This is a genomic window from Thiocapsa bogorovii, assembly GCF_021228795.1.
Lineage (GTDB): Bacteria > Pseudomonadota > Gammaproteobacteria > Chromatiales > Chromatiaceae > Thiocapsa > Thiocapsa bogorovii.
On the sequence record NZ_CP089309.1, the window covers coordinates 5,557,160 to 5,613,826 of the forward strand.

Annotated in this window: 58 protein-coding genes and 2 pseudogenes (2 of these 60 only partly in view); 15 read left to right on the plus strand and 45 right to left on the minus strand. The window is 63.7% G+C overall.

What is annotated here, in order from left to right:
• The 6 genes from LT988_RS24710 to LT988_RS24735 form a co-directional block, all read right to left on the minus strand.
• Nucleotides 1-1,555 carry the 5' portion of a phosphoketolase family protein gene (locus LT988_RS24710; RefSeq protein WP_232408157.1) on the minus strand. 809 nt of this gene lie to the left of the window's left edge, so the window shows 1,555 of its 2,364 coding nt (coding positions 1-1,555); its start codon is at nt 1,553-1,555; the stop codon falls past the left edge of the window.
• 244 nt (nt 1,556-1,799) lie between these two features.
• Entirely contained in the window at nt 1,800-2,189 is a 390-nt protein-coding gene (locus LT988_RS24715; protein WP_232408158.1) for a hypothetical protein, read from the minus strand.
• Between the two features lie 158 nt (nt 2,190-2,347).
• On the minus strand, nt 2,348-2,638 hold the full coding sequence (locus LT988_RS24720) for a sll1863 family stress response protein (RefSeq protein ID WP_456300850.1): 291 nt from the start codon (nt 2,636-2,638) through the stop codon (nt 2,348-2,350).
• Between the two features lie 145 nt (nt 2,639-2,783).
• Nucleotides 2,784-3,278 carry a carboxypeptidase regulatory-like domain-containing protein gene (locus tag LT988_RS24725; RefSeq protein WP_232408160.1) on the minus strand — a complete coding sequence of 165 codons (495 nt, stop codon included), beginning with the start codon at nt 3,276-3,278 and terminating at the stop codon, nt 2,784-2,786.
• Between the two features lie 188 nt (nt 3,279-3,466).
• Nucleotides 3,467-4,543: a DUF2333 family protein gene (locus tag LT988_RS24730; protein ID WP_232410649.1), complete on the minus strand. Its 1,077-nt coding sequence runs from the start codon at nt 4,541-4,543 to the stop codon at nt 3,467-3,469.
• A gap of 51 nt (nt 4,544-4,594) precedes the next feature.
• A complete protein-coding gene (locus LT988_RS24735) occupies nt 4,595-4,783 on the minus strand; it encodes a Thivi_2564 family membrane protein (protein ID WP_232408161.1) in 189 nt (62 codons plus the stop codon).
• A gap of 300 nt (nt 4,784-5,083) precedes the next feature.
• Between LT988_RS24735 and LT988_RS24740 the strand changes: the two genes are divergently transcribed.
• Complete coding sequence (locus LT988_RS24740) at nt 5,084-5,800, plus strand: Crp/Fnr family transcriptional regulator (protein ID WP_232408162.1); 717 nt, start codon at nt 5,084-5,086, stop codon at nt 5,798-5,800.
• Nucleotides 5,801-5,999: 199 nt separating this feature from the next.
• Here LT988_RS24740 and LT988_RS24745 read toward each other — a convergent pair whose 3' ends face one another.
• Nucleotides 6,000-6,863 (minus strand): transglutaminase family protein, encoded by an 864-nt coding sequence (locus tag LT988_RS24745; protein WP_232408163.1) that lies wholly within the window; start codon nt 6,861-6,863, stop codon nt 6,000-6,002.
• A gap of 296 nt (nt 6,864-7,159) precedes the next feature.
• Here LT988_RS24745 and LT988_RS24750 point away from each other — a divergent pair.
• Both LT988_RS24750 and trhA read left to right on the plus strand, forming a co-directional pair.
• Nucleotides 7,160-8,548, plus strand: a pseudogene (locus LT988_RS24750) (IS1380-like element ISTro1 family transposase); the annotation flags it as partial.
• Between the two features lie 695 nt (nt 8,549-9,243).
• The gene (gene trhA, locus LT988_RS24755; protein ID WP_232408164.1) at nt 9,244-9,858 is read left to right on the plus strand and encodes a PAQR family membrane homeostasis protein TrhA; all 615 of its coding nucleotides are present in this window, start codon (nt 9,244-9,246) and stop codon (nt 9,856-9,858) included.
• 37 nt (nt 9,859-9,895) lie between these two features.
• Here trhA and LT988_RS24760 read toward each other — a convergent pair whose 3' ends face one another.
• The 5 genes and pseudogenes from LT988_RS24760 to LT988_RS24780 form a co-directional block, all read right to left on the minus strand.
• Nucleotides 9,896-10,708 (minus strand): transglutaminase-like domain-containing protein, encoded by an 813-nt coding sequence (locus LT988_RS24760; protein WP_232408165.1) that lies wholly within the window; start codon nt 10,706-10,708, stop codon nt 9,896-9,898.
• A 190-nt stretch (nt 10,709-10,898) separates the two neighbouring features.
• Entirely contained in the window at nt 10,899-11,633 is a 735-nt protein-coding gene (locus tag LT988_RS24765; RefSeq protein ID WP_232408166.1) for a peptidase, read from the minus strand.
• Nucleotides 11,634-11,744: 111 nt separating this feature from the next.
• The gene (locus LT988_RS24770) at nt 11,745-20,480 is read right to left on the minus strand and encodes a GH36-type glycosyl hydrolase domain-containing protein (RefSeq protein WP_408648092.1); all 8,736 of its coding nucleotides are present in this window, start codon (nt 20,478-20,480) and stop codon (nt 11,745-11,747) included.
• 342 nt (nt 20,481-20,822) lie between these two features.
• Nucleotides 20,823-21,897: pseudogene (locus LT988_RS24775) on the minus strand (DUF2333 family protein).
• A gap of 51 nt (nt 21,898-21,948) precedes the next feature.
• Entirely contained in the window at nt 21,949-22,137 is a 189-nt protein-coding gene (locus LT988_RS24780; RefSeq protein ID WP_232408161.1) for a Thivi_2564 family membrane protein, read from the minus strand.
• Between the two features lie 372 nt (nt 22,138-22,509).
• Between LT988_RS24780 and LT988_RS24785 the strand changes: the two genes are divergently transcribed.
• Nucleotides 22,510-22,674: a hypothetical protein gene (locus tag LT988_RS24785; protein WP_332460589.1), complete on the plus strand. Its 165-nt coding sequence runs from the start codon at nt 22,510-22,512 to the stop codon at nt 22,672-22,674.
• A gap of 121 nt (nt 22,675-22,795) precedes the next feature.
• A complete protein-coding gene (locus LT988_RS24790) occupies nt 22,796-23,545 on the plus strand; it encodes a Crp/Fnr family transcriptional regulator (RefSeq protein WP_232408168.1) in 750 nt (249 codons plus the stop codon).
• A gap of 278 nt (nt 23,546-23,823) precedes the next feature.
• Here LT988_RS24790 and LT988_RS25355 read toward each other — a convergent pair whose 3' ends face one another.
• On the minus strand, nt 23,824-24,270 hold the full coding sequence (locus LT988_RS25355) for a septal ring lytic transglycosylase RlpA family protein (RefSeq protein ID WP_269752083.1): 447 nt from the start codon (nt 24,268-24,270) through the stop codon (nt 23,824-23,826).
• Nucleotides 24,271-24,801: 531 nt separating this feature from the next.
• On the opposite strand from LT988_RS25355, the gene LT988_RS24800 reads away from it, so the two are divergent.
• From LT988_RS24800 to LT988_RS24820, 5 genes are all read left to right on the plus strand, one after another.
• Nucleotides 24,802-25,113, plus strand: coding sequence for a YMGG-like glycine zipper-containing protein (locus LT988_RS24800; RefSeq protein WP_232408169.1), 312 nt, complete (start codon nt 24,802-24,804; stop codon nt 25,111-25,113).
• A gap of 443 nt (nt 25,114-25,556) precedes the next feature.
• The gene (locus LT988_RS24805) at nt 25,557-26,126 is read left to right on the plus strand and encodes a hypothetical protein (RefSeq protein ID WP_232408170.1); all 570 of its coding nucleotides are present in this window, start codon (nt 25,557-25,559) and stop codon (nt 26,124-26,126) included.
• A gap of 96 nt (nt 26,127-26,222) precedes the next feature.
• Nucleotides 26,223-27,668 carry a DDE-type integrase/transposase/recombinase gene (locus LT988_RS24810; protein WP_232407220.1) on the plus strand — a complete coding sequence of 482 codons (1,446 nt, stop codon included), beginning with the start codon at nt 26,223-26,225 and terminating at the stop codon, nt 27,666-27,668.
• The gene (locus LT988_RS24815; protein WP_232407221.1) at nt 27,665-28,510 is read left to right on the plus strand and encodes an ExeA family protein; all 846 of its coding nucleotides are present in this window, start codon (nt 27,665-27,667) and stop codon (nt 28,508-28,510) included. The genes LT988_RS24810 and LT988_RS24815 overlap by 4 nt, the downstream gene beginning before the upstream one ends.
• 18 nt (nt 28,511-28,528) lie before the next feature.
• On the plus strand, nt 28,529-28,747 hold the full coding sequence (locus tag LT988_RS24820) for a hypothetical protein (RefSeq protein ID WP_232407222.1): 219 nt from the start codon (nt 28,529-28,531) through the stop codon (nt 28,745-28,747).
• A gap of 200 nt (nt 28,748-28,947) precedes the next feature.
• Here LT988_RS24820 and LT988_RS24825 read toward each other — a convergent pair whose 3' ends face one another.
• From LT988_RS24825 to LT988_RS24845, 5 genes are all read right to left on the minus strand, one after another.
• Nucleotides 28,948-29,826: an alpha/beta fold hydrolase gene (locus LT988_RS24825; protein ID WP_232408171.1), complete on the minus strand. Its 879-nt coding sequence runs from the start codon at nt 29,824-29,826 to the stop codon at nt 28,948-28,950.
• A gap of 142 nt (nt 29,827-29,968) precedes the next feature.
• Entirely contained in the window at nt 29,969-30,856 is an 888-nt protein-coding gene (galU, locus tag LT988_RS24830) for a UTP--glucose-1-phosphate uridylyltransferase GalU (RefSeq protein WP_232410651.1), read from the minus strand.
• 549 nt (nt 30,857-31,405) lie between these two features.
• The gene (locus LT988_RS24835; protein WP_232408172.1) at nt 31,406-31,831 is read right to left on the minus strand and encodes a BON domain-containing protein; all 426 of its coding nucleotides are present in this window, start codon (nt 31,829-31,831) and stop codon (nt 31,406-31,408) included.
• Between the two features lie 62 nt (nt 31,832-31,893).
• A complete protein-coding gene (locus LT988_RS24840; protein WP_232408173.1) occupies nt 31,894-32,052 on the minus strand; it encodes a DUF3309 family protein in 159 nt (52 codons plus the stop codon).
• A 218-nt stretch (nt 32,053-32,270) separates the two neighbouring features.
• The gene (locus tag LT988_RS24845) at nt 32,271-32,468 is read right to left on the minus strand and encodes a CsbD family protein (protein WP_232408174.1); all 198 of its coding nucleotides are present in this window, start codon (nt 32,466-32,468) and stop codon (nt 32,271-32,273) included.
• Nucleotides 32,469-33,434: 966 nt separating this feature from the next.
• On the opposite strand from LT988_RS24845, the gene ltrA reads away from it, so the two are divergent.
• Nucleotides 33,435-34,769 carry a group II intron reverse transcriptase/maturase gene (gene ltrA, locus LT988_RS24850; protein ID WP_232408175.1) on the plus strand — a complete coding sequence of 445 codons (1,335 nt, stop codon included), beginning with the start codon at nt 33,435-33,437 and terminating at the stop codon, nt 34,767-34,769.
• A 145-nt stretch (nt 34,770-34,914) separates the two neighbouring features.
• Here ltrA and LT988_RS24855 read toward each other — a convergent pair whose 3' ends face one another.
• A complete protein-coding gene (locus LT988_RS24855) occupies nt 34,915-35,163 on the minus strand; it encodes a hypothetical protein (protein ID WP_232408176.1) in 249 nt (82 codons plus the stop codon).
• Nucleotides 35,164-35,262: 99 nt separating this feature from the next.
• On the opposite strand from LT988_RS24855, the gene LT988_RS24860 reads away from it, so the two are divergent.
• Nucleotides 35,263-35,931 carry a L,D-transpeptidase gene (locus LT988_RS24860; protein ID WP_232408177.1) on the plus strand — a complete coding sequence of 223 codons (669 nt, stop codon included), beginning with the start codon at nt 35,263-35,265 and terminating at the stop codon, nt 35,929-35,931.
• 105 nt (nt 35,932-36,036) lie between these two features.
• On the opposite strand, the gene LT988_RS24865 is transcribed toward LT988_RS24860, so the two are convergent.
• On the minus strand, nt 36,037-36,255 hold the full coding sequence (locus LT988_RS24865) for a hypothetical protein (protein ID WP_232408178.1): 219 nt from the start codon (nt 36,253-36,255) through the stop codon (nt 36,037-36,039).
• A gap of 331 nt (nt 36,256-36,586) precedes the next feature.
• Between LT988_RS24865 and LT988_RS24870 the strand changes: the two genes are divergently transcribed.
• From LT988_RS24870 to LT988_RS24880, 3 genes are read left to right on the plus strand one after another with little or no spacing between them, the layout of a single operon-like run.
• Nucleotides 36,587-37,501: a recombinase family protein gene (locus LT988_RS24870; protein ID WP_232408179.1), complete on the plus strand. Its 915-nt coding sequence runs from the start codon at nt 36,587-36,589 to the stop codon at nt 37,499-37,501.
• On the plus strand, nt 37,495-37,929 hold the full coding sequence (locus LT988_RS24875) for a zinc ribbon domain-containing protein (RefSeq protein WP_232408180.1): 435 nt from the start codon (nt 37,495-37,497) through the stop codon (nt 37,927-37,929). The genes LT988_RS24870 and LT988_RS24875 overlap by 7 nt, the downstream gene beginning before the upstream one ends.
• A gap of 27 nt (nt 37,930-37,956) precedes the next feature.
• Nucleotides 37,957-38,328 carry a hypothetical protein gene (locus LT988_RS24880; RefSeq protein WP_232408181.1) on the plus strand — a complete coding sequence of 124 codons (372 nt, stop codon included), beginning with the start codon at nt 37,957-37,959 and terminating at the stop codon, nt 38,326-38,328.
• Nucleotides 38,329-38,563: 235 nt separating this feature from the next.
• Here the strand turns inward: LT988_RS24880 and LT988_RS24885 are convergent, their stop codons facing one another.
• From LT988_RS24885 to LT988_RS25000, 25 genes are all read right to left on the minus strand, one after another.
• Nucleotides 38,564-39,367 carry an IS701 family transposase gene (locus LT988_RS24885; protein ID WP_456300851.1) on the minus strand — a complete coding sequence of 268 codons (804 nt, stop codon included), beginning with the start codon at nt 39,365-39,367 and terminating at the stop codon, nt 38,564-38,566.
• 164 nt (nt 39,368-39,531) lie between these two features.
• Nucleotides 39,532-40,005 (minus strand): transposase, encoded by a 474-nt coding sequence (locus LT988_RS24890; RefSeq protein WP_232408183.1) that lies wholly within the window; start codon nt 40,003-40,005, stop codon nt 39,532-39,534.
• A 200-nt stretch (nt 40,006-40,205) separates the two neighbouring features.
• Nucleotides 40,206-40,607, minus strand: a complete 402-nt coding sequence (locus tag LT988_RS24895; protein ID WP_269752084.1) for a type 1 glutamine amidotransferase domain-containing protein — start codon at nt 40,605-40,607, stop codon at nt 40,206-40,208.
• Nucleotides 40,601-41,551, minus strand: a complete 951-nt coding sequence (locus LT988_RS24900) for an IS1595 family transposase (protein ID WP_232406520.1) — start codon at nt 41,549-41,551, stop codon at nt 40,601-40,603. The genes LT988_RS24895 and LT988_RS24900 overlap by 7 nt, the downstream gene beginning before the upstream one ends.
• Nucleotides 41,505-41,966, minus strand: a complete 462-nt coding sequence (locus LT988_RS24905; protein WP_232408185.1) for a type 1 glutamine amidotransferase family protein — start codon at nt 41,964-41,966, stop codon at nt 41,505-41,507. Before LT988_RS24905 ends, LT988_RS24900 begins: the two co-directional genes overlap by 47 nt.
• Before the next feature lie 17 nt (nt 41,967-41,983).
• Nucleotides 41,984-43,021 (minus strand): NADP-dependent oxidoreductase, encoded by a 1,038-nt coding sequence (locus LT988_RS24910; protein WP_232408186.1) that lies wholly within the window; start codon nt 43,019-43,021, stop codon nt 41,984-41,986.
• Between the two features lie 296 nt (nt 43,022-43,317).
• Nucleotides 43,318-43,572, minus strand: coding sequence for a DUF2254 family protein (locus LT988_RS24915; protein ID WP_232408187.1), 255 nt, complete (start codon nt 43,570-43,572; stop codon nt 43,318-43,320).
• A 209-nt stretch (nt 43,573-43,781) separates the two neighbouring features.
• Nucleotides 43,782-43,937 carry a hypothetical protein gene (locus tag LT988_RS24920; RefSeq protein WP_232408188.1) on the minus strand — a complete coding sequence of 52 codons (156 nt, stop codon included), beginning with the start codon at nt 43,935-43,937 and terminating at the stop codon, nt 43,782-43,784.
• A gap of 276 nt (nt 43,938-44,213) precedes the next feature.
• Nucleotides 44,214-44,528: a DUF1840 domain-containing protein gene (locus tag LT988_RS24925; RefSeq protein WP_232408189.1), complete on the minus strand. Its 315-nt coding sequence runs from the start codon at nt 44,526-44,528 to the stop codon at nt 44,214-44,216.
• A gap of 30 nt (nt 44,529-44,558) precedes the next feature.
• Entirely contained in the window at nt 44,559-45,503 is a 945-nt protein-coding gene (locus LT988_RS24930; protein ID WP_232408190.1) for a F0F1 ATP synthase subunit gamma, read from the minus strand.
• Nucleotides 45,500-45,868: an HPF/RaiA family ribosome-associated protein gene (locus LT988_RS24935; RefSeq protein ID WP_232408191.1), complete on the minus strand. Its 369-nt coding sequence runs from the start codon at nt 45,866-45,868 to the stop codon at nt 45,500-45,502. Before LT988_RS24935 ends, LT988_RS24930 begins: the two co-directional genes overlap by 4 nt.
• A gap of 18 nt (nt 45,869-45,886) precedes the next feature.
• Nucleotides 45,887-47,236: a DUF2254 domain-containing protein gene (locus LT988_RS24940; RefSeq protein WP_232408192.1), complete on the minus strand. Its 1,350-nt coding sequence runs from the start codon at nt 47,234-47,236 to the stop codon at nt 45,887-45,889.
• Nucleotides 47,237-47,326: 90 nt separating this feature from the next.
• The gene (locus tag LT988_RS24945) at nt 47,327-48,901 is read right to left on the minus strand and encodes an alternate F1F0 ATPase, F1 subunit alpha (protein WP_232408193.1); all 1,575 of its coding nucleotides are present in this window, start codon (nt 48,899-48,901) and stop codon (nt 47,327-47,329) included.
• 199 nt (nt 48,902-49,100) lie between these two features.
• A complete protein-coding gene (locus LT988_RS24950) occupies nt 49,101-49,670 on the minus strand; it encodes a four helix bundle suffix domain-containing protein (RefSeq protein WP_232408194.1) in 570 nt (189 codons plus the stop codon).
• Between the two features lie 141 nt (nt 49,671-49,811).
• Nucleotides 49,812-50,588: a F0F1 ATP synthase subunit delta gene (locus LT988_RS24955; protein ID WP_232408195.1), complete on the minus strand. Its 777-nt coding sequence runs from the start codon at nt 50,586-50,588 to the stop codon at nt 49,812-49,814.
• A gap of 3 nt (nt 50,589-50,591) precedes the next feature.
• Nucleotides 50,592-50,873, minus strand: a complete 282-nt coding sequence (locus LT988_RS24960; protein WP_232408196.1) for a F0F1 ATP synthase subunit C — start codon at nt 50,871-50,873, stop codon at nt 50,592-50,594.
• A gap of 30 nt (nt 50,874-50,903) precedes the next feature.
• A complete protein-coding gene (locus tag LT988_RS24965; RefSeq protein ID WP_232408197.1) occupies nt 50,904-51,599 on the minus strand; it encodes a F0F1 ATP synthase subunit A in 696 nt (231 codons plus the stop codon).
• Complete coding sequence (locus LT988_RS24970; protein ID WP_232408198.1) at nt 51,580-51,912, minus strand: ATP synthase subunit I; 333 nt, start codon at nt 51,910-51,912, stop codon at nt 51,580-51,582. Before LT988_RS24970 ends, LT988_RS24965 begins: the two co-directional genes overlap by 20 nt.
• Nucleotides 51,905-52,243, minus strand: a complete 339-nt coding sequence (locus LT988_RS24975) for an AtpZ/AtpI family protein (protein WP_232408199.1) — start codon at nt 52,241-52,243, stop codon at nt 51,905-51,907. The genes LT988_RS24970 and LT988_RS24975 overlap by 8 nt, the downstream gene beginning before the upstream one ends.
• Nucleotides 52,236-52,625: a F0F1 ATP synthase subunit epsilon gene (locus LT988_RS24980; protein ID WP_232408200.1), complete on the minus strand. Its 390-nt coding sequence runs from the start codon at nt 52,623-52,625 to the stop codon at nt 52,236-52,238. Before LT988_RS24980 ends, LT988_RS24975 begins: the two co-directional genes overlap by 8 nt.
• Nucleotides 52,622-54,082 (minus strand): F0F1 ATP synthase subunit beta, encoded by a 1,461-nt coding sequence (gene atpD, locus LT988_RS24985; RefSeq protein ID WP_232408201.1) that lies wholly within the window; start codon nt 54,080-54,082, stop codon nt 52,622-52,624. Before atpD ends, LT988_RS24980 begins: the two co-directional genes overlap by 4 nt.
• A gap of 715 nt (nt 54,083-54,797) precedes the next feature.
• Nucleotides 54,798-55,391, minus strand: coding sequence for a hypothetical protein (locus LT988_RS24990; RefSeq protein WP_232408202.1), 594 nt, complete (start codon nt 55,389-55,391; stop codon nt 54,798-54,800).
• A 113-nt stretch (nt 55,392-55,504) separates the two neighbouring features.
• On the minus strand, nt 55,505-55,702 hold the full coding sequence (locus LT988_RS24995; protein ID WP_232408203.1) for a chaperone modulator CbpM: 198 nt from the start codon (nt 55,700-55,702) through the stop codon (nt 55,505-55,507).
• A 264-nt stretch (nt 55,703-55,966) separates the two neighbouring features.
• Nucleotides 55,967-56,251, minus strand: a complete 285-nt coding sequence (locus LT988_RS25430; RefSeq protein WP_332460590.1) for a PLP-dependent transferase — start codon at nt 56,249-56,251, stop codon at nt 55,967-55,969.
• A gap of 314 nt (nt 56,252-56,565) precedes the next feature.
• Nucleotides 56,566-56,667, minus strand: partial view of a type II toxin-antitoxin system RelE/ParE family toxin gene (locus LT988_RS25000; RefSeq protein WP_232408204.1) — the final stretch only. It continues 225 nt past the right edge of the window; 102 of the gene's 327 nt are visible here — the last part of the coding sequence; the start codon falls outside the window, past its right edge — the gene reads right to left on this strand; its stop codon occupies nt 56,566-56,568.

Genomic DNA, 56,667 nt, shown 5'->3' on the forward strand with positions numbered 1-56,667 from the left:
TCAGCGAGCTGATCTTGCGCCGCCAAGGCAGCTCCGCAGTGACCTTCAGCCACTTGGCGTGCTGGCTGAACATCGAGTCGACGATGCGGATGAAGGCCTCGTAGCTGTTGAAGAGCCCGTGCCGTCCGGTCAGCAGATAGCCTTCAAGCCAGCCCTGGCATTGGTGCTCGCTGAGCATGGCGTCGAGCACGCCGCCGGCGGGCGCGAGGAATTCGTCGTTGTCAACGGTGCGCGCGTCCCACTGTCGATCAGTGACCTCGAAGACCGCGCTCAATCGGTTGGAAACGGTCTCATCTGGGCCAAACAGGCGGAAGGTCCGCGGCGCCTGATTGAGTGCGGTCACATCCCGCAGGTACTGACCCAGGACGCGCGTATCCTCGGCCTCGATGGCCCCCGGCGACGGCACTTGGAGCGCGTGCTTGCGGAAATCCGGTAGGCGCAGATCACGCAGCAAATTTCCGCCGTTGGTGTGCGGATTAGCGCCCATGCGCCGCTCGCCCTCGGGCGCAAGCGCGGCCAGCTCCGGGAGGAGTCGGCCATCCTCGTCGAACAACTCCTCCGGGTGATAGCTTCTCATCCAGTGCTCGAGCGATTGGACATGCTCGGGATGCTCGCCGTCCACGACGATCGGCACCTGATGGGCGCGGAAGGTGCCTGTGTTCGGCACGCCATCGACCGTGGTCGGTCCGGTCCAGCCCTTGGGTGAGCGCAGCACGATCATGGGCCAGCGCGGCCGGGAGGCATCCTTCGCGTCGCGCGCCTGACGCTGGATCCGCTGGATGTCCGCGATGGCCTGATCGAGCGTCTCGGCCATCAACTGGTGCATCCGCTCCGGCTCGTCGCCCTCGACGAAGTACGGGATCCAGCCGCAGCCGCGGAAGAATTGTTCCAGCTCCTCGGGCTCGATGCGGGCCAGTAGGGTCGGGTTGCTGATCTTGTAGCCGTTGAGGTGCAGGATCGGCAGCACGGCGCCGTCGGTGATCGGGTCGAGAAACTTGTTCGAATGCCAGGCGGTCGCCAGCGGGCCGGTCTCCGCCTCGCCGTCGCCCACGACACAGGCAACGATCAGCCCGGGATTGTCGAACGCGGCCCCGAAGGCATGGCTGAGCGAGTAGCCCAGCTCGCCGCCTTCGTGGATCGATCCGGGCGTCGTGGGCGCCACATGGCTGCCGATCCCGCCGGGAAAGGAGAACTGCGTGAAGAGCCGTTTCAGCCCGGCCTCGTCCTGGCCGATGTTCGGATAGCGCTCGCTGTAGGTCCCTTCCAAGTAGGTATTGGCGACCAGCGCCGGGCCGCCGTGGCCGGGGCCGGCGATGTAGAACATATCCAGGTCATGCTGTTTGATGACCCGGTTCAGATGCACATAGATGAAGTTCTGGCCCGGCGTCGTGCCCCAGTGCCCAAGCACCATCGGCTTGATGTGCGAGAGCCTCAAAGGCTCTTTGAGCAGCGGGTTGTCGTAGAGATAGATCTGGCCGACCGACAGATAGTTGGCGGCACGCCAGTAGGCGTCCATCCGGTGGAGCAGTTCGGGTGCGAGGGGGCCGGTGGTCATGGCTGACTGTCCTGGGTTGAGGCGAGATGGAGGACGCGGGTGTCGATGCAATGTCGACCTGACTGACGTCGGGATGAGGCATCAGGCAGCGCCACGGAGACGGCCCGGATCCAACCTGAGTCGATTGTTGCCGCTCCGAGCGCGATGGTCTGTTCGATGGCACACATGGAGCGGAGTGCAACAGGGACCCGGCACTCGGTATCCCGCTGAATGTGTCAAGCGTTAGGGCTATCAATGCGTTGCATCATCCTGCGAGCGGTCGACTGCCGGATTCAGATTCATAAGCGGTTGGCGGGGCAGTTGGCGGCATCGGCGCGCGTTCGGACCCCTTGGCGGTGAACGCCTCTTCGCTTGTCCTCGCGCATTCCGCCCGGCGGAGGAAGGGCTCGCGGATTCCTCGCCTCCTCATGGCAACCTGTTCCTGGATGGCCGGGATGTCGATGTGGTGCTGGACGAGTTCCTGGTCGATGCGTGCAAGCTCAGCGCGGTCGCGTTCATCCTGCGTCCGACTGAACGTCACGGCGACCTTTCGGCGTTCGCGCATCAATGCCTTCACCTGCGAAGCGCGCGCCGCATCGGAGTCCGCAATCCGACCCGTCAGCGGACGGATTTTGTGCCTTGTGGTCATGACCATTCTCCGCGTGCTCTATCGATGATCGATCGGGACAGGGATGCTGCCGTCCAAAGAATTGTGCGATGGCCATCACCGCCCCGGGGCACAATGCCCGGAGCGGCGTTGAGGATGCGCCGTCTCTCGGCAAATCCATCTGTGCTGTCCGGCCTGCTCGACGGCTATTTGAAATGCGCCGCGAACGCCTGATAGGAATCCTTGAATGCCTCCCAGACATTGTCGCTTTCCAGCTTGACCTGCTTCCAGGTGCTCTCGGTCGCGGCCTGCACCTCCTCCAGCTTCTTCTCGCCTTCCGCACGCCGGGCGCGCAGTGCGACGAGCTGCTCGTGATATTTCACCTTGGCATCTTCATTGATTTCGCTCGCCCTCTCCTCCATGGCGGCGATACTCGCGTTCCATTCATCGAGTTGGGCTTTCATCTTGCTGACGTATTGGTCTCTTGACGATGACATGGCGTTCTCCTCTTGCAGATCACTCACCCGGCGGATTGCCGGAATACCCACTCACGCATCGGATGGGCTTGGCTTCGACATCGGTTCACCGCACCCGACGCAGTCACACAGCGGCGCCCGGATCAGGTCGCCAGCGAACAGCCCCCTATTGTTTCCAGTAGAAATCCATCTTCGAGTGGCTGGAGACATCGAGATGCACCGCCTTGCGCTGGGTCTGGTCTTCGCCTCTCAGCCCGGTGGGGGTGACTTCAACGCTGTAGTCGCCGGGCGGCAGTTGCGCGTAGAACCAGGGACCTTCGGATTCGGCGGTAAGGACCGGACGCTTGTTGGAATCCAGAATGTTCACCCGCACCGCCGAGAGATACTCACCGCTGCCCTGTGTCGCGAACATCAGGTGCAGGTTGAATTCAGGGGACAGGGCATCGAGCTCACTGCGCTCGCTCTCGCCCACACCGCCCGAGACGTAGCGAATGCCGCCATCGGTCTTGATCTGTGAGGACGGCCCATCGTTCGGCGACCCCATGGGCGTGGCGGCGTCGGGGGCTTGCGAGATGGGGTTCGCCCCGTCGGCCGGGCGAATCGCCCATTCCCGCGAGGCATCGGCCAACTGCATGCCCTCGTCGCCGAAAATCAGCCGCACCGGCGCCTCGTACGCCGGATGGGCGCCGACCGGCTGACAGATGCCGGCTCCCAAAAGCAATCCCGTTGCGATCACATTGAATCTGTGCCGATTTAACATGGTGATGTTCGCCCTTGGTTGATTGATCTTGGGTGATGCAGTGGCTCATGCGCGAGGCGTCCAGCGGACGCCCCGTTGCAAGCCCCGACTCAACCCTTCTGCAACAGACTGCGCAGATCGGTGATCGCGGCATTGACCCGCGAGATATAGGAGGCACTCACCAGCGAATGATTCGCCATCGGCCCGTATCCGGTGCCGTTGAGGATCACCGGGCTCCAGATGACGTTCTGGGTGTTCTTCAGTTCGCGCGTGATCTGCTCCAGGGAGACCACGGCATTCTTGTCCTCGAGCACGGAGGCGAAGTCGATCTCCATCGCCTGCAGGGCATGCAGCAGTGCCCAGGTGTAACCGCGCGCCTCGAAGAAGATGTCGTCGATCTTCATCCAGGGGGTCTTGGTCTGCGTCTGGATCCGGGGGGGCGGCGTCGACTGGCTGGCGTTGGGATCGCCGGCCAGTGCCGTATCGAGATGGGCCTGACCGACCGCATAGGACAGCCGTTGCGCGAGACTGCCCAGGCGCTTTTCGACCACTTCGAGATAGGTGGTCAGATTGTCTCCGCGGGCGTAGAACTGGGCATGGGCGGCCGCGGTATCGGAGAGCCCCTGGCTGTAACGATAGAGGGCGTCGATGCCGATGCGATACTCCGATTCGGTGGAGGGCAGGAGCCAGGAGTCCGATTGGTAGTTGGACTGGGGCTGCGCGAGCTCCAGGTCCTTGTTCTCGACCGACTGGGATTGGGCGCGGCTGAAGTCGTTGCGCAGGGCGTTGAGCAAGTCGCGCCAACCGGTCAAGGCCCCGAATTCCCAGTTGGGAATGTTGTCCAGGAACACGCCCGGAGGGCTGACGTCATTGGTCAGATAGCCGCCGGGCTTGTCGAGCAGGGTCTCGCCGATGCGGATGGCGGTGGCCGTGGTCGCCGTGCCGGTCACCAGCTTGCTCTCATCCTGATTGACCATCGACAGCGCCTGTTCGCGCACGTCAAACTGACCCGGCGAGCGCGACCAATAGAGGCCCAGGATCACGACGACCACCAGATAGGTGATCAGAAACAGCCCGGCGGTCCACCAGATGCCCTTCTCCTTCCAGGTGCTGGGATGGTAGTAGGTGGCGACCTTCGCGGCTTGCTTGGTGAGCACCTGCCTTTTCGATAATGTGTCGGCATTCATGGCATTCATCTGGTTCCCTCTCCAAGCGTGGAAACGTCACCCGACGATCGGCTAGCCGATCCGAATCTGCGACAACGGCGGCATGAGCCCGAAGACGGACAACAGCCAAAGAATCACGACAATCACGACGACCACATTCAAGATCTTCTTGATGGTGCCATCCATCGGGATGTAGCGATTGATCAACCAGAGGATCAAGCCGACGACGACCAACGTGATGACTAATGTAATCAGAGGCATGACGCTTCTCCTGTCAGGCGGTGTGAACATTCGATAGATTCACGATAGTCCCCGCCATGGCGAGCGTCTGTTCGCCAGCACACAGAGCAATGCGTTTTCGCTCGAGGATTTCGCCGCCTCCCCGACGGGGCCGTGCGCACCGGACAGCAAAGGTCTCGAATCCGCGCGCTATGTTTGCCAGCGTACCGACCGCACGGATCATCGAGCGTATTGCTGACCCATCACGGCCGATCGGCTCACGACTTTTTGCCCTTGTGCCGTCTGTTCTTCGTCCATCACCGACCAACGAGGAGAACGCGCGTGCAACTCGACTCCGCGAAGACCCCCGACCGCTTCGACAATCGGCTCCTCGCCGCACTGCCCGAGCGTGATCGGCGACAGATTCTCTCGAGCTGCGAGGCCGTCGAACTGCGGCGCGGCGAGGTGATCAGCGAACCCGGCGACCGGATCCGCGACGTCTATTTCCCCACCGACAGCTTCGTGTCTCTGGTGACCCCGCCGGCGGATTACGCCGGTCTGGAGGTGCGGCTCGTCGGCAATGAAGGCATGATCGGGACGCCCCTCGTCCTGGGTGTCGAGGTCACGCAGATCCGCACCTTTGTCCAGGGCGCGGGTCCGGCGTGGCGCCTGTCCAGTGAAGAATTCGGCGAAGCGCTGCGCCGGAGCGATGCCCTACGGGCCAGGCTCCACCGCTATCTCGACGTGTTGATGAACCAGAGCACGCAGTTGCTCGCCTGCACCCGCTTCCACATGGTGGAGGCGCGCCTCGCCCGCTGGTTGTTGATGACCCAGGATCGGGCACATTCCGACCACTTCCATGTCACCCATGAGCTCCTGGCCCTGTTGTTGGGGGTGCGCCGCGTGGGCGTTACCAAGGCAGCGAGTGCGCTGCAGGCGCGCGAGCTGATTCACTACCGCCGCGGGGATATCACCGTGCTCGACCGCGCGGGCCTGCAAGGCGCCGCCTGCGGCTGCTATGGGGCGGCGGAGGCGATGTATGAGCAGCGCATGGGCTGACCGCGGATTGCCGCCGGTCGAACCGCCGGGCGCGGTGGCTGGTCCGCCCGCGGAGCGCCCACCGGTACGATGCCCATCAGCAAGACCCCCAGGCGAATCGGCTCTTCATCGCTGCGACCTCCTATCGAATCAACAGGCGCTGCGGTCGCCTCCCTGGTCACTCCCGCCCTCTGGTAGCGCACCGGGTGAGGGCAACCGTTCATAAGGCCGCGAGCGCGCTCACCCGTACCGCTACCGTCATTACTGGGCGCTGATCCGGCGAGCCGAGGTAGCTTCCGGCCACTGGTGGAACGGCTTCCGGGTGGCGTGCCACCGCAACGGCGATGTGCCTATTGCCGGTCACCTCTCCGCTGGTGGGATCGAACCCGATCCAGCCGGCGCCGGGCAGGTAGGCCTCGGCCCAGGCATGGGTCGAGGCGTTGCCTGCCGCGGTGGCCGGTGCGAACAGATAACCGCTGACGAAGCGGCTTGCCAGCCCAAGGAAACGGCATGCCTCCATGAACAAGGCCGCGAAGTCCCGGCAGGAGCCGCTCTTGCTCGCCAATGTCAGCGCGGGTGGCTGCACGCCCGGTTCTTCGCGCATCTGGTAGAGGAAACGGCCGGCAATCTCTCGGTTCATGCGAGCGAGCAGCGCGAAGGTCTCCATCGGCTGCTGCAGACCCAGGCCGTCAAGCCACCCTTGCACTGCGTCTCGGTCCGACGGGTAGACGGACTGCCGTAAAGGCGCGAGCTCGGCCCGGTCCTCCTCGGCATACTCGAACGGGTGGATGACGGCGTAGTCATCGACCAAAAAGTCGAACGGATTCTCCTCGTAGTGCTGGATCACCACCCTGCTGGAGACGCGCAGCCGGTCCGACGGCCCGTGAAAGCCCACCAGCGCCACAGAGTTGTCCAGCACGTCGCATTTCCATTGCAGGGTATGGGCCGGACTGATCTCCAGCACCGAGGATTCGATCCTGACGTTGTGGTTCTCCCGTGGACGCAGGAGCAGCCTGTGGGGCAGCAGCGACACCCGGCTCGGGAACAGGTACTCGGTGACATGACTGATTTCGATACGCCGCATGGGAGATTACCGATCGGTTGAATCCGCCGTCTCCTCGGATCGAAGGGAGCAGAGCAGAGCAGCCGCTCATACTACGCTCATGCGCATATCCATCAAATCCTCACGAGCGGCATCGGCCATGGCAATCGCCTGGCCGTCCGGAGCAAGGCGCCGCTGTCCCCGAAGAACGCCAAAGTCGGGATCGATGCATGATCCTAGCCCGAATATTTCATAAAAAAGGGCGACTCTCGTTCAACCCATTGATAAAATGGCTGTTCCGCCAAGAACGCTTCGGAAGAAGCTAAACGAGGTCGCCCATGCCCGAGTCTACCCCGGAACAGCTGCGTTTTCCCCCGGTCGCCGGTTTCACGGTCCGCGGCGACTTCGACGGCGGCGCCATGTCGTCTGACTTTGGCCCCATGATTCTGCGCGGGGTTGATCGGCAGATCGGCCTGACCGAGCGGTTGAGCGCAGCGATCGATGATTGGCGCCATCCGTCCTACACCACCCATCCGATGCGTGAGCTGATCGCGCAACGGGTCTACCAGATCGCCTGTGCTTACGAAGACGGCAACGACGCCAATGCGCTGCGCCGTGATGCGCTGTTCAAGCTGGGGCTGGAGCGCAAGCCGCTGGATGCGACGACGGACCTGGCCAGCGGGCCGACCTTCTCGCGTTTGGAGAATGGGGTCGGCGCGCGCGACCTCTACCGCATGGCGCAGGCCTTCGTCGAGGCCTTCATCGCCAGCTACCCGAAGGCGCCGCAGGTGATCGTGCTCGATATGGACCACTCCGAAGACGCCACCCATGGCCAGCAGGAGTTCGCGTTCTACAATCATCACTACGGCAACCATTGCTACTTGCCGCTGTTTCTCTTCGAGGGCCTCTCGGGGAAGTTCATCACCGCGGTGCTGCGTCCCGGCAAGCGCCCCACCGGCGCCGAGAACGCGATGATCCTCAAGCGCGTGCTCAAGCGGCTGCGGGCCGCGTGGCCACGCACACGCATCATCCTGCGCGGCGACGGACACTTCTCCAACCCCGAGTTGATGGCCTTGGCGATGGCCGATCCGTTGACGGATTTCATCTTCGGCCTGGCGGGTAACCGGGCTCTCACGCCACGGGCCGAGCCGTTCTTGGCCGACGCCCGCAAGCTCCATGCGCTGCGCATCGAGAACGCCCGGCGCGCCGACGCCGACGTACCCGAGCGGACCCGCACCTACCACGAGGTTGACTACCGTGCCGGTTCCTGGCCCGGCGCGTGTCGGACCATCCTCAAAGCCGAGGTGACGGCGCGCGGCGACAACCTCCGCTTCGTCGTCACCTCCTTGGACTTGCCCAGTCCCGAGTGCGTCTACCGCGATCTGTACTGCGCGCGCGGCCAGGACGAGAACTTCATCAAAATGATCAAGAACGATCTGGCCAGCGATCGCACTTCCGACAGCACCTTCTTGGCCAATCAGATGCGCTTGTTCTTCTCCTGCGCCGCTTACGTCTTGCACCAAACGCTGCGCACCGAGGTCCTCGTCGGCACGGAACTGGCCAACGCCCAGCCTGCCACCGTGATCATCAAACTGTTCAAGCTCGCCGTGCGCGTGGTGCAGTACAAAGACCGCGTGCGCCTGCACCTGCCCTCGAGCTGTCCGGTCAAGACGCTGTTGCAGCAGGTCACCGAGAGGCTCTTCAACGCGCAGCCCCGGCGGCGCCCGCCTAGACGCACATACATCCCCGCACGGGGATTTCAGCACGCGCACGACGACTATGCCCACCTCGGGCAGGGCATCGTACGCCTGCGCGGCGACAAAACTACTCGTGCCCCGTTGATCAAGCCCGTTGCCGCTCGGTATTTCCACCATTCAACCCCCGCGGCGTCCCGGTCATCGCCCTCGGTGACGCCCAGCGCCGCGCAAATCCGCGAGGCCAGTGTCGGCTGTGTCGGTTTATGAAACATCCGGGCTAGATCCGGCAGTTGACCGCTTCATGCTTCATGCAAGGTCTTGACGGCCTTGACAATCGCATGCGTCTGACGGCTCACCGGCTGGGTGAAGGCCGCTACGACCCCTGGAGCACGCCCCGCGCGGCGCCCGACTGTGTTGCAACGCGTTGTCGTAGAACCACTACGACGCCTCGTTGCGCCTTGTCGGACACCGCGCGGGACGCACTCCAGGGGCCGTTCAACTGCCGGATCTAGGATGATCAATTTCGCCCCTCCCCCAGTGTTGCGCGCAAAGAAGCATCGCCGGAGTGTCCGCGGAATTGTGCCGCCCGTTCACGTATCATCCTATGTCCCGGAGGCTGGTGGCCGCGTGCTGCGGACGCCCGCTGATGAAGTGGGTGCGCGGGAGGATGATCGCCATCCCGGCTGCCTCGTCCAGTGGCGACCGAACCCAAGGGTAGAGACAAGATGGACAAGGGCGAGGGCTTCAACAGCATTTCCCATCTGGTCGGCGCCGTGCTGGCGCTGAGCGGGACCGCTGTGCTGGTGTCACTTGCCGGCGTTCACGGCGGGGCGATGCGAATCGTGAGCTTCAGTGTCTACGGGCTCACCTTGATCCTGCTGTATCTCTTCTCGACGCTCTACCATAGCCTGCGCGGGCGGACGAAACGGGTGTTTCAGGTGTTGGATCACCACGCGATCTACCTTTTGATCGCAGGCACCTATACGCCATTCTGCCTGGTGGTCCTCGGCGGCGCGATCGGCTGGTGGCTGTTTGGCGCGATCTGGGGGCTGGCCCTGCTGGGTATCGTCATCGATACGCTGCGCGGCAAGGGCGGGGGCATCCTGTCGGTGGTCGTCTATTTGATCATGGGCTGGCTGATCGTGCTTGCCCTCGATCCCATCGTTGCTGCCTTGCCTCCGGCCGGCTTCCGACTGCTGGTGACGGGTGGCCTCTTCTACACCGTCGGCGTCATCTTCTACCCGCTGGGTCGCTTCTGGCCCTGGTGCCATGGCATCTGGCATCTGTTCGTCCTGGCCGGAAGCGTCAGCCACTATTTCGCGATTCTGCTCTATATGTAACCCAAGGTTAGCGTGAGCCACTGCAACCTTTCGAAGTTCACCCGTCGCTCACCTCGTCGGTCCACACCTTGAAGCCCTTTAGGGTGTTGGGCCCGAAGGTATTGCTGATGGCGACGTCGGCCGCGTCGCGACCCCGGGCGATCAACACGCGTCCAATGCGCGGGGTATTGTTGCGGGCGTCGAAGGTGTACCAATGGCCGTCAAGATAGGCCTCGAACCAACCGGCGAAATCCATCGGGGCATAGGGTGGGGGCATGCCGATCTCGCCGAGGTAACCGGTACAGTAGCGCGCGGGGATATTCATGCAGCGACAGAACGCGATGGCGAGGTGCGCATAGTCGCGGCAAACGCCGGTGCGCTCGTGGAAAGCCTCGTAGGCGGTCTTGGTGGAACGTGCGTGCTCATAGCCGAAGACAATATGCTGGTGGACATAGTCGCAGATCGTCTGAACGCGCGCCCATCCCGTCGGTGAATTGCCGAACAGGTGCCAGGCGGTTTCGGACAGGCGATCCGTCTCGCAGTATCGGCTTCCCAGCAGGAACAGCAAGGTCTCGTCCGGGAGCGCTTCCACCGGTGTCTGACTCGCGTGCGGAACCACCGGGTCGGGTACGCCCGTATCCCGCACGAGCGCATCGGTTGACAGCCGAACCTGTCCTCGGGGGGCGACGATACGACTGCACCAGTTGCCGAAACTGTCGCGATAGGCGGTGAGCGGAACCGGCGGGTCGGCGATCAGGTGGTCCGGAACGATGATGTCGGAGACGCGCGAGTAGTGCACGCTCAAGGTCAGGATCATTGGGGTCGGCTGCGGGCAATCGTAGATCAACTCGTAGCCGATACGGATCTTCATGAACTCACTCCTGTGCCGCCCGCGCTACCGGGGGCAGGCGCGGCAGTTTGGGTCGTTGGCCTCGGGTCGGCTAGGTGGAATCCCCCGCAGCGCGGCTCGCACACGCCCCGCACGGCAGGTCAACGGTCACCTTGCGCAGCGTCCGAGGTCTGCTGCGCGTGCATTCACCGCCGCGGTCCCAGCGGCGGCCTCAGTGGCCTGACCAGTCAAGCTTGGGCAGACTGCTGAACACCTGCCGCGTGCCTTCCGTCCATTGCTTGCCGAGCGCGCTGAAGTATTCATCCCCCTCATCGAAGCGGCGGCGCATCCGCACTTCAAGGCTGTCACGCTCATAGCAGATCAGATCGATCGGCATGCCGACGGACAAATTGCTGCGCATCGTCGAGTCGAACGAGACGAGGGCACATTGGGCCGCATCGTTGAGCGAGGTCGAGCGGGTAATGACCCGATCGATGATCGGCTTCCCGTATTTGGTTTCCCCGGTCTGGAGATAGGGCGTCTCCAAGCTGGCCTCGATGAAGTTGCCCTCCGCATAGATCCGGAAAAGGCGTGGCGGCTCGCCCGCGATCTGCCCTCCCAGGATGAATGAGGCATTGAAGCCGCCACCACTCCCTGCCAGGTGTTTTCCGTCGCGCCGATCGACGTCCCGCATGGCATCCGACACCAGCATCGCGGAATCGAACATGGACTCCGCGCCCCAGAGATTGGGCACCCCTTCCTTGGCGTTGCGCTGCTTCAGCAAGCCGATGACCGCCTGGGTTCCGGCCAGGTTGCCCGAGCTCAGCAGGATGATGACCCGGTCGCCGGCGCGTTCAAACACGGTCATCTTGCAGAAGCTCGCAAAGTTATCGACCCCGGCATGGGTACGCGAGTCCGACGACAGGACCAATCCGGCGTCGAGCATGATACCGACACAATACGTCATGGCTGAACCTCTCTGTTCGTCGTTTTCAAGACAGCGATCCTGACGCCCAGGGGCACCGGAAATCGCGGGTCGCGACCAAGGATGCGTCGTGACGAAGATAGCCGGGACCGATCATCCCCGCCGCCCACCGCTCAATCTCACCTCGACCGCGTGTTGCCGGCCGTCGTCGATCAAGGGGATCGCCAAGCCGGCTTGCTCGATGCCATCCACCGTCAGCCGTGGTCCGCCCTCCCCTTCGGACCCTTGCGTCACGCCGATCCGGTAGCGCGTCTCGCGATAGCGGTAGCTCAGCTTGAACCCGTCCCAGTCCACGGGCAGACAGGGCTCGATGCGCAAGGTCTCTCCTTCCAGCCGCAGCCCCAGCAGGGATTCGACGATCAGTCGGTACATCCAGCCCGCCGAGCCGGTGTACCAGGTCCAGCCGCCGCGCCCTACGTGCGGCGAGACGGCATAGACGTCGGCCGCGATCACGTAGGGCTCGACCTTGTAGGTCGCGAGGTCCGTGGGCGAGCGGGCGTGATTGATCGGGTTGATGATGTCGAACAGCTCCCAGGCACGCGTCCGGTCGCCCAATTGCGCGAAGGCCATCGCCGCCCAGATGGCGGCGTGGGTGTACTGGCCGCCATTCTCGCGCACGCCGGGGACGTAACCCTTGATGTAGCCGGGGTCGAGGGTGGACTGGTCGAAGGGCGGGTCCAGGAGTTGGATCAGGCCGGCGTCCCGGCGCACCAGACGCGCATCCAGCGAATTCATGGCCTGGTGCGTGCGTGCAGGCGTGCCGGCGCCGGAGAGCACCGACCAGCTTTGGGCGATGGAGTCGATCTGGCATTCGGCCAAACCCGCCGAGCCGAGCGGTGTCCCATCGTCGAAGTAGGCGCGCCGATACCAGTCGCCATCCCAGCCATGCTGTTCGAGGCTCTGGCGCAACCGCTCCGCCTCACGCTGGCAGCGCTCGACGAATGGCTCATCGCCGCGCAGGCCCGCCACCTCGGCGAAGCGCATCAGTACATCGTAGAGGAAGAAGCCGAGCCAGATGCTCTCACCCCGGCCCTTGAACCCAACCCGGTCCATGCCGTCGTTCCAGTCGCCGGAGCCCATCAGCGGCAGACCGTGCTCGCCGAACCGCAAGCCGTGCACGATGGCGCGCACGCAATGGTCGTAGAGGCTCGCCGTCTCGTCGGACTGGCCGGGCAGATCGTAATAGGAGTCGTCTTCGCCACTGAGCAGACGGCCATCCAGGAAGTGGGCCGTTTCGTTCAGCACCCCGGTGTCGCCGGTGGCGAGGACGTAACGGCCGGTCGCCAGCGGCAGCCAGAGATAATCGTCCGAGCAGCGGGTTCGGACCCCGCGACCGGACGGCGGATGCCACCAGTGCTGCACGTCGCCCTCGCGGAACTGGCGGCCGGCGCAGCGCAGCAGATGCTCGCGCACCAGGGCCGGCTCGGCATGGATCAGCGCCATCGTGTCCTGCAACTGGTCGCGGAACCCGAAGGCGCCGCCGGATTGGTAGGCGCCGCTGCGCGCCCAGACGCGGCAGGCCAGGGTCTGGTAGAGCAGCCAGCCGTTGGCGAGCAGGTCGAGCGAAGGGTCGGGGGTCTGCACCTGCACCGCGCCGAGCGTCTGCGTCCAATAGCTGTGCACCGCCTCCAGCGCGGCCCGGGCGGCGCCCGTCCCCCGGCAGCGATGCACCAGGCTGCTGGCGTCATCGGCGCCGCGCCGGCCGGCCACACCCAGTCGGAAAACGATCTCATGGGTTTCCCCGGCGGCTAGATCGAAGACCGTTTGGATGGCGGCACAGGCATCCAGCCCGGCCCCGACCTTGCCGGACAGCCGCGCTCGCTTCAGCGCGGCCGGATTGTGCATCGTCCCGTTGCGCCCGAGGAATTCCGCGCGATCGCCGCTCAGGGTCCGTGCCGTATCGTCGACGTCGAAGAAGGCTATGTGGTCGGCGAACTCGGTGTTGTAGGGATTGCGCGCGAGGAGCGTGCCGCTGGTCGGATCGATCTCGGTAATGACATGCAGATTGGTCTTCGGGCGCAGATCGCCGAGCACCCACTCCACATACCCGGTCGCAGAGAGCCGGCGCGACTGATTCGACGCATTGCGCACCTTGAGCACCGAGAACTTGATCGGTGCGTCCACGGCCACGTAGACCCAAAGCTCGGAATGGATGCCGCCCTCGGTATGCTCGAAGACGCTGTAGCCGAACCCGTGACGGGTGACGTAGGGCGTCCCCGCGACGCCGCTCGGGGCGGACGCGCCGCCGACCGGCAGCGGCGTGGGCGACCAGACATGGCCACTGTCCTCGTCGCGCAGGTAGAAGGCCTCGCCGCTCGCGTCGCTCACCGGGTCGTTGTGCCAGGGCGTGAGGCGAAACTCGTGGGCGTTCTCGCTCCAGGTGTAGGCCATGCCGCTCGCGGACACCACCGTCCCGAAGTGGGCATTCGCCAGGACATTCACCCAAGGCGCAGGTGTCGCCTCTCCAGCGGCGGTGGTAATGACGTATTCGCGACCATCCGCGGTGAAGCCGCCCATGCCGTTGTCGAAATGCAGCGCCCTGGCGCCGTCCTGCGCGGCGTCGGCAACCGGCGGGGGCGAAATGCTCCGGCTCCATTGGGCAAAGCGGCTGAGGGTCGGGCGCAGGCGCGGCACGCGCCGCTCCGGGGGCCCGCGCCGGCTGAGCTGTTCGGCCAGGGAGCCGCGGCTGTCGCTGAGGATGGCGCGCGCCACGGTTTGGAAGAGGATGCGGTCCTCATCGGAGATCTGATCCGCCGGCCGAATGAAGATACCGCCGGGCCGATCGATCACATGCGCCTCGACGCCCGCGGCGATCAGGCCCAGGATCTGATCATGGAGCTGTTGCCGGTAACCGGCGCGATCCTCGTTCCAGATCACCAGGTCCACGGTGAGTCCTTTCAGGCGCCAATAAGCATGGGCCTGCACCAGCTGATGGACCAGCTCGATGTTCGCCGGGTCGCCGATCTTCACCAGCACGATCGGCACGTCGCCCGACACCGCATGGCTCCACAGCCCGGACTGCCCGCGGCGGTTCTGGGCGAGCAGGCTCGGCTCGGCGCGCAGCGAGGCATTGGTATAGAGGATCGAACTGGCCAGACGAGCGTAGAGCTGGACATCGGACTGGCTCGCATTGAGCTGACGCAGCACCACCTGGCTGTGGGTCCAGGCCAGGTCGAAAACGCGATCGGCCAGGCGCTGGTCCTGGTATTTCGCGACCAATCCCACCGCAACCTCGCGGGTGTCGCCGATACCCGTGACCAGATCGAGCGTCGCGGACTGATCCGGGTCGAGGGTCATCGAACAGCGGATGGCGACGATGGGATCCAGCACCGAGCCCGCGCTGCCCGAGAGTGTCGTGCCATCGCGGAGTGCCGCCGGGTCCATCACGCTGCGATCGCGACCGATGAAGCGCATCCGGTCCGTTTCATAGGACATCGCGTCGCACGGCGCCCCGCGCAGCACCATCTGGTGAAACATCCAGGGTGCCGCCTCGCCGCTGGAGCGTGGTCGGCGGGTGCAGAGGATGGCCGGTTGCGGATGCAGGATCTCGGTCTGCACAAAGAGGTTGCTGAAGGCTGGATGCAGGGTGTCCGCGGCGGGCGGGGCGAGCACGACCTCGGCGTAACTGGTGACCTCGATCACGCGGCGGGTGCGCGAGCGGTTGGTGAGGCGAACCCGATGCAGCTCGATGTCCTCCTCCGGCGAGACGACGATCTCGGTGTACGAGTCGATCTCGTGGTCGCGGCGGCGGAACTCGGCGCGCCCTTCCGAGAAGATCGCCTCGTAGCTGTCCGGCGTTTTGAGTGTCGGCTGATAGGCGGTCGACCAGAACTCGCCGCTCGCCAGATCGCGCAGATAGCAGAACTGACCCCAGGGGTCGCGGGTCGTGTCTTCGCGCCAGCGGGTCACGGCCAGGTCCTTCCAGCGACTGTAGCCGCCGCCCGCGTTGGTCACCATCACGTGATAGCGGCCGTTCGACAGCAGCTGCACCTCGGGGCGCGGCGTATTGGGGCTCTCGAACACCCGCATCTGCGCCTCCTGACCCGTTCCCGAGGTGCGGATATCGGTGATCTCGCCGGTGGTGTGCGAGTAGAAGGACGGTGTCTTGGGGATACGCTCCTGCAGCAGCAGGGCGGTCGCCTGAAACAGCGGCGCCGAGGCAAAGCGCTGCTGCATCGGGCGGTCGAGCAACAGATAGGCGAGTGACAGGAGGCTCATGCCCTGGTGATGCGCCATGAAAGAGCGCACCACGGCGCTGGCCTGTCCACGCGGCAACCGGGATGGCGTGTAGTCAATCGCCTCGTAAAAGCCGTAGCGACCTGCAAGGCCGCTGGTCGCGAGGAGCTGGAGATTCCGGCAGGCGGCCTCGGGCACGACCATCAGCGCGAGCGCACTGGCATAGGGGGCGACGACCAGCTCCTCCGCCAGCAAACGCTTGAGCCCCAGCCCAGGCACGCCGAAGGCGCGGTACTGGTAGTTGAGCTGCAGATCGACCCCGTTGTAGCCGGACTCCGACACGCCCCAGGGCACGCCGCGCTCTTTGCCATAGGCGATCTGGCGGGTCACCGCCGTGCGATAGGTCTGATCCAGCAGGGTGTTCTCGTAGGTCGGCATCACCAGCAGCGGCATCAGATACTCGAACATCGAGCCGCTCCAGGACAGTAGCGTCGGCTCCCCGGCCACGGTGGTCAGCAGGCGCCCCAGGGCGAACCAGCTCTCCTGGGACACTTGACCCTGCGCGATCGCCACGAAACTGGCAAGGCGCGCCTCCGAGGCCAGCAGGTCGTAGTAGCTCGCATCCTGACGCCGCTCGCTGACGTTGTAGCCGATCACCAGCAGTTTGCGCGCCTCGTCGAAGAGGAAGTCGAAGTCCATTTGGGCCAGCTCACCGGCTTGCTGTGCCAGTTGCTCGATCACCGCGATCCGCTCGCGGGCGCGCCACCGCCCAGCATCCCGGGTCGCGTCGTCCTTGTCGTCTGTCTTGTCTTTGTTGTCCTTGTTGTCCTCCATGACCAACCCAGCCCGAGCCAACTCCCGCAGCGTCGGAATCGCGTCAACCTGACCTGCAACCGGCACCACAAGCCAGGGCACGAGGAACAGAAGATCATCCAGGATGCCCCGACATTGCCGCGCCAAAGCCTGCGCCCAGGCGTTCGCGGCGCCCTCGGTGCGTGCGGCCAGAGCCTGTGCTGCCGCCTCGGCAGTTGTCGCGAGCGACTCCAAACAGGCGCGCGTCGCCGTCAGCCCGCTTGGCCGCGACCGGGTGGCCGACTCCAACCGCTGCTGAAATTCTGTTAGCGCGTCCGGCTGGACCACCTTGCGCCGATGCTCGGAACCCGCCGCAAGCGCATCCATCAGAACCCGGAAGCTGTCGTTGACGCCGTCCAGCCAGCGTGCGTTCAGGAGGGGCGCGTCGATCAGCGCCAGCAGCCCCGGCTGCAAGGTCAGGAGATGGCCCGCGAGGTTGCCGCTGTCCACCGAGGAGATATAGAGCGGCGGCAGTGGCTTCAGCGAATGGGTGTCGTACCAGTTGAAGCAATGACCGCGATAGCGCTCCAGGCCCGACATCGTGCGCAAGGCACCGCTCGTGCGCGCGAGGAGCCCACCGACCGATAGATAGCCGAAGTCGTAGGCCGCTAGGTTGGCGAGCAACGAGAGCCCCATGTTGGTCGGCGAGGTGCGATGTGCCACCACGGGCGCGGGATGCTCCTGGTAGTTATCCGGCGGTAGCCAATGGTCGTCCGGGCCGACGAAGGTCTCGAAGAAGGCCCAGGTCTTGCGCGCGACCGTACCCAGAAACTGGACTTGATCGAGGGTCAAGCGGGCCTCGCGGCGCATCAGCGGTTGACTCAGCCACCAAGCGATCGCCGGTGAGGCCAACCAGAGCAACAGAATGGGGCCAGCCACCCAGAGCACGGCGGGTTTGACGAGCGCCAGACCCATGGCGGTGACGGCAGCCAGCGCGGGGCTGATCCACATCCTGCGGTAGAAGGACTCGACACCCGCACCCTGGTGATCCAGATCAGCGGAGGAGATCCATTCGAGTAACCCGTGGTGGGAGATCCCCAGACGCCAGAGGGTCCGGAGCATCGCGTCCAGACTGTAGAACGCCTCATAGGGGAGACAGACGAGCGTGAAGACCGCCTGCAGGCCCTGGCGGACCACGGCGTGGAGCGCCGCGGCGAAATGCGTGCGCCAAACGACATCGCCCGGCTTGCGCAGCAGGTTCAGCAGCGCAGTCATCAGCGCCGGGATCAGCACGATGCCGAGCAGGGCCAGGGTCCAAAAGCCGGGCGATTCCACGAATGCCCAACCCAGGACCAACGCAAGGGTCAGGGCAGCCGGCGCCAGACTGCGCCGGAGATTGTCGGCCAATTTCCAGCGCGACAGGGCCGAGAGCGGATTACGACCGGAGCGTTCATCGACACCGGGAACCCGTGGCAGCGACCATTGCGCAATCTGCCAATCCCCGCGAATCCAGCGATACCGGCGGCTCGCGTCCGCGCCGTAGCAGGCGGGAAAGTCCTCGTACAACTGCACGTCGGAGAGCAACCCGGAGCGCGCGTAGCAGCCCTCCAACAGGTCATGACTGAGGATACGGTTCTCGGGGAAGCGTCCCTTGAGGGCCAGCTCGAAGACATCGACATCATAGATGCCCTTGCCGATGAAGGAGCCTTCCTGGAACCAATCCTGATAGACGTCGGAGACAGCCTGGGTATAAGGGTCGATGCCGGCGTCGCTGCCGTGCAGGCGGGCATAGCGCGAACGGTTGGCGCCAGGCAAGCTCACGGCCACCCGGGGTTGCAGGATGCCGTAACCCTCGCGCACGCGCTGCCGGCCCCGGTCGTAGACCGCCTGATTGAGCGGGTGCGCCATGGCGCCGACCAACTGGCGCGCCGCGTCACGCGGCAGCTGGGTATCGGTGTCGAGCGTAATGACGTAGCGCACGCCGCGCAGGATCGCCGTATCGCCCACGATCGCTGCGAAGCGATCCACCGCATCACCGCGCAGCAGGGCGTTCAGATCGGCAAGCTTGCCGCGCTTGCGCTCGTATCCCATCCAGATCCGCTCGCGCGGATTCCAGCGGCGCGGCCGGTGGAACAGGAAAAAGGTGTCGCCGCCCTCGCGCGGATACTTTGCATTCAGCGCGGCGATCCGCTGCGTGGCCAACTCGACCAGCGCCGCGTCGGCCGGCAGCGTTGCCCCGGGCGCATCGCGAAAATCGGTCAGCAGGCCGAAATGCAGGGAGTCGTCGCGATTGGCCAGAAAGCGCACCTCCAGCGCCTCGACCAGTGACTCGATGCCCTCGGCGCTGGTGAGCATGGTCGGGGTCACGACCAGGGTGCGCATGTCCGCTGGAATGCCGCCGGAAAAATCCATGCGTGGTAGTGGCTCGGGGATCGCCAGCAGCGTTGCCACCCAGTTCACCAAGGCCACCGCCAATTGACTGGTGCCCAGCAGCGCCAGCAGCCCGAGCACGGCGAGCAACCAACCCGGCAGTCCCTGAAAGCGCATCGGCTCCAGCAAGCCCGCCGTGAAGAGGGCCGTGAGCAGCGTGATCGCGCCCAGATACAGGGACAAGGGAAAGTGGCGACCGCGCCGTCGCAGTGACTCAAGGGTACCGAGACGTGCCTGTGTCTCGCGTTCGAGCCGGGCTAACCCGCGATCGATCAGATAGAATCCGACATGCGTCTCGCGCGCGCCACCGTCTTGACCGAGGGTGGCCTCCCGCGCGAGCTCGACCGCTCCGCGCGCGACCTCCGCCTCTGATAGCTGGCTGTGCTTTGCGACCTTCTCCACGACGTGGCGATACCGATCGCGCGCGGCGAACTCCATGCGGCCGTAGAGCCCATGCGGATCTTCCAGCAAGATCCGCTCGACGACGCTCATGGTCTCGACGAACGCGCGCCAGTCCGTCGCCCCCAGGGCGCGCAGACTGCCGATGCTGTTGCTGATGGAGACCTGGTCGGCGGCCTGCTGCTGGTTCTCGACCTGCACCAACTGCTCGATCGTCCGGTCCGACTCGGCGAGCTGCTGCTCGATCCAGGTCAGCGGCAAGGCGAGTGCGGAACTCTGGCCTTGCAGGCGGCGCGCCAGCTCCGCCACGAAGGTCCCGGACAGGGGCGGATTCGAGCGCGCCATGTCGGCGATCACCAGGATCAGGTTCTTCGGGTCGCTCTCGGCCATCGCCATCATCGCGTCGGCCCAGCCGTCGGCCAGGTTCTGGTCGATCCTGCTCGCAGCGATGCGGGCGGCAACGCGGCGGAGGTTCTCGATCAGCGCCAGTCGCAGCATGATCGGGATGGCCCACAACTCGCCCAGCCGCAGGACGGTGACGGTCTGATAGGCCGCGACGAAACGACTGAGATTCTCCGGATCCACGCGGCCATCGCCGTGGGCGATGATCTCCAGCGCGAGGTCATAGGCCCTTGGCAGACCCGTCAAGGGACCATTGCGAAGACGCGGAAGCTCTCGGCTATAGCCCTTGGGCAGATGCCGCTTGGCGGTCTGGATCTGTTCCTCGATCAGATAGAAGTTGTCGAGCAGCCATTCACCGGCCGGCGCAATCCGGCGATTCTCCGTGACCGCAACCATGAGCAGCCGACAAACCCCGACCAGGACCTGCTCATTGTCCGTCAGACGCACCAACAGCCGGTCGGGCGGATGTCCAGGCATCAGGCGATGCGAGGCGGCGAGATCCTTGCCGTGCTGCTCCATCTGGACCGCGCTGAACAATTCCGAACGCAACGGTGACTCGTCACCGACGGATTGATTGCTCACGCGGCGACCAAGGAGCCGCATCCTCAATTTGAGCAGGACTTCACGCATTGCCGGATTGCTCACATTCAAGATTACAGACTCCCTTACAAGGTAACGCACTCTCCGGACCCAATGCCCAGAGAGGTATTCGAGACCTGCGGCCTCTCGTCAGATCAACCAGTTTCGCATGGCCTGCTCGACGGCTATTTGAAATGCGCCGCGAACGCCTGATCCCTATTGTTTCCAGTAGAAATCCATCTTCGAGTGGCTGGAGCCATCGAGATGCACCGCCTTGCGATCACCGTGAATCTCTGTCGATTAGCCATGGCGATGCCCGCTCTTGATTGATCTTGGGTGATGCAGTGGCTCATGCGCGAGGCGTCCAGCGGACGCCCCGTTGCAAGCCCCGACTCAACCCTTCTGCAACAGACTGCGCAGATCGGTGATCGCGGCATTGACCCGCGAGATATAGGAGGCACTCACCAGCGAATGATTCGCCATCGGCCCGTATCCGGTGCCGTTGAGGATCACCGGGCTCCAGATGACGTTCTGGGTGTTCTTCAGTTCGCGCGTGATCTGCTCCAGGGAGACCACGGCATTCTTGTCCTCGAGCACGGAGGCGAAGTCGATCTCCATCGCCTGCAGGGCATGCAGCAGTGCCCAGGTGTAACCGCGCGCCTCGAAGAAGATGTCGTCGATCTTCATCCAGGGGGTCTTGGTCTGCGTCTGGATCCGGGGGCGGCGTCGACTGGCTGGCGTTGGGATCGCCGGCCAGTGCCGTATCGAGATGGGCCTGACCGACCGCATAGGACAGCCGTTGCGCGAGACTGCCCAGGCGCTTTTCGACCACTTCGAGATAGGTGGTCAGATTGTCTCCGCGGGCGTAGAACTGGGCATGGGCGGCCGCGGTATCGGAGAGCCCCTGGCTGTAACGATAGAGGGCGTCGATGCCGATGCGATACTCCGATTCGGTGGAGGGCAGGAGCCAGGAGTCCGATTGGTAGTTGGACTGGGGCTGCGCGAGCTCCAGGTCCTTGTTCTCGACCGACTGGGATTGGGCGCGGCTGAAGTCGTTGCGCAGGGCGTTGAGCAAGTCGCGCCAACCGGTCAAGGCCCCGAATTCCCAGTTGGGAATGTTGTCCAGGAACACGCCCGGAGGGCTGACGTCATTGGTCAGATAGCCGCCGGGCTTGTCGAGCAGGGTCTCGCCGATGCGGATGGCGGTGGCCGTGGTCGCCGTGCCGGTCACCAGCTTGCTCTCATCCTGATTGACCATCGACAGCGCCTGTTCGCGCACGTCAAACTGACCCGGCGAGCGCGACCAATAGAGGCCCAGGATCACGACGACCACCAGATAGGTGATCAGAAACAGCCCGGCGGTCCACCAGATGCCCTTCTCCTTCCAGGTGCTGGGATGGTAGTAGGTGGCGACCTTCGCGGCTTGCTTGGTGAGCACCTGCCTTTTCGATAATGTGTCGGCATTCATGGCATTCATCTGGTTCCCTCTCCAAGCGTGGAAACGTCACCCGACGATCGGCTAGCCGATCCGAATCTGCGACAACGGCGGCATGAGCCCGAAGACGGACAACAGCCAAAGAATCACGACAATCACGACGACCACATTCAAGATCTTCTTGATGGTGCCATCCATCGGGATGTAGCGATTGATCAACCAGAGGATCAAGCCGACGACGACCAACGTGATGACTAATGTAATCAGAGGCATGACGCTTCTCCTGTCAGGCGGTGTGAACATTCGATAGATTCACGATAGTCCCCGCCATGGCGAGCGTCTGTTCGCCAGCACACAGAGCAATGCGTTTTCGCTCGAGGATTTCGCCGCCTCCCCGACGGGGCCGTGCGCACCGGACAGCAAAGGTCTCGAATCCGCGCGCTATGTTTGCCAGCGTACCGACCGCACGGATCATCGAGCGTATTGCTGACCCATCACGGCCGATCGGCTCACGACTTTTTGCCCTTGTGCCGTCTGTTCTTCGTCCATCACCGACCAACGAGGAGAACGCGCGTGCAACTCGACTCCGCGAAGACCCCCGACCGCTTCCATGTCACCCATGAGCTCCTGGCCCTGTAGTTGGGGGTGCGCCGCGTGGGCGTTACCAAGGCAGCGAGTGCGCTGCAGGCGCGCGAGCTGATTCACTACCGCCGCGGGGATATCACCGTGCTCGACCGCGCGGGCCTGCAAGGCGCCGCCTGCGGCTGCTATGGGGCGGCGCAGGCGATGTATGAGCAGCGCATGGGCTGACGCCATGACGCGCGGTGGTCTGTCTGTACGCCAACGGACAGAAAACGCCTTGACAGCGTGGTGTCGACAACGCTGAAATGCGCGCAGCCCGATACCGGACGGTCTCTCCTGGAGGTGGCGCATGCCCGGCATGCCCAACCGAACGCCCCCAAGCCCGCGAGAAAACCATCTGCTCGCCGCCCTGCCCGAGGATGAGTACGCTTACCTGAGTCCAGAACTGGAATTGGTCTCGCTGCCGCTCGGCATGGCCCTGTACGAGCCTGGCATAGAACTGAACCATGTCTATTTCCCTACCACCGCCATCGTTTCCCTGCTGTACGTCATGGAGGATGGCGCATCCGCCGAGATCGCCGTGGTCGGCAACGAGGGCATCGTCGGCATCGCCCTCTTCATGGGCGGCGGCACCGTGCCGAATCGCGCCGTGGTGCAGAGCGCGGGCCACGCCTATCGCCTGAAGGGGCAGGTGCTCAAACAGGAATTCGCCAGCTTCGGGGGACGCCACCACGGGACTTTGCACCCGCTGCTGCTGCGCTACACCATGGCCTTGCTGACCCAGATGGGACAGACCGCCGTCTGCAATCGTCACCATACGGTGGACCAGCAGCTCTGCCGCTGGCTGCTCCTCAGTCTCGACCGCTTGCCCTCCAACGAGCTGTACATGACTCAGGAGCTAATCGCCAACATGCTGGGCGTGCGGCGAGAGGGCGTGACCGAGGCGGCCGGACGGTTGCAGACGGCCGGATTGATTAACTACAGCCGGGGTCATATCAGCGTGTTGGATCGACCGGGTCTGGAGGCGCGGGTGTGCGAATGCTACGAAGTGGTCAGGAAGGAGTTCGAGCGCCTGCTTCCCGAAGTGCCCTTGAAATAGGAGCACCCTATCCGGAGTCGATGCAAACACCGATCAGCGATCGAAAAGGACCCGCGCGACGGTCCGAACGCGAAGACTGTCCGCGGCAGCGAGGTGAGTACGGTGCCCGTTCAAAACCAATGGCTAACCGCCGGAATAAACATAGGATGGTTCGATCCGGGTCGCCGCTTGCCGTGACATGGTCAAACAATAATCGCTGAGCCATCATCGCTCAGCCGCGGAGACCACGCGTGATCGTCGGGTCAACGAACCGGCGATCACGGAAAAGGGGGGCTTATCTATTGATGAGCGCCCGCCGGATCGGGGTGAGCTGGCTTCGTTTCTATCTTGACCTCGGCGGTGCCGTCTTCTTTCATGCCAAGTTTCTTAGCGGCTCTGCGCGAGAGGTCGATCACGCGATCGTCTGCATAGGGTCCGCGATCATTGATTCTGACCTCGACCTTCTTACCGTTCTCCAGGTTCGTTACCTTGGCCTTGGTACCCATCGGCAAACTTGGATGGGCGGCGGTCATTGCACGTTGATCAAAGGTTTCACCATTGGCGGTCTCGCGACCTTGAAAGCCATGTCCGTACCAAGATGCTGTACCGACCTCTTTGTGCGTCTTGCCGCCGGTGGACTGCTTTTGCCCTTCCCCGCCCGACCGCTCCGAGCTACACCCGGATGAGGCTAAAGCGCCAATCAAGATCGCTTGTGCGAATCCAGAAAAACATTGACGGAATGGCATTACCGATCTCCTGTGATGATCTTGTGGGAAAGTATGCTCAGAAACCCCCATCTCGTCTGCCCGTCACCGCACCGACAGGGGCCGTTCGCTGTTTTCCATTCCCGTCTCTAGCGGTGAGTCCTTGCGAACTCGCCTGCATATCCCTCCTCGACCTTCCAGCCTGCGTTGCCTGCAACTGCGACCCCGGATAAGACGTCTCGACCGACACTAAACCGCCCGCCAGTCGACATCGATCCTGCCGTCGACGATGCCAATAAGCCGATCCGCGGCGGCGGCGAAGGAGGCGTCGTGGGTCACCGCGACCACCGTCTTGCCCATCTCGATGCAGATGAACTCGCCGCCCTCAATGGTGAGACTGACATCATTGACCAGCGTGACCGGAACCTCGCCGGGCAGGATGCGGACCAGGTTCTCCGCGCCCCCACTGTTGCCGCAGTCGCCCCGCGACCTATCTAACTGCGGGGCAAGCGCTATGCTGAATACATAGCCTCACGCTTGGGGCCATTTGCTGTCAATGCAGGAGCTTCAGTCATGAAAATCGCCACGGTCTCATTGTTCGTCATCGCCGCCGTCGCCCTGTCGGGGGGCTGCGGCACCACCACCGGGGAGCGCACCGGCAGCGGCGCACTCGTCGGGGCGGGCACCGGCGCGGCCATCGGCTCACTCAGCGGCAATGTCGGCAAGGGTGCCCTGATCGGCGCCGGAGCCGGTGCCCTCGGCGGCTACATCTACGACCAGAACAAGAAAAAGCAGGACCAGGACTACCACGACCAGAACAGGAGGCGGCAGGACCAGTACTACTACGACCAGAACAGAAGGCAGCAGGACCAGTACTACTGGTAGGCCGACCCGGCGGGGCTTTTCCGCGCGTTCCGCCTGCTCCGCAGGCAGCGGGGCGGGGACGGCCGCTCGATACCCGGAGCGGAAACGCGGGGTTGCCGTCGAAGACGGTTGGGGGGGATGGGGAAGCGTGAATGTGGTTTGCGGTCCGGATGCGGCCGCGGCCGATGCGAACGGGGGCGGATAGGTCATATGCAGCCCAGGCCCGATCCGACGCGATCGGCATGTGCCGCAGAATCGATTATCCCACCCACTCAATCCGCTACACGCGGCTTGGCAGGAGGTATCCGTCTTGCGGGAGGTGAGCACGGCCACCTTCCCTGATGGTTATTTCCCCTTAAATCGTCATCTTTCATGAGGGCGAGCGGTGGGCCTCCCTCGGGGTGCTTGAACAACAGCACCCGTCGGGAGAGTCTCTTGTTTGCGAAGACAAAGAGACGCCATCAGTGTGCCACGCCGTCCTTGAAAGCCCCACGTTTTTCGCCTTGTTGCTGCACATCGACGAGGATCTCGCCGAGGCCGCCCGAGAGGCCGGTTGTCCCGCCTGCGGCGGCACGCTGCATCAGGCCGACTACCCCCGTAAACCGCGCGGCTGTCCGGAGCCATGGCGCGAGGCGTTCGCCACGCGTCGCAGCTTTTGCTGTGCGCAGTGTCGGCGACGCCTGACGCCGCGCTCGGTGCGGTTCTTGGGCCGGCGGGTCTATCTCGGCCTCATCGTCGTGGTGGCCTGCGTGCGCCATAGCGGACATCACCCCAAAGCGGACGCCTTGGCCGCGACGTTGGCGGTCCCGATCCGCACCCTGCGGCGCTGGCAGACCTGGTGGCGGGAGCAGTTGGCGCAGACCCCGCTGTGGTGCAGCGCGCAGGGGGGCTTTGTCCCGCCGGTGGATCTGCAGCAGGCGCCGGGGAGTCTGCTCGAGCGCTTCCTCGGCGATGCCGCGGACGCCCTGGTGGCGTTGCTGCGCTTTTTGAGTCCCTTGACGAGTCGTTCGTGCAGGCTGCACGAGGGCGGCTGACGCCACGCAGAGGATGCAGCTCGAAGGCGCCGGGGCACCCGGCTAGGCTGGTCGCGAAGGTGTCGGAACCCCCGGCGCCGTGGCCGGGAGACCCCTATGCCGACCCCCGTGGAGGTTCCGCAACGCGAGCGTTGGGCCCGCGTGCGCTTTGCGATCATCGGACCCTTGCTCGCCGCCCCGCCGTCGGACGGCGAGTTGCAGGCGGCACTCGCCGCCTTGGCCGCCAAGACCTGGCGCCATCCCGTCACCGGCCTGGATGTTCGGTTCGGTGTGTCGACCCTCGAGCGCTGGTACTACGCCGCGCGCGCCGCGCCCGATCCGGTGGCGGTGCTGCGCAATCGCGTGCGCGCCGATCGCGGGGCCTTCCCGAGCGTGCTGCCCGCCGCCCGCGAGGCCCTGCAGGCGCAGTACCGCGATCATCCCGGCTGGACCGCCCAGCTGCATCGCGACAACCTGGCCGCGACCCTCGCCGGCACCGCCACCCCGGTGCCGTCCTATCCGAGCGTGCGGCGCTACTTGAAGGCCCACGGGATGGTGCGCCGCGCCACCCCCAAGCGCGACACCGCCGGCGCGCTGGCCGCGCGCGATCGCCTGGAGCAGCGCGAGGTGCGCAGCTTCGAGGTCGAGCACGTCTCGGCGCTCTGGCACCTGGATTTCCATCACGGCTCGCGCAAGGTGCTCACGGCGGCCGGAACCTGGCTCACGCCGTTGCTGTTCGGGGTCATCGACGATCGCTCGCGCTTGGTCTGTCACCTGCAGTGGTACACCAACGAGACCGCCGAGGTGCTGGTGCACGGGCTGTCGCAGGCGTTCATGAAGCGCGGCCTGCCGCGCGCCCTGATGACCGACAACGGCGCGGCGATGCTGGCCGAGGAGACGACCGCCGGATTGGCCCGTCTGGGCGTCCTGCATCAGACCACCTTGCCCTATTCGCCCTATCAGAACGCCAAGCAGGAGGCCTTTTGGGGCCGCGTGGAAGGCCGCCTGATGGCGATGCTCGAAGGCGAGTCCGGGCTCACGCTGCAGGCCCTCAACCACGCCACCCAGGCCTGGGTCGAGCAGGAGTATCACCGCAGCACCCATTCGGAATTGGCCACTACGCCGCTGGCGCGCTATCTGGAGGGCCCGACCGTGGCGCGCCCCTGCCCGGACGCCGCCGCCTTGCGCGCGGCCTTCCGCATCGAGGTCGCACGACGCCAACGCCGGGCCGACGGCACCGTCAGCCTGGCCGGCATCCGCCTGGAAATCCCCGCACGCTACCGCGCCCTGGAGACGGTGCATCTGCGTTACGCGCGCTGGGATCTGGCCCATGTCGATCTGGTGGATCCGCACAGCGGTGCGATCTTGAGCCCCCTGCGTCCGCTGGATAAGGCCGCCAATGCCGGGGAGGCCCGCCGTGCGCTGGTGCCCGGCGCACCGGTGCCGCAACCGAGCACACCGAGCGGGATGGCGCCGCTGCTGCGCCAGCTCCTCGAGACCCATGCCGCGACCGGCTTGCCGCCGGCCTATCTGCCCCTGAACACCGCCGAGGACACCCGATGAATGCGCGACTGCTCGCCCTCTACGGCCTGAAATGGCATCCCTTCTCCTCGGAGCTGCCGATCGAGGCGCTCTACATCCCCCCGCGCGTGGAACACTTCCTGTGGCGCATCGAACAGGCGCAGATCCGCGAAGGCGGGTTTGCGATGATCCACGGCGAACCGGGCACCGGCAAAAGCGTCGTGCTGCGTCTGCTCGCCGAGCGTCTCGCCCGGCTCCCGGATCTGAGCGTCGGCGCCATCGATCATCCGCAAAGCAGCCTCGGGGATTTCTACCGCGAGCTCGGCGAGCTGTTCGCCGTGCCGCTGCGTCCGCACAACCGCTGGGGCGGTTTCAAGGCGCTGCGTGCCACCTGGCTCGGCCATCTGCAGACCACCCGCCGGCGCGCCGTGCTGCTCGTGGACGAGGCCCAGGAGATGAGCCCCGCCGTGCTCAACGAGCTGCGCCTGCTCGCCAGCGCCCGCTTCGACTCCCAACCGCTGCTGTGCGTCGTCCTCGCCGGGGATACCCGCCTCACCGATCACCTGCGCCGCGAGGAGCTGCTGCCCCTGGGCTCGCGCATCCGCACCCGTCTGGCCACCGAGCATGCGCGCCGCGAGGAGCTGCTCGCCTGCCTGCAACACCTGTGCGCCAGCGCCGGCAACGCCGCCCTCATGAGCGAGCCCCTGCAACACACCCTCTGCGACCACGCCGCCGGCAACTACCGCATCCTCACCACCCTGGCCGCCGAGTTGCTCGCCGTCGCCGCCCAAACCGAGCGCCCCCACCTCGACGAGGCGCTCTTCCTCGAGGTCTTCACCCCGCCCACCACCGCCACCCCGCGGCGGGCCGCCCTGCCACGTTGACCGACTCGGAGCACCACCATGCCGCAGCCCGACACCACCCTGCAGCCATTCTTCTGGCCACCCCTGTCCGATGACGCGGTCCTCGCCATCCGGGAGGTCCTCTTCCGACTGACCGATCAGTTCGAGACCCGCTACGCCTCCCAAATCCGCGATGCCGAACGCGACGACAACCGGCCTCGCGACCACCAACCGGACCTGTTCGACGGACCGGATTTCGACGATCCCCTGTTGTTCTGAGTCCCGTCACCGCGCTTGATCCACCTCGCGCCGCCGGCCCATACCCCGGCCGCGCGAGACCGCGGGAGCGCTTCGCCGACCCCCATCACGCAACTTGATCACGCCACCATCAAAATCGCTGACCGCACTCAGGAGGCGGGCTACAAAATGGTTGGCCGCTGGCGAGCCTTATGGGGTTGGTCGGGCGGCCGTGCCGAGCATCACCTCGACCCGGTCGCCGTGGCGTCGGCGGGTTTGGACACCAGCTCCGACAGCAGCAGCCCGTCCTGCGGGCTGAGCTCGTGACCGCCGGCCACCACCCGGATGCTGGCCCGGCCATTCAGAGCGGGCACCCGGCGGAGATCCTGACTGGGTGCCGGCACGACCTGGTCGCCCGGCAGCCCGTATGCGGTCCCACGGACCACGGCGACGTAAACGATGTCAGGGTGCTGGCGACCATTGAGCCAGTACAGCAGGTTGCCGGGCGCCGGTGGGGCGAGGTCCGCGAGGACCCCGCGCGAAGACTGGACGGTGCGATACAGGTCGTCTCCCACCTTGCGCTTGACGAACCAGCGCTTGATCCCGCCGAGCAGCCCGCTGTCGTCGGTCGCATCCAGCGCCTCGGAGGCGCGCTCGGTACCCAGGTGGGGGGCGGCGATGGTGACCAGCCGGGTCACCGTGCCCGCGCCGTAGTTCACCAGTGCGAGCCGGGCCACGACGCCGCCGGCCGAATGCCCGATGAGGTCGACCGTGTCCGTCGGGTGCCGTTGCGCGATCGCGCCCAGCATCCCACCGAGAAGGCGCGCCTGCTCCATCAGCGGTGCGGTGGAGGGCAGGTCGACCGTGTATATCGCGAATCTCCCTGCGGGTAGCCCGACCGGCTCCAGCCGGACCCCGGACGGTGTGGACTGCCAGTTGCCGGCACGTTTCCAACCAGCCTGCGCCAACACCGGCAGAACTCCGCTTTGCAGCCAGGAAGCAGAGTCTCCGAGATAGCCGTGCACCAGCACCAGGATCCGCGCGGCGCCGGCGGGGCCGGCAAACACCAGTCCCAGCGAGCAAAACAGGGCCAGCCACCACCGACCGCGCGGGAGCCTCATGCGATTTCCTCCCAGTTGGTCAGGCCGCCAATGCCTTCGACCTCGATGCTGACCCGGTCCCCGGCCACAAGGAACACCGGAGGTTGGCGCGGGAAACCCACCCCGACAGCTCAAATGACTTTAAATTTCGGGGGACTCACGCCTAAGTTAGCTCAAGCGTTTTGAGAAACTCCGCAAACGGCCCTTTCAGATCGGGATGTTTCAAGCTCTGCTTTACCGTAGCGGAGAGATAGCCGAGCTTTGAGCCGCAGTCGTAGCGTTTACCTTCGAACTCGTATGCAAGCACGGTCTCATCCTCCAACAACATGGCGATCGCATCGGTCAACTGAATCTCGTCACCCGCCCCCCGCGGAATGTTCTCCAGTTTATCGAAAATGGCTGGCGTCAAAATGTAACGCCCGATCACCGCCAAATTGGAAGGCGCTTGGCCCGCTTTGGGCTTTTCAACGATCGCATCGACCAAACTTAAACGATCATTGATAACAGAAGCAGCGACAATGCCGTAATCTCCGGTTTCCGAGGGCTGTACTGTCTGAACGCCGAGCACCGTGCATTGCCGGTCCTCGAACACGGTCATCATTTGAGCAAGGCAACTCGATCGCCCGGCATCGATCATGTCGTCAGCCAGGAGAACTGCGAAAGGCTCATCGCCAATGACCGCCTTGGCGCAGGCCACGGCATGACCGAGGCCCAAAGCCTCGGCCTGTCGGATGTATACGCACGTAACATGAGGGGGTACGATGTTCCGGACAGTGGCCAGATCATCCCCCGCGCCGCGACTGGTTAACTCGGACTCCAATTCATAGGCCTTGTCAAAATGGTCCAATATAGCGCCCTTACTCCGTCCGACGATGAACACCATCACATCGATACCGGCCGCCACGGCTTCCTCGACGACGTATTGAACGAGCGGCTTGTCCACAACCGGCAGCATTTCCTTGGGACTCACCTTGGTTGCCGGCAAGAAGCGGGTGCCTAGGCCGGCAACGGGGAATTCCGCCTTCCTGACGACCTGTTTTCTCTCGGTCACGCAATGTTCCCGGGGCCGGTGACCCGCGGAGGACGTTTCCAGGATGTCAAGCTCCTTGGCAACCCGCCGCTTTTGCAAGGATGTCAATCGTCCCAACTGGGTGAGCAGCCCCTGGAATTCTTCTGTGTTCATCAAGCCCCCGCTAGATCTCTGAGGTTCCTGAGGTTCTGAGGTTCTGAGGTTGGGTTAACCGGATAGTGCGAAAGACGCTGTCCGGAGAACCTGTGCCCGCCTAAATGAAACGCCGTTCGGCTGTTCGGCACGAGAGAGATCCATCGGAAGCACTTCAAGGACGCGATGGCATGCCGGATTACCAATTTCAGGGAATCCTTCTCGATCAAAAGCGTCTCTTAGGCCGCCAAGTCGACGATTTTTCAGCGCATCCGGTTGATTTCATGAATAACATCCATGGCATTCTTAAAGGTGCTTTCGGTCTGATCCGGGCAGCCGAACCTGAGTTTCGGTGCCTGTGTCTGAGCGTGCGGGCGTCCCTGCCCGGTTCCGATGTACCGCCGGCACCCTTGAGTGCCGTCCGGAAATGTCCAGCACCTATTCGACAACCAGGTTGTTCTCCACCGATGTCACACCCTGGTTTTTTCGTGCCACCTCCGCCGCCCGCTCGAGACTGAGCTGTGAATCGACGGTCCCGTTCAGTGTCACCACGCCGTCGGTGGTGGTCACCTCAATCTGCAAGACCTTCAGTGCCGGCTCCGCAAGGATTTCAGCCTTGATCTTGGCGGTGATCGCCGAGTCTTGCAGATAGTTCTTGGCTGTTTCGGCCTTCTCGTCCATGGACTCCTTGGTCGCCTCGAGCTGATTCCCCATTCGCTCAGCGGTCTGATCCATCTTGCGGCCGGCCTCCTCGGCGCCGTCCTCCTTGTCACAGCCAGCCAGTCCGAGACTGGCCGACAGGCAGGCGGCGACAACAAGGATTCCTGACACGGTCAGGGAGGTGTGAGCATTCTTCTTTCGCATGGATGAGTCCTCAGTGGGTTCGTTGGGAGTCGCGGCGAAGCACGGCCAACATGTCACCGTGCTTAGATTCTGCCAAGCAAGAACAGGATCAGCACGACGACCAGGATGAGGCCGATCACGCCGCTCGGCGCATAACCCCAACCACGGCTATGCGGCCAGGTCGGAATGACACCTACCAGGATGAGAATCAGAACGACGAGTAAGATGGTACCGAGTGACATGGTCGTACTCCCATTCGCGAACACGCGTTAAACGAACTGCCATTCCAGGATGGGACGACGTTGTGATTGGAATGGTCGCTCACCTGGATCGATGTCGGATGTGTCGGATGAATGCCAAGAGCCGTTGAGCGATCACCTTCGACAAACTCCAGACAGGTCGATTTCCAGCAGCGAGACCGCCTGTCTAGACGCCTTTATACGCCTCGGTAAAGCGCGTCTTAGCTGTCTTTCTTGATCTCCGCCGCAACATCCTTGATCTCCGCCTCGACATCACCGACGCCCGCCTGGATCTTGCCTGCATCCTTTTGGAGCTTTCCTTCGACTTCCAGCTCTTCGTTGCCGATGACATGACCGGTGACTTCTTTCACCTTGCCTTTGGCCTCTTCGTACCGACCCTTGATCTGTTGTTTGTTCATGTGTCTGTCCTGTCGATAAATGGAGCCATCAACCCGGCGCGGAATGTGATTTCCCGACGCTTGAGGCGAAGAATGCGCGCACGATTGATGGCCGTCTGTTCGGAAACGTACATAGAGGAAACATTTTCTTTTGTGCCCTGCCGAACCGACGGCTCCGGACGCTTCGGTCACGCTCTCGGTGGAGCGAGATGCAACGACGCTCACGTGACGGCGGTCGGCTTGGCCGCGGGTCGGCAAAGTGAGTCCTGATCCTAATCCTGCAGAGGCATCCTCGATGAGCCAATGCGAAAGCGTTTTCGGGGCTTCGGCCCCCGACCGACTCACTCGCCTGATTCAGAAGCGGGTCTTCGGCGACCGCGTCGAAATCCAGTCGGAAATTCGCCGGTGTGGCGGTCGCACCGATCGCCTTGGCGCCGAAGAGCGGGCGGTGAAAGTTCGGCAAATTCCGGGGACAGTGCGGCCTGGCAAGGCCGCGTGTTCTAGCGGGTGGAACTCCCGCCTGGGTAATCGCTAGCCACGAGCCCGGTATCGAGCCTTGCGGCGCGGCTGGTAACAGCCGCGTCGATGCGTAGGCACGACAGCAGGCGAGGTGCAAAGGTAACGGGTGGAGCCGACCTTGAAGGTGTTGAGCCCCGAAACATTTGGTCGGGAGTGCCGACGGGTTTGTCCCTCCGGCAGGCAACAGTCCGTGTCGCGTCATGGCGAGTGGCACGGGTACTCCCCGGGTCCGAGGCCGTATCGAGCCTGACATCGAGAGCACGCGGTAACCAGGGAGATCCGTGTATCGGTCCGTCGGAGGCGGGCACCCGCGAACAAGTGTCAAAAGCGAGGACGCGGGCAGCGATGCGCGGAAGTCGGAGCCACCTATAGTAGCGTTGATACCCGGTAATGCGGGCGGAGCGAAGGGGTGGCGGTTTGAGACAACGCAAGAGTGAAACACGGCCCTACACCGAGAGGACTCTGACCGTGACCAGCAAGCTTGAGCGTTTCACACTGATGGCGCGCGCGGAACCGCACACGCGGTTCACGTCCCTGATGGGCATGTTGTTTGACCCGGAGGGGTTGCGCGAAAGCTTCGAGCGCCAGGACGGACGCAAGGCGCCCGGAGTCGACGGGGTTAGGAAGGACGACTATGCAGTGGGTCTGGACGCGCGTCTGGAGGATCTGTCGGCACGGATTCGCCGTCTGGGGTACCGGCCGTTGCCGGTGCGGCGCACCTACATCCCGAAAGGGGACGGCCGTTATCGGCCGTTGGGGGTGCCGAGCTTCGAGGACCGCCTGGTCCAAGATCGCCTCGGCCGCATCCTTCAGGCCATTTGGGAGCCGGAGTTTCGGGACTGCTCGTTCGGGTTTCGGCCGGGTCGCAGCGCGCACGATGCGCTGCGCCGGGTGGCCGAGGTCATCACCAACGGGCGCACGCAGTGGGTGGTGGAGGCGGACATCAAAGGCTTCTTTGATCATCTGTCACACTCCCACCTCATGGACTTCCTGGAGCACCGCATCGGCGATCCCAATCTGTTGCGGATCGTGCGGCGGTTCCTGAAGGCCGGCATCATGGAGGACGGCGCGCTCACGGCCAGTGAAGAGGGCGCCCCGCAAGGGGGTCTGGTCTCGCCCGTGCTGAGCAATATCTACCTGCACTACGTCCTCGACCTCTGGTTCGAGAAACGGTTTGCGGTGACGTGCACGGGAAGGGCGTACCTGATTCGCTACGCCGACGACTACGTGGCCTGCTTCGAGTACGAAGGCGATGCACGGGCCTTTCTCACCGAGATGACCGCACGGCTGGCGCAGTTCGACCTGGAGGTCGAGCCGAGCAAAACGGCGCTGCTGCGTTTCGGCAGCGACCAGCTGGGTCGGACGCGGGCGGAGACGCCCGGACCGCGTACCTTCAGCTTCCTCGGCTTCACTCACTGTGTCGGGAAGAGCCGGCGGGGGCGCTTTGTTGTCGGGCGTAAGAGCGACGGCAAGCGGGTCGGCAAGAAGCTCAAGCTCCTGAGCGAGCGTCTGCGGGGGTTGCGGGCGCGAGGCGGGCGGGCGATGGTGGCGTACCTGATCCGGCATCTGCGCGGACACATCCAGTATTACGGTGTGAGCGGCAATAGCCGGGGCGTATCGGGTTACCTTTACGCCGCAACGGGCCTGTTGTTCAAATGGCTCAACCGGCGCAGCCAACGTCGCTCGTTGACCTGGAAGCGCTTCTACGCGGTCATCAAGCCCATGCTCCCGACGGCGCGGATCATTCACGACCTCTACCCCGTTCCTTGGTGGAAGACTCAAGCTGGGAGCCGGATGGTGTAACACTCCAAGTCCGGTTCTGCGAGGAGCCGGGAACAAACCGTCGTATGGCCGAGATCATGTGGCACCGCCGGGAAACCAGGCGGCAAACAGAGAACACAAACATCAGCCTAACCGACGGTGAGGACCCGGCTTACTCTCCGGTGACCTAACGCTGTTCCGGCGGCTCGAAGAGCTCCAGGGTGTGACCGTCCCGCTGCCGCGGCTTCGGTCTTGGTTGTTGTCGCTTAAGTGCGCGCTGGAGGCGTTGCTCCAGCGCTTCGACAAAGGCGTCCGGACCGAGCGGCCGGCGGGTGCTGGCATGCGCGTGCAGCAAGCCGCCGATGTCCGAACCGTCAGGCTCGCCGATGAATCGATCCCAGTCAGATCTCAACGCGAGCAGCGGACATGCCATCACGAGTTGATCGTCCGCTCCCGTCAAAGGCGTCACCATTTAGCTGACCCGATTTGCGCGCAGCCTCGACTCCCAGCATGCTTGCACTCGAATATGACCCGCATGGCTCTATGCCTGTGCCTTGGTTTGTTGGGTGCCGGTTGCGGCCCTCGCCTGGCAACGAAGGCGGACAATGTCGCTCATGTGCCCAACCCGATGCTCAATGCAAACTACTCTGAAGACGCAGAGGTCCCGTTCGTTATGGAACCAAAAACGGCGAAGGCAGATGGTTCCAGGCAGGCCAACTTTGAGTCAGAGAGCGCATCGCGCCGGACACGGGATATGGCAGATTGGGTGGTCAGTTCAAGGGACAATCTCAACCAGCCGTTCGCGATTGTCGATAAAGTAAACGCCAAGGTCTATGTATTCGGCGTGGACGGACGGCTACACGGAGCAGCGCCCGTGCTGCTTGGACTCGCGCAAGGTGATCACTCCGTCCCCGGCATTGGTAACATGCGGCTATCACGAATTCCCTCAACGGAGCGTACGACGCCGGCGGGTCGTTTCGTGACGTCAATGGGCCGCAATTCCCATGGTAAGGAAATACTTTGGCTGGACTACGAAAATGCCATCTCCATGCATCCGGTCATTACAAGCAACCCCAAAGAGCGCCGGGCGGAGCGCCTGGAGACTCCAACGCCGCTTGATAACCGTATCTCGTTTGGCTGCATCAATGTTCCCGTGAACTTCTTCAAGAAAGTGATATACAGCAAGTTTTCCGGGACGGTTTGAAGCCTTTTCCAGGCGACACTTGGAAATCCTTTGGATCGATTTCAGTCTTCATGATTTATGAGTTGTTCCCGCGTTGTCATAAGAGACTGAAGTTTGTCGTTTTCCTCAGGCAACCAGCCCCATGACTGCAGCGATGAGGGGATTTCGGGTGCCGTGGCCGGGATCGTCGCAGTCGACCCCGAAACCCACGTCGGCGAGATCATGGGCGAGCGCTCGGCGCACATCGGCGAAGGCATATTCGGTCCGGCGCGCGGCGGCGTATCGCCGCGCGGGGGCCTGTTCCAAACTGGCCGCGTAGATCCAGGTGATGGTGGTCGCCACCATACAGAAGTGCAGATGGTTGGTGACGGCATCGGGGTTGCGCGTCTGTGTCTGGGCACTGCCGATCTACTGCTTGATTTCTCTGAATCCGGCTTCGATACCCCATCACGAAAACCGCCATAGATGCGTTTTTGACAACCCCCGAAACGTCACCAATACTGGATTGTAGGGCGTTGTTGGAACTTGCGAAATGGCTGGATCACCGGCATGACGCGCAAGGCTCCGATCGATTGGAGCACACTGCCGCCGCGGCAGCGAGAGCGCCTGATTGTCCTGCTGAGTCGCTTGGTCGAACATCGGCTGAGCGCGACCGGGACGGCAGAGGAGAACGCCGATGAGCACCGTCCTCTCGCCCGTGTACCGTGCGCCGATCAACCCGACGTACGGCAAGATCCAGTCCTCGCATCTGCAGCGCCAGGCCGTGGTCTATGTGCGCCAATCGACGCTGCAGCAAGTGGAGCGCCACCAGGAGTCGACCCGGCTGCAGTACGCCTTGGTGGATCGGGCGGTGGAGCTGGGCTGGTCGCCCTCGCAGATCCTCCTGATCGATGAGGATCTGGGCCGTTCCGGTGCCAGTGCCGAGGGTCGGCCCGGCTTTCAGCGGCTGATGGCCGAAGTCGGTCTGGATCATGTCGGCATCGTCCTCGGCATCGAGATCTCGCGTTTGGCGCGCAGCTCGCGGGACTGGTATCAATTGCTCGAGGTCTGCGGACTGTTTGCGACCCTGATCGGGGATGCCGACGGGGTCTATGATCCGCAGACCTACAACGACCGATTGCTGTTGGGGCTGAAGGGGACGATGTCGGAAGCGGAGCTGCATATCCTCAAGCAGCGCATGCTCGAGGGCAAGCGCGCGAAGGCGCGCCGCGGAGAGCTGCACACGCTGCTGCCGCGCGGCTACGTCCGCGCGCCGTCCGGAGAGGTGCTCAAGGATCCGGACGCGCAGGTTCGGGGCGTGATCGAGACGGTGTTTCGGCAGTTCCAACGGTGCGGCACGATCAATGGGGTTCTGCGTTATCTGGTGGACCATCACATCCAATTGCCCGATCGCGTGCGCAGCGGTCCGCGCACCGGCGAGCTCGACTGGCGTCGCCCCAACCGCGTGACGCTGAGCAATCTGCTGCGCAACCCCATCTACGCCGGTGCCTACGTCTACGGGCGTCGCCCCACTGATCCGCGCCGCCGTCAGCCCGGACGCCCCTCGACCGGGGGCGCACGGTCGCGCCGCCGCAGCAGTGGGAGGTGCTGATCAAGGATCACCTGCCGGCCTCTATCGATTGGGACCAATACGAGCGGAATCTGCGCCAGCTCGCGGCCAATACCGCCCAAGCCGGCGGCGTGGTCCGTGCGGGTCCCTCGTTGTTGTCGGGTCGTCTGATCTGCGGTCGCTGCGGTCTGGCCATGGCCACGCAGTACACCAACAGCGGATCCGGATTGCGCTACACCTGCAGCCGCGAGGCGGTCGACGACGGGGCGCCGCTGTGTCAATCGCTCGCCGGTGCGCCCCTGGATGCGCTGATCGGCCGGTTGGTCTTGGAGGCGCTGCAGCCGGCCGCGTTGGAGATCAGTCTGCAGGTCGCCGACGACCTCCAAGCCGAACGCGCGCGCTGGCACGCCCACTGGCAACAGCGCCTGGAGCGCGCCCATTACGCCGCCGCGCGTGCCGAGCGACAGTAGCGCGCGGTCGAGCCGGAGAATCGGCTGGTGGCGCGCACCCTGGAACAGGATTGGGAGGCAGCCCTGGCCGCGGAGGATCAGCTCAAGGCCGAGTATGCGCGTTGCATGGCGAGCGAGCCGACCGCGTTGTCGGCCGAGGAGCGCGCGCGGATCCGCCGACTCGCCGGCGACCTTCCCGCCCTCTGGAACGCCGAGACCACCGGCAACGACGAGCGCCAAGCCATCGTGCGACTGCTCGTGGAGCGAGTCATCGTCACGGTCGTCGACGACAGCGAGCAGGTCGCCGTGGAGGTGCACTGGATCGGCGGTCACCGCACCCGGGCACGCCTGACCCGCCCGGTCGCGCGCCTGGAGCAGCTCAGCACCTATCCCGAGCTGGCGGCGCGTGTTCTATGCTGACATCAAGAGGGGCAGACCTGTGCGCAGATCGCGCGGCAACTCAATGCCGAGCGGTGGCATCCGGCCAAACGGCGGCAGACCTTCAACGCCGCGATGGTCGCCAATCTGCTCGCCCGCCAAGGCGTCTCGGCGGGTTCGTCGACGCGCCGACAAGCACCTTGGGTCGATCGGCAGGCCGACGAATGGAGCTTACGCGAGTTGGCGCTGGAACTGGACATGCCGGCGGTCACGCTGTTCAGCTGGCTGCGTAAAGGCGTGCTGCAGGCCCGCCGCGTCGAGCGGGGCGGTCACCGCCAATGGTTGATTCGGGCCGACGGCGCCGAGATCGAGCGCCTGCGTGCCCTGCGCAGCGTCCCCCGCCGCTGGGCGCGGCATCTCCGCGTCGGGAGCGACGATCCCTCCTTCGACCCTGCCTGAGTGATTTATGGAGGCACCATGTCTGGTCAATCTCGATTTTCCAGCGCGCGCCGTAGATTTCGATGATTTGCGCAACCGTCAGGGTCAGGTCCGTGGTCACCAGCGCGATCCATTGGGTGCGTCTGTAGACCCAGACCACGCGCACCCGGCAGCGCAGGGTCTTGAGCATCACCATCTGCTCGGCGGCCACCACGTCGCGAACCCGCCCGTAGAGGTTGAGCGAATAGGTCCCCGCGGTGGCCCGCAGCGCGGTCTGCATCGCCTTGACACTGCCGAGGCGCTCACCGTACTTGCGGGGTCGTCCGGCCCGTCCCGGCGCGGCCACCGGCAGATCATGGAGCACCGCGTTCACGCGCAGGCGCGCGAGCAGATGGGCACGGGAGCCGAGCGCCCGGCGCAACGGCTTGAGCAAACCGTTGTTGCCGAACCAGCTGTCGGTGACCACCAGAATCGGCGCCCGCGGGAAGACCCCGGCGAGGCTCCGGATCAGGCGCACGGCCTGGGTGAACTTGCTCTCGAAGGTCAGCGCCCGAGCGCGGATGCGCACGCAGCGCAGCGCCAGGGTCGCCTTGCGCAGGTAAAAGGCGAAGGCCAACGGCAGGCAGCACCAGCGCCCGTGAATGACCCGGCATTATGTAGCAAACGCACATATTTACAGATCAATGGGTTACGCGGCGATGCGCGGAAATTCAATGTCATGCGGGTCGGGTGGTCGCCGGGATCTAACGGATTTCGGAGACAACTCGGCTGCAGGGGCTGGCTAAGAACCGCAAGGTTGCGCCCAAGTCATTGAATAGATAGCCATGTGCGTTTGCTACATAATGCCGGAATGACCTTCAGCAGCCCGACCGTGACGATCGTCTGCGCCCACACAAAGCGGCTTTGATTGGTCTTGGCGGCATGGTCGAAGCTGCGCTGGCAGGCGAACACCTTGGTGCCGGTCTTCGGATTGATCGAGTCGTCCAGCACCAGCACCAAACGCCCGTCGGTGAGGGGGTCGGGGATCGCCCGCCAGAGCACCGCCCAGACCCGCGTCCACGGCAGCTTCACCGAGGCCATGAAGGTGTAGTACTTCGCCTCGCCGATCACCACGCCGAAGAGCGTGGCGATGGTGCGCAGCAGGTTGGAGGTGCGCGAGGCGGTGATCGGCAGCACGATGGCCTGCAGCGTGAGAATGAACCAGCGGGCGCGTTCTCGGCCGTGATCGGAGTTCGGAAAAAGGCTCTGGAATTGGGTGGCGAGTACGGGTAGGATCGGCATCGAATGCAGCTCGTATTGGGTTTCTAATCATTGACTTAAGCACCTTTGATTATACGCCGAAGCGAGCCTGCATTCATCTTCAACCGCTTGATTATTCTTCGATTCGTCCGCGCTCCTCATTCCCGTTTGATCATCGCCGCAGCAAGGTTGTTTATCAATAAGCTTTCACTAATATGCGCGCCTATTCGTGGTTGCTTATATTATGATATGGCTGCATCGAAGTGAGAAACTTCAGATAAGAGATTGAGCATCTCTTTTACGGCAGATTCTGAAGACGCAGGATTCTGTCCGGTCACGAGCTTGCCATCAACGACCACATAAGCACCCCAATCCGGACCTTTTTCATAGAGTCCTCCTTTGGCTTTGAGCATGTCTTCGACAAGAAACGGAACAATGTTCGTGAGGCCTACGCCTTCTTCCTCCGTATTCGTAAAGCTGGTCACGCGGCGGCCCGAAACCAAAGACTTTCCGTCCGCCCCTTTCGTGTGCTTGAAGATCGCCGGCGCGTGACACACCGCGGCGACAGGACGATCATCTGCAACGAAAAGTTCGATCATGCGCTGGCTGTCTGCGTTCTCAGCAAGATCCCACCTGATTACCAATGAGCCTCAGCCAACTTGAGCAGACGGTAGGGCATGGGCGGGGTTCGCGCGGCCGCAATGCCGAGGCGCGGCAGCATGGCCGCCAGGTCGAAGCGGCGATTGAACCGGTAGCAGAACTCCGCGAGGTAGCGCGGCAGATGTTGGGAGCTGGCCTTATGATAGGTGCCCCTCATCGCGGTCTTCACGTTGCCGAGGATGGTGTTGACCCACTTGCGCTCGGGCAACTCGACGCCGCCGGCGCCGCTGCCGGTCACCATGGCCTGGTGCTCGATGCCGGCATCCGCGATTCCGCGAAAGCAGGCGAGGCCGTCGCTGACGACGATGCTGTCGGGATGAATGAATTTGGCGGCCCAGTGCGCCAACTCGGTCTTGCGGAATCCTGCAACCACGCTCATGCGCAGCGCGATCGGGTGGCCCTTGTCGTTCTTGGCCACGGCGGCAACGAAGGGGGTCTTGTTGGGCGAGCCGCGTCCGGGGGTGCCGCCATGAACCTCGCCGCCCCAGTAGACGTCGTCGATCTCGATTACCCCGCTCAGTTGGCGATCGGCGTCGCGTTCGAGCATGACCTGCAGGAGCTTGTGCTTGACCTTCCAGGCCGTGGGGTAGGACACCCCGAGATGGCGCTTGAGTTCAAGCGCGGAGATGGCGTTTTTCTGTTGCGTGAGAAGATACATGGCGAGAAACCAGACGGTCAGGGGCAGCTTGGTGTAGGCGAAGATCGTCCCGGCGGTCAACGAGGTCTGGTGGTGGCAGTGCCTGCACTGCATCAGCTCGCGCGTGCGCAGCGCCGTGAAGTCCTCGGCATGTCCGCACTCAGGGCAGACGAAGCCCGCCGGCCAGCGCCAGCCGAACAGAGCGTCGGCGCACTGCTCCTCGGTGCCGTACTGCGCAAGAAAGTCAGGCAAACTCAGACCCTTCTGAAACTGGATGAGGTTCTTGGCCATGGTGCAGACTCCCGGTGGTGGTCACGGCACCAGTGTGCGACCGCCGGTGGCTCAAAACGTGAGCCTGCGGAGTCTCGTTGGTAATCAGGAGATCCCATAGCGGGCCATGCCCACCTGGGAAAAAGATCGCATCAAATCCGTCGGCATCGATCTCCCCCAGCTTTGTCGTGTTTGCCAGTGCATTCTGGGCGCCATCGTCCTTTTTGAATCGCTCCGTTGCCGCGGTTTGAGCATCGGGAACATCACTCTGCGGATCGAGAGGTGGTTTCCCGCCTGCCGGAGACGCCAGTGTGATGTGCGCCCCGGCATCAAGCAGGACGTAATAGGGAGCCGCAAATTCTTCGAGCCAGAAGCCAGTCTTTTTGCCAGTGTCACCCAAGTTTTCGTGCGACGTTAGAATGATGAGAATTTTCATAGCGTTTTGTGGCTCGTTTATTTTGAAGGGCCGACGCGAATCACGCATTTTCCGAAATTTTTACCATTCAGCATACCAATAAAGGCCGCTGGTGCTTGCTCCAATCCATCAATGATCTCCTCGCGGTAGTGGATTTTTCCAGCCTTTAGCCAGCGACTCATCTCCTCTGCGAATTCAGGATACAAGGACCCGAAATCTTCGAAGATGATGAAGCCACGCATGGTGATCCGCTTGCGCAATATCTGCCCCATCAGGTAACCCAATCGATCAGGACCTTCAGGGAGGCTTGTGGCGTTGTATTGCGAGACCAGGCCGCACACCGGCACGCGCGCCCCGGTATTGAGTTGAGGGAGAACAGCGTCAAAGACCTTGCCGCCAACACTCTCGAAATAGACATCGATTCCTTCAGGAGTTGCATCGACCAACTCTTTGCTGAAGTCGGAAGATCGATGATCAAGACACACATCCAACCCAAGCGTCTTCACCGCGTATTCACATTTCTCCCCGCCACCTGCGATGCCGATCACCTTGCATCCGAGAATCTTTCCAATCTGCCCGACGGTGGCGCCCACTGGCCCGGTTGCGGCTGCGACGACGAGAGTCTCTCCCGCTATCGGCTTGCCGATCTTCGTGAGACCGGCCCATGCCGTGAATCCAGGCATGCCTGTCACACCCAAAGCCCAAGACGGATGCTCCGGATCACGGCCCAGGGAAGTCACCCCTTCTCCGTTCGATAGGGCGTAATCCTGCCAGCCGTTTGCGCTGAGAACCCAGTCTCCTTTCTTGAAACCATCGAGTTTGGATATTTCTACCTGCGCGACGGTTCCCCCAACCATCACCTCGCCAATGTTGACCGGAGGTGCATAGGACGGAGCATCGCTCATCCGCCCACGCATGTAGGGATCAAGCGAAAGGAATTCCGTGCGAAGCAACATTTCACCCGCTTGGGGCGAAGGGACATCTTCTGTCTGGAGCGTCAATGTACTCTCTGTCGGGACCCCTTTGGGTCGCTCTGAAAGAACGAGGCGGCGGTTTGTTTTGTTCGTTTGCTTCATGATGACGGTTCTTGTCTGTGTTGATTTGGGTTCCAGAAATCGCGGTCGCGTTCCAGTTTTTGAGCGACATGCCAACGATTGCACTCGGTTATCTGCACCCTATGCCGAACGGACCGCGTCTTCAGTGCGCTAGCGAACTTAAGAAGGTGACCGCGCCATTTGTCACCGGTGGGCGGTCAGGGCGCGGCAGCCGCCCGCCGACCCTGTTTCAGTCCTGGTTGGTCCGAACGAACAAGACCGGCGCCGCCAGCAGGGCTTCGCGCACCCGTATCAGCCGGTTCGTGAGCCGGTCGTGGTCATGCGGGGACGCGATGCTGCGCTCGGCCGAGAAAGACGCCGAGTACCCACTGATTGACGCGGTCGCGCATGAAGTTGCGAATGACGCGCGAGGTGTACTGACTGGAGGTCAGCGAGAGGGCCACGAGGGTGATCGAGAACACCACCCCGGCCACCGTGATCATGGAGCTGGCAACGGTGGTCAGCAGACCGCGGGCGCCGGCCGCGCCGGAGCCGAAGAGCAGCGGCCAGCTGCAGATCGACGCCGGTGTCAAGGGTGATCGGGAGGATCGCCAGTACCACGGCGTCCACCACCATCATGGCGGGGACGAACCAGAAGCTCTACCGCATCGCTCGCCACCCATGCCGGAGTCTCATGATCATGATCGGCGACCCCTCCGTAATACTGATCCGCGCGTCGATCCCGTTGATGGACTGCTTCGATCAAAGGCTCATGCGTTTCATGGTCAAAACCCTCATCGGTTCAGAGCTGTTTCTGCTTATGGATCATCACGGTCGCCACGCACAGCGCGGAGACCACACCGAGGACCGGAATCGCAAGAACCGGCATCGCGATCGGCGCGAACAGCAGCAGCCCGACGATCAGCCAGAGCGCAAGGAGTATCCGCGATGACGTCATCCCGATGAGGCGGAGCGTCTGCGCTTCAGCGGCAATAGGTCAACGCGCACGCGTGTGTCGTTGCGACTAACACGCGGCCTGGAATTGTACGCCGCCGGCACGGCCCTCGTGCTCGATCTGCTCGATGAGATCGGGCGGCTCCGATCACGCCTTCGGCACCTCCGCGGCGACCGAGCGTCGGGCCGCGCGAGCCGCTCGATCGCGATGGCGTCGGTCGTCCGCTGTGCGGCCCTCGCGCTCGACTTCGGTGCTCGGCCGCTGGCCGAGGCTACCCGATCAGACGTCCCACATCACATTTTCGTGCTCCGCGGCGGCGGCGGTGAGCAGCTCGATCAGGGGTAATGCCCGATGGGCGAGGCTGATTTGCCCGCCTTCCTCCTCATCATTCGCTGGGCCGTTGGTCGGATCCAGGGGCTCGTCGGGTTGCGCCTGGACCGCCGCCTTCAGATGCGCCAGGGCAGCCGGCACATCGTCGGCCATGAGGGCGCCGGGCACGCTTCCGCTATGCCCCATCCGTTCGAGCAATGCGATGGCGACATCGCCGAACATCGTGATGCTGGCGTAGGCCTTGGTTTTGAATGTGATCAACATGGTTGTTTCACTCCTGTCTTGATGAGGCGGTCATCGGCGTTGCTCTGACCGCCGCGGTCCGGCGAGTGCCTCGAAGCCGGCGATGACATCGAACAGCTCCTCGTCGATGCCGCTCTGGCGCAGTCGATGGAAGGTCTCGTTCAGTGTCTCGAGCAAGTCTTCGATGTTCTTGTCCGCGCGCTGCATCGCGGCGAGTCGGCTGGCGTTCTCGCTGGCGAGGGATTCGGCGCAGGCCCGAAAGAGCGAGACGAATAGATACTCGCGGATGAGCGCCCGCAGGGTCCCGGTTTCGCCCCCAGAGTAGCCCCCGATGACCTCGGGCAGGTTGTTCGTCGGCCAGGGGGCTTCGGCCAGCGAGCGCCGCCAGGCATCGTCCAACGGCAGCAGTCGCTGATCGACGGGCGTATAGACCGCTGCGGAGGTGGGTCTGTTGTAAAAGAGGTGGAGCGCGCTGAATTCGCCCTGACGCTGGTGCGCCTCGGTCTCCACCAGAATCTCTCCGACCAGCGGGGTGATGCCCGCGACCGAGCTCGGCACATTGAAGAGACCGACCACAGGCAACCCAGCGTCCGCCAAACGCGCCTGCACGCGCTCGCCGACCGCCCAGACTCGCAACTGGCTCCGTGATTGATCCCACGGCGAATCAGTCAGCCCTTGCAGCGTCTGCACCGCATGATCGGCCACCAGATCGTTGAACTGGCCCACCAGTCCCTGATCCGAGCCGAAGACGACCGCGCCGGTCACGCCCGCATCCGCGCCTTTGGCTGCGCCAATCAGCGCGTCCGCGTTGCCGATGTCCCGGAAGCAGACGCTCAAACCCAGCTCCACGGTGCGCGCATAGTCGCCCAACGCGCTGACCGATTGTTCATACTGGACGATACTCGACGCCGCCAGCGACTTCATGGTGCGGACGACGGATTGGAGGTCGCCGGCGCTCTTGAGCTTGTGGCGCAGGCCGGCTGTGGTGTCGCTCACAGGTCGTCCGGCGGTGTCGCCTCCGTCGGGAGCGGTTCGGCTTGGCGACGTCGCTGATCGCGCTGCCGCCCGATGATGCTGTCGATGGCGCCGGTCAACTTCTCCGCGGCACCGTTGACGGCCTGATCCATGGTCGCGGCTTGGTGCGTCACGGCGATCGGCTGGCGGCCTTCGAGGCGGGCTTCCATCACACATTGCTGGTCGTGCTGGCCGCTCCTGTCGCCGTTCTCGTCGCTGAGATGGACCACCACTCGCGTGATGCCATCGCTGACTCGACTCAGCGCCTGCTCCACGACGCCACTGGCCCACGCGGCCAGCCGCTCGTGCCCTTCAATATGGCGATCTGTATTGATTTGGATCTGCATGTGGTTCTCCTCACTATGTCAGTGCTGGTTCGTCCGGACAATCGATAACGGCTCCGCGACCAGGGCTTGGCGAACCCGCACCAGCCGATGCGTGAGCCGGTCGCGGTCATGCGGCGAGGCAATGCTGCGCTCGGCTGCCTCGGCGATCTCATCGACTTTTTGTCGGAGCACCCAGCGCCGGTTCGGGCTGGCGGTCTGGCCGGCGATGGTTTGCAGCGCGCCAAGCAGCCGCAGCAGGATGGCCACATTGCCTTCGGCGTTCTGCCGGATCTGATCGAAGGCCTCGCTCATTAGGCCCTCGAAGCTTGGGCCGCGGGCAATGACCCGCAGTTCACCCTCTTCAAACGCGTGCGGAGTCCCGATCCGGCGCGCCGCCAGCCGAGTCAGGATCGCCGCCAGATAGTCCACGCACATCACCGCGGTCGTGGTGTCGTTGATGCCGGGCGACAGGGCCTTCATGGCGACGTCCACGACCTGGCGGATACCGAAGGCGACATCCTGTTCCACCGTCCGCTGGGGACTGATGACGAAGACCGCGTTCAGTCTGGCCGTCGTCGCCTCGTCCAGCTCACCCGGATCGATCAGCGAGACCAAGGGTGTATCCGAGACGACGAATTCGCCGACGCCATGCTCCATCCGCAGGATGGTCTCCAGTGTCCGGGCGACGTCCAGCAGCGCGTCCATGTCGAGACTCTCGATGTAGCCGGTCTTGCCGGCCGGGACGGCCGACCAGGGCTGCCCGGCGAGCGCACGCGTCAGGGTGTCGTCCGCACCTTCGCCGTTATCGTCTCCCAACGCCTCGGGAAACAGATGATCCACGGCCGCGAGGGTCTCCTGCGCGGCCGTGGCAACGATGCTCGACGCCTGGATGGAGGTTGCAATGTGATGGATGAAGTGGATCAGGACCGCGATCCCGACGAAGGCGAGCAGCAGTCCGGTCAGCACCGCCAGCGTCGGGACAAAGGCCCCTTCGTCAGCCTCGCGAATCGTTCGCAGGACCACCAGGCAGTAGGCGAAAATGCCGAGGAAGACGCCGAGCACCCACTGATTTACGCGGTCGCGCATGAAGTTGCGAATGACCCGCGAGGTGTACTGACTGGAGGTCAGCGAGAGGGCCACGAGGGTGATCGAGAACACCACCCCGGCCACCGTGATCATGGAGCTGGCAACGGTCGTGAGCAGACCACGGGCGCCGGCCGCACCGGCGCCGAAAAGCAGCGGCCAGCGCGCGACCAGATGCAGATCAACGCTCGTGTCCACGGTGATCAGGAGGATCGCCAGCACCACGGTATCCACCACCATCAGGGCGGGGACGAACCAGAAGCTCGACCGCATCGATTGCCACCCATGGCGGAGTTTCGTGATCATGCTCTGCGATCCTTATCGTGATGTCGCTGGCGCGTGCCCCTGCGGCTTTAAGCTTAGCCTGGATTCCGTCGCCATCCAGCCGCGCTAATCTTACACCTCGGGCTCGGGCTCGGGCTCGGGCTCGGGCTCGGGCTCGGAGTCAGGCTGGGACTGGAACCCGGCGAGCGCCCCGCGCCCGATCTCGACGATGGTTTGACGATCCGTCTCGCTCAAGGCATCGGCGCTCACCAACCGCTCGCTGACGTCCTCCGGGATTGTCGTCGCCGCCTCCTGCAACGCCTGCTCGGCCTCAGGCATCCGCTCGAGCGGCACCGCGTCGAAGAGCCCGGCGGTCAGGGCCAGCAGGATGGTGATCTGCGCGGGCATCGATACCGGGGCGAATTCCGGCTGCTTGAGGCAGGCGCGGATGCGCCGCCCATGCGCGATGCGGCCCTGGGTGTCTTCATCCACGCGGGCACCGAAGCGGGCAAAGGTCTCGAGCTCCTCGAACTGTGCGTAAGCGAGCTTCAGATCGCCCGCCACCGCGCGGTAGGCCGCCCTCTGTGCCTTCCCGCCGACGCGCGAGACGGATTGCCCGACATCGACCGCGGGCAGCACGCCCAATTCGAACAGCGACGGCGAGAGGTAGATCTGCCCGTCGGTAATGGAGATGAGGTTGGTTGGAATGTAGGCGGAGATGTTTTGTGCCTCGGTCTCGATGACAGGCAGTGCGGTGAGCGAGCCCCCGCCGAGCTCTTCCCGCAGGTGCGTGGCGCGCTCCAGCAGGCGCGAGTGGATGTAGAAGATATCGCCGGGGAAGGCCTCGCGACCGGGCGGGCGGCGCAGCAACAGCGACAGCTCGCGATAGGCGCGGGCATGGTGGGTGAGGTCGTCATAGACGATCAGCACGTCGCGGCCTTGTTCCATGAAATGCTCGGCGATGCTGGTCGCGGCATAGGGGGCGATATAGGTGAGCCCCGGCGCGTCGTTGCCCTCGGTCACGACCGCCAAGGTGTAGTCCAGCGCACCCTGTTGCCGGAACGTCGCCAGCGTTTTGGCGATGGCGGACGCCCGCTGGCCGATGGCGCAATAGACACACACGACATCCTTGCCGCGCTGGTTGAGGATGGTGTCGATCGCGATAGCGGTCTTGCCCGTTTGGCGGTCACCGAGGATCAGCTCGCGCTGGCCGCGTCCGATCGGGATGAGGGCGTCGATGACCTTGAGCCCGGTCTGCAGCGGAACGGTGACGGGCGCGCGGTCCATGATGGCCGCGGCGGGGCGCTCGATCGGCAGGCGCTTGCTGGTGGTCAGCGGACCCAGGCCATCGAGCGGTCGGCCGAGTGGATCGATGACGCGCCCCAGTAGAGCGTCTCCAACGGCCACGTCCATGACTCGGCCCGTGCGCTCCACCGTATCGCCGGCGTGTAATTGCCAATAATCGCCGAGCACGACCACGCCGATCTCGTCCGGATCCAGGTTGAAGGCGATGCCGAACACCTCACCGGGAAACGCGAGCAGCTCCTCGAAGCCGACGCCGGGTAGACCGGCGACCTTGGCAATGCCGGTGGAGACGGTGGCGATGGTGCCGATCTCGTGTGGCTTGAGTTGAGGCACAAAGGCGTCTCTTGCCCGGCTGATGGCGGCGAAGGTCTGGTCGAATAGGGGCTGGAGGGTTGCTGGCATGGGTTAGGGCTCTTGGGGACTTCAAGGACTAATAGGACTTCAAGGACATCAAGGACTGCAAAGAAAAGACTTCAAGGACCTCAAGGACCACAAAGACAACTGAGCCAAGCGGTCCTTGAAGTCCTTGAAGTCTTTGTTGTCCTTTCTTTGTTGTCCTTGGAGTCTTTGTGGTCCTTAAAGTCTTTAAAGTCCTCAAATCTCACCGCCCCCTCCCTCGCTGCCGATCGCGCTCAGTCAAGCGTGCCCTGGTCATCCGCTCACGCATCCCGCCTTGCTCGACAAACGCGGCCTCGAGCGACTGAATCTGCCGACTCAAGAGCAGGCTCGTGACCCGAATCAACCCGATGACGACGTTGGCGCAGATGGCCGGCTCCGGATGCTCGATACCTTTGCGAAAGGTCTCGTAAGTCGCGCCGGGAATGCGGTTCAGCTCACGCAGCCGAAGCGCGTAAGGGTGCTCCTTGGGCCACTCCTCAATCCCGCGCACGCGCAGGAAGTCGCGATAGTCGGCCAGCAGCTCTTCCAGGCTGGCACGGGCGACATTGGTCAGCTTGATCTCCATTTCCTTAGAGGTACCGGATGCCATGCTGCCCTCGATGATGTTCTGTTTGCCGGATCGGGCGGCCTGCACCATCTGGTCGTAGGTGCGGTCGCGCTTTTCAACGAATCGTTGACAGAAATGGACCGTAGCGTCGTAGACGATTTCGGCTTTTTGATGGGAGAGCAGGTTCCTGTAACCGCCGTGGGTTGGGATGAAGCCGGTGGGCATGGGGTTGCTCCTTGGTTTGTCGAGAGAAGGACTGCAAGGACTTCAGAGACTACAACGACAACTGAGCCAATCGGTCCTTGAAGTCCTTGATGTCTTTGCAGTCCTTAAAGTCTTTGTGGTCCTTGAAGTCTTTGAAGCCATTCAGTGTACACCCGCCCCACCCTGCAAATTCAGCAGATCCCCAACCTCCTGCTCCAACGACCTCAGATAATCCGCAATGCTCCAGCCGACCTGTTGACCATTCACGGTCAACTCGATCCCGCCGACCAGATCCGGCCCAGCTTCAAACTGGACCGGAGCCTCGGTTTCAAATGTGCTGTTGAGCGCCGTTTGGATCGTCGCACGTTGCGCGGGCGGCAGCTCAAATGCACTGCGTACACGCACCGGCTCTGACGTCGTCTTCAGCGCCTCGGCGAGCACTGCGTGCGCCTCGCCCTCCAGCGCCCCCAGGCGCTCGATCAATACCTCAACCAGACGCTCTTCCAGACTCGCCCCGGCGAGATCGCTCAGCGTCTTGCGCGCGATCGCGAAGACTTCCTGCTGCGTCCGGTGCAGGAGGGCCTGATTGACTTGATCGGCCTCCTGTCGCAACGCGTCCTGCCGCTTGGCACGCAAGGCGTCGGCGGCCTGCCGGGCCTCATCGAGCAGACGCCGGCGTTCGGTCTTCGCCTCGTCCATGGCGTGCGCAAAGAGTGCCGTGCGCTGCTGGTCAAATTCTTGGTTCTTGTGCTGGAAGGTCTCGCGCTCCTGCCGGGCCTCGGCGCGTTTGGCGTCGGCGTCCGCCAGCTCCGCGGCGATCCGCTGCTCGCGCGCGTCGATGGCGTCGAGGATGGGGCGATAAAGAAAACGCTTCAGCAACCACACCAGGACGACAAAGTTGATCACCTGCGCGCCGACGGTGAACCAGTCGATGAGCATGGCCTACTTCCCGGCGACCTGGGCGATGGCGAGGTTCCAGAAGGGGTTTGCGAAGATGAGGATCATCGAGACCACGAAGCAGTAGATGGCCGTGGACTCGATCATCGCCAGACCCACGAACAGGGTACGGGTGATGGTGGCCGAGGCGTCGGGCTGCTGCGCCAGTGCCGTCAGCGCGGTCGCCACCGCTCGGCCTTCCGAGAGCGCCGGTCCCATGGTGCCGAAGCCTGTGGTGAGGCCGGCGATGACGATCGACGACACCGCGATCAAGGTCAAGCTATCCATGATAAATCCTCGGGTGGTTGAGTAGGTATCTCATGGCGTGGGTGCCGGCTGCGGCTTTGGCTTGCGCGTGCGCGTCGCGGCCGCGATGTAAACGGCGGCCAGGATGCTGAAGATGTACGCCTGCACCATGCCGGTGAGCAGACCGAGCGCCGTCATGAGGATCGGAAAGAAGAAGGGTGTGATGGTGAGCAGGATGGCGATGATCATCGCCCCGCTCATCATGTTGCCGAACAGCCGCACCGCCAGGGCCAAGGTGCGCGAGACCTCGCTGATGAGGTTGAACGGCAGCATCATGAAGGTCGGCTCCATGTAGGACTTGAGATAGCCGCCGAGTCCCTGTTCTGCGATGCCGAAAAAGGGCACGGCCACCAGCACGCAGAGGGCGAGGGCGGTCGTGGTCGAGAGCGAGCCCGTCGGCGGCTCGTAGCCGGGGATGATGGTGGCCAGGCTGGCCGCGGCGACGAACAGGAACAGGGTGCCGAGAAAGCCGAGATAAGTCCGCACGTCGTGCAGTCCGACCTCCAGGATCTGTTTCTCGATTCCGGTGACGAGGATCTCCAGCAGGTTCTGCCAGCGCGAACGGCTGAGATCCCTGGATAATTTGTGCGTGACGAGGATCGAGCCGACGACCAGCACGAGCATGAGCGCCCAGGTGAACACGATGGTCGCGTTGAGCTTTAGAAACCCGTACTGCCAGAAGATGATCTCATCGGGACTCAGGCGCATTCCGGGCCTCCTTCGCGACGGTCTGATGGTCATCACCCGGGCCGGTGAGTCCCAGGACGATAAAACGCGCGCAGATGACGCCGGCGAGACCGGCCAGCAGGCGTTGCCATTGGCCGCCGGAGACCAGGTACAAGCCGACCAGCACCAGACTCATCCGCGCCAGCGCGCTGCCCAGAAGCCAAAGCGCCGGCCGCGGGGAATTGAGGCTCTTGCGCAGCGTCCACCAAAGACCGCCGAAGAAGACCGCCCCGAGCGCCAGGCCCGCGGCCCCGGCCAGCACCAGTTCCAGCAATGGGCTCAGCATTTCATTCATCGCCGTCCTCCTGCTCTTCGCGCATCGCCCGCTCTTCCTTGGCGACCCAATGCCAGGCATTGAAACAGCCGAGCGCGAGCCCGCCAACCAGCAGCGCCAGCGTCCAGGAGTGGCTACCCGGATGTTGTTTGTCGAGCCACAGACCAAGCGCCGCGCCGAGCAGTGTCGGCACCGCCACCGACCAGCCGATCAGCCCCATCATGCCGAGGCCGAACCAGACCCCCGGCGTGGGGTTGCGACGAGCCTTGAGCTTGCGCGCGGCCTTGTCGCCGATCTGTCCGGCGAGGGTCGGAGCCGTGTCCGAGTGCTTTCTCTCTGGAGGCTCAGTCATGTTGCAGACTCACGAAACGGCGCAGAAATCCGGACTCCAGTTTCGCCATCACGGCGCGCATCTCCTGCTCGCGCTCGTCCAGGATCATAAACTCCCGCTCAACCGTCGCACGCAATTGGCCAAGGTCGGTGCCGCGGATCGCCCGCCGCACGGACACCAGCACCTCAGGGCCGGTCTTGACCAGCACCCCGGCATCCACGGCCAGACAGACCTCGCCCTCGGCCTCGGTTTCGTAGATCAGAATCCCGGGCGCCAGCGCCGCAACACCGTCCAATCGACGTGGCAGGAGCCCGAAGGAACCATCCGGCGTCTCCGCGACGATCCGCGTCACCTCGGTGATCTCGGCGAAGATGCGAAACGGCAACAAAATTTTCAAATTCATGACGTCTTCTCCTTCTCCTTCTCCTTCTCCTTCTCCTTGTCCTTCTCCTTGTCCTTCTCCTTGTCCTTCGCCTCATCCACCGTCCCGATCATGTAGAGCGCGCCCTCGGGGACGTCCTTGAATTCATCGTTCAGGATGCGCTCGCAGCCGTCGAGCGCGTCGGCGAGGCTGACGAGCTTGCCGGTGAGGCCGGTGAAGCGTTCGGTGGTGAAGAAGGGTTGGGTGAGAAAGCGTTCCAGTCGGCGGGCGCGGGCGACCAGGTTGCGGTCCTCCGGCGACAGTTGCTCCAAGCCGAGCATGGCAATGATGTCTTTCAACTCCGCGTATTGGGCGAGGGTGCGCCGGATCTCCTGCGCCAGGGCGTAATGCCGCTTGCCGACGATGCCCGGCGTGGCCATCCGCGAGCTCGATTGCAGCGGGTCGATGGCCGGATACAGCCCTTCGCCCGCCCGTTTGCGCGAGAGCACGATGGAGGCGGAGAGATGGGAGAAGGTATGGACCGCGGCCGGGTCGGTGAAATCGTCCGCCGGCACATAGACCGCCTGGATCGAGGTGATGGCCCCGGCATCGGTGTTGGCGATGCGCTCCTCCAGCCCAGACAACTCGGTCCCCATGGTTGGCTGATAGCCCAGGCGCGAAGGCATCTGACCCATGAGGCCGGACACTTCCATACCGGCCTGGATGAAGCGGAAGATATTGTCGATCAGCAGCAGGACATCGCGCTGCTCGTCGTCGCGAAAATACTCGGCCATCGTCAGTGCGGCATGACCGACGCGAAAGCGACTGCCCGGCGGCTCGTTCATCTGGCCGAAGACCATCACCATGTTGGGCAGGACGCCGGCGTCCTTCATCTCGCGGTAGAGCTCCTCGCCTTCGCGACAACGCTCGCCGATGCCGCAAAAGAGACTGACGCCGGCGTGGTGTCCGATCATGTTGTGGATCATCTCGGTGAGCAGCACGGTCTTGCCCACGCCCGCCCCGCCGAACAGGCCCGCCTTGCCGCCGCGCTCCAGCGGGACCAGCACATCGATGACCTTGATGCCGGTCTGGAAGACCTCGGACTGGGTGGAACGCCGCGCGAGCGGTGGCGGCGCGCGATGCACGGAGCGCCATTGGATCTCGGTGGGCGCCGGCTGGCGATCGATGGCGTTGCCGAACACGTCGAACATGCGCCCGAGGATGCCGTTGCCCACCGGTGCCATCAGCGGCCCGCCGCTGTCCTCCACCCACATGCCGCGCGCGAGCCCCTGCGTCGGTGTCAGGGCGATGCCGCGCACATGATGGGCATCCAATTGCGCCAAGACCTCGATGCGGATCCGGCCGTCCGACCCGGCGCGCAGCAGCCGATAGATCGAGGGCAGATGCGCATCGAAGCGCAGATCCACGACGCTGCCGCGCACCGCAACCACCAGGCCGCGATTGGCCAACGGGGTGTTCTGGTCCGTGCTTTGGTCCACGCCGGCTCCCCCTACTTGCGCCTCAAGCGGCGCATGAGGTTATCTGGTCCGATTGAAACCGGGTCCCTGTCCGTAGCCCGGACCCGGACCGTTTCCAGGGCCGTACCCGTTCATCATGCCGGAACCCATGCCATACCCCGGACCCTGACGATTTCCAGGGCCGTGCCCTTTCATCATGCCGGGACCCATGCCGTACCCCGAACCCTGACCATTTCCAGGACCGTAGCCGTTCATCCTGCCGGGACCCATGCCGTAGCCCGGACCGTTGCCGGAACCTGGTCCGTACCCAGGGCCGGAGCCACCCATCATGCCCGGACCCATGCCGTAGCCCGGACCGTACGCGCCTTGAGGCGGTTGGGCGAATGCGCCGGCTACCGCGATCGTTCCGACGAGAAAGAGGGCAGCGCTCGACGTCGTGCGAAGGCTCATGCGTTTCATCGAAAATCCTCTGGTTGAAACCTCCCCCTTTAGGGGGATAATTTCGCACGGAAAAGGCATAACCTCTTCCGTGCGGTTTCGCCCGGCTTAGCCGGGCGCGGATTGCAACATGGTCAAATTCCACTCAGGATTTGGTTTGATGCCTGTCTCTGAAATGGGCCAGAACGCTTATCTCACAGCCTCCGACTGAACCATTGCGACATTTTTTCTTATAGGCGCAGTGGTGCTGGCTGTCGGTACGCTGCCGCACATAAGCGCCTTGGCGGAAGCCGATGGATCAATCGCAGCGCACAAAGAACGGATCCGCGAGCGCCTCGCGGCATTGGTCACCGGTATCGATTCGAGCATCAGCGCCCGTCCCCTTGGCCAACTTGCCCTCCGCCATGTCGCGTAACTGATGCGCCAGACCACAGGGTTGCGACGTCGCGCAGCGGTTGTCCTCGCCGCAGACCTGTTTGACCAAATCGTCACAAGCCGATGTCGCGAGCCGTGATTCCTCCTCGGGTGAATGCATCCAGGTCTCCAGCATCCGCTGGGTGGGCACCGCGGTGCCATGGCGGACGATCACCACCGAGCCATCCTGGAGTTGGTGCACGCCATCCCACAAGGGCTCCACCCTGTCTCCTTGTCGATGCCAGGCCCGATGCGTGGCCGCATCCACCTCGACATGCGAACCATCCGACAAGGTACCCTGCCAGTCGGCGGCCATGACCGGGGCAAGGGGCAGCCAACTCAGCAACACCCAGAAGAACCGCAATGGCACAGTGAGTCTTTCGCAATTGATAGTTTTCACAACGACATAGCTCCAGTAATTCGCGATACGGTTTGAGAGGCGCGCGCCGCTGACCGTCCACGCATGAAGGTGTTTCATTGAGACACCATGGAACCCTGGTGGTACCAGTCGGCCTCTCACCGGAAGAGATCGCGGAAGAGATCGCGGACAAGATCGTCCGCATTGCCCGCCGGCATGTTCGTGGTCGTCGCTCAGTCCCCACCGAGGCGGCGAAGCCGTGATCTGAGCGCGTCGATCTCATCGAGCAGGTCGAGCACGAGTGCCGTGCTGGCCGCGTTCAACTCCAGATCGCGCGTGAGACGCAACGCCACCCGCGCGCGTCTGAGCGTCGCCCCGCCGAAATGCCAACACTCTGGGTCTTCGCCGCTCGGCGTCAGTGCGCCTTCCATTGATCTCATCCTGAGCGACCGTGCGCTCCAGTCCGAGCACGGCGTAATAGTCCTTGAATTCCATCAACCCTCCCGCTGGTGGCTTGCGGCATCCGGTCGCGTCTTGCGACGGACTATGAGTCTAAGTGGAAAAGCGTCAAGCGCCACGCCGCTGTCGTGCGAACGCCGTGAGAAGGCGAGGGCTGACTGGGCGTGTGCTGGTGTCGAGAGGCTCTTGGACTCCGTTCACTCAACCTAGCTCAGCAGCGCCATGCCGTCTGTACGCTATCGCACGCAGCCTTCGGCCTCGAAGCGCGAGCACTCGCAGGAATCCTGTCGGAAGCCTTCGGCGGGGGGACGCGCCGGCTTCGATACGTGCGGGCGTGACAGCGGCTCGGCTGTTGTTTCCAACAGTCTCTCGTCACGAATCTCTAAGATTTGCCCACCCGATTCTCGGCTACTTTTCTGCGTTGCGACAGCGGCTGAGAGGTGGTACAGAGGTCCGGACCCATTGATGTACTTGGTCAGTGAATGAATCACCACGTCGGCGCCCAGCGCCAGGGGCTCGATCGATCAGGCCTCGCGCCACCTCACTCTTGCCGGTGCCGGCAAAGCCTTTGATGAAAGCGATTGCCGGACCCTGGTCAAGCCAATGCCCGAGGAGCCAGTCCAACAGAGCGGCTTGATTCGTCCCGAGGGTCTTTTCCATCATTATCGCTTAGCGGTAAGTTCCAAGGCAGTTGTCGCATTTTTCATGCTGCGGTCCGCTTCCTTTGGTGGTTGTCGATGAGTGTGCTAGCCGAGGCGCGTCGACATGGAAACCGCTCGCCGCGGGGTTTGAGCCTTGCCAAATCGCGGCCGGCCGGCGCCCGTGCATGCAATGGTCAACCTGCGGGGTTCTGGGACTTGGCCGATGCCGGCAGCCGCAACAACCGTTCGCTGCGCCAGACACGGACGATCCGAACCCGCTCCGGGTCCCGGCGATA

Coding starts and splice junctions, on each gene's coding strand:
- LT988_RS24715 (WP_232408158.1), bottom strand. CDS start 2,189: ATGGTCATGACCACAAGGCACAAAATCCGTCCGCTGACGGGTCGGATT.
- LT988_RS24720 (WP_456300850.1), bottom strand. CDS start 2,638: ATGTCATCGTCAAGAGACCAATACGTCAGCAAGATGAAAGCCCAACTC.
- LT988_RS24730 (WP_232410649.1), bottom strand. CDS start 4,543: ATGAATGCCGACACATTATCGAAAAGGCAGGTGCTCACCAAGCAAGCC.
- LT988_RS24735 (WP_232408161.1), bottom strand. CDS start 4,783: ATGCCTCTGATTACATTAGTCATCACGTTGGTCGTCGTCGGCTTGATC.
- LT988_RS24745 (WP_232408163.1), bottom strand. CDS start 6,863: ATGCGGCGTATCGAAATCAGTCATGTCACCGAGTACCTGTTCCCGAGC.
- trhA (WP_232408164.1), top strand. CDS start 9,244: ATGGACAAGGGCGAGGGCTTCAACAGCATTTCCCATCTGGTCGGCGCC.
- LT988_RS24760 (WP_232408165.1), bottom strand. CDS start 10,708: ATGAAGATCCGTATCGGCTACGAGTTGATCTACGATTGCCCGCAGCCG.
- LT988_RS24765 (WP_232408166.1), bottom strand. CDS start 11,633: ATGACGTATTGTGTCGGTATCATGCTCGACGCCGGATTGGTCCTGTCG.
- LT988_RS24770 (WP_408648092.1), bottom strand. CDS start 20,480: ATGCGTGAAGTCCTGCTCAAATTGAGGATGCGGCTCCTTGGTCGCCGC.
- LT988_RS24780 (WP_232408161.1), bottom strand. CDS start 22,137: ATGCCTCTGATTACATTAGTCATCACGTTGGTCGTCGTCGGCTTGATC.
- LT988_RS24790 (WP_232408168.1), top strand. CDS start 22,796: ATGCCCGGCATGCCCAACCGAACGCCCCCAAGCCCGCGAGAAAACCAT.
- LT988_RS25355 (WP_269752083.1), bottom strand. CDS start 24,270: ATGCCATTCCGTCAATGTTTTTCTGGATTCGCACAAGCGATCTTGATT.
- LT988_RS24800 (WP_232408169.1), top strand. CDS start 24,802: ATGAAAATCGCCACGGTCTCATTGTTCGTCATCGCCGCCGTCGCCCTG.
- LT988_RS24810 (WP_232407220.1), top strand. CDS start 26,223: ATGCCGACCCCCGTGGAGGTTCCGCAACGCGAGCGTTGGGCCCGCGTG.
- LT988_RS24815 (WP_232407221.1), top strand. CDS start 27,665: ATGAATGCGCGACTGCTCGCCCTCTACGGCCTGAAATGGCATCCCTTC.
- LT988_RS24820 (WP_232407222.1), top strand. CDS start 28,529: ATGCCGCAGCCCGACACCACCCTGCAGCCATTCTTCTGGCCACCCCTG.
- LT988_RS24825 (WP_232408171.1), bottom strand. CDS start 29,826: ATGAGGCTCCCGCGCGGTCGGTGGTGGCTGGCCCTGTTTTGCTCGCTG.
- LT988_RS24835 (WP_232408172.1), bottom strand. CDS start 31,831: ATGCGAAAGAAGAATGCTCACACCTCCCTGACCGTGTCAGGAATCCTT.
- LT988_RS24840 (WP_232408173.1), bottom strand. CDS start 32,052: ATGTCACTCGGTACCATCTTACTCGTCGTTCTGATTCTCATCCTGGTA.
- LT988_RS24845 (WP_232408174.1), bottom strand. CDS start 32,468: ATGAACAAACAACAGATCAAGGGTCGGTACGAAGAGGCCAAAGGCAAG.
- LT988_RS24860 (WP_232408177.1), top strand. CDS start 35,263: ATGGCTCTATGCCTGTGCCTTGGTTTGTTGGGTGCCGGTTGCGGCCCT.
- LT988_RS24865 (WP_232408178.1), bottom strand. CDS start 36,255: ATGGTGGCGACCACCATCACCTGGATCTACGCGGCCAGTTTGGAACAG.
- LT988_RS24870 (WP_232408179.1), top strand. CDS start 36,587: ATGAGCACCGTCCTCTCGCCCGTGTACCGTGCGCCGATCAACCCGACG.
- LT988_RS24890 (WP_232408183.1), bottom strand. CDS start 40,005: ATGCCGATCCTACCCGTACTCGCCACCCAATTCCAGAGCCTTTTTCCG.
- LT988_RS24900 (WP_232406520.1), bottom strand. CDS start 41,551: ATGGCCAAGAACCTCATCCAGTTTCAGAAGGGTCTGAGTTTGCCTGAC.
- LT988_RS24905 (WP_232408185.1), bottom strand. CDS start 41,966: ATGAAAATTCTCATCATTCTAACGTCGCACGAAAACTTGGGTGACACT.
- LT988_RS24910 (WP_232408186.1), bottom strand. CDS start 43,021: ATGAAGCAAACGAACAAAACAAACCGCCGCCTCGTTCTTTCAGAGCGA.
- LT988_RS24920 (WP_232408188.1), bottom strand. CDS start 43,937: ATGACGTCATCGCGGATACTCCTTGCGCTCTGGCTGATCGTCGGGCTG.
- LT988_RS24925 (WP_232408189.1), bottom strand. CDS start 44,528: ATGTTGATCACATTCAAAACCAAGGCCTACGCCAGCATCACGATGTTC.
- LT988_RS24935 (WP_232408191.1), bottom strand. CDS start 45,868: ATGCAGATCCAAATCAATACAGATCGCCATATTGAAGGGCACGAGCGG.
- LT988_RS24940 (WP_232408192.1), bottom strand. CDS start 47,236: ATGATCACGAAACTCCGCCATGGGTGGCAATCGATGCGGTCGAGCTTC.
- LT988_RS24945 (WP_232408193.1), bottom strand. CDS start 48,901: ATGCCAGCAACCCTCCAGCCCCTATTCGACCAGACCTTCGCCGCCATC.
- LT988_RS24950 (WP_232408194.1), bottom strand. CDS start 49,670: ATGCCCACCGGCTTCATCCCAACCCACGGCGGTTACAGGAACCTGCTC.
- LT988_RS24955 (WP_232408195.1), bottom strand. CDS start 50,588: ATGCTCATCGACTGGTTCACCGTCGGCGCGCAGGTGATCAACTTTGTC.
- LT988_RS24960 (WP_232408196.1), bottom strand. CDS start 50,873: ATGGATAGCTTGACCTTGATCGCGGTGTCGTCGATCGTCATCGCCGGC.
- LT988_RS24965 (WP_232408197.1), bottom strand. CDS start 51,599: ATGCGCCTGAGTCCCGATGAGATCATCTTCTGGCAGTACGGGTTTCTA.
- LT988_RS24970 (WP_232408198.1), bottom strand. CDS start 51,912: ATGAATGAAATGCTGAGCCCATTGCTGGAACTGGTGCTGGCCGGGGCC.
- LT988_RS24975 (WP_232408199.1), bottom strand. CDS start 52,243: ATGACTGAGCCTCCAGAGAGAAAGCACTCGGACACGGCTCCGACCCTC.
- LT988_RS24980 (WP_232408200.1), bottom strand. CDS start 52,625: ATGAATTTGAAAATTTTGTTGCCGTTTCGCATCTTCGCCGAGATCACC.
- LT988_RS24990 (WP_232408202.1), bottom strand. CDS start 55,391: ATGAAACACCTTCATGCGTGGACGGTCAGCGGCGCGCGCCTCTCAAAC.
- LT988_RS24995 (WP_232408203.1), bottom strand. CDS start 55,702: ATGGAAGGCGCACTGACGCCGAGCGGCGAAGACCCAGAGTGTTGGCAT.